Annotated in this window: 70 protein-coding genes (2 of these 70 cut by a window edge); 41 read left to right on the plus strand and 29 right to left on the minus strand. The window is 37.6% G+C overall.

Annotated features, from left to right (window positions below; all coding sequences use genetic code 11):
• The 20 genes from KO02_RS14275 to arsB form a co-directional block, all read left to right on the plus strand.
• A protein-coding gene (locus KO02_RS14275; protein ID WP_038699329.1) for a DNA polymerase/3'-5' exonuclease PolX crosses the window boundary here: on the plus strand, positions 1–37 show its 3' end. Its footprint begins 1619 nt before the window's first position; only the last 37 of its 1656 coding nucleotides appear in the window; its start codon lies off the left edge, out of view; the stop codon is at positions 35–37.
• 248 nt (positions 38–285) lie between these two features.
• The gene (locus KO02_RS14280) at positions 286–1551 is read left to right on the plus strand and encodes a site-specific integrase (protein ID WP_034727288.1); all 1266 of its coding nucleotides are present in this window, start codon (positions 286–288) and stop codon (positions 1549–1551) included.
• Positions 1552–1673: 122 nt separating this feature from the next.
• Entirely contained in the window at positions 1674–2687 is a 1014-nt protein-coding gene (locus tag KO02_RS14285; RefSeq protein ID WP_131401731.1) for a hypothetical protein, read from the plus strand.
• A gap of 675 nt (positions 2688–3362) precedes the next feature.
• On the plus strand, positions 3363–3740 hold the full coding sequence (locus KO02_RS14290) for a single-stranded DNA-binding protein (RefSeq protein ID WP_034727283.1): 378 nt from the start codon (positions 3363–3365) through the stop codon (positions 3738–3740).
• A 44-nt stretch (positions 3741–3784) separates the two neighbouring features.
• Positions 3785–4858, plus strand: coding sequence for a DUF932 domain-containing protein (locus KO02_RS14295; protein ID WP_038699333.1), 1074 nt, complete (start codon positions 3785–3787; stop codon positions 4856–4858).
• A 52-nt stretch (positions 4859–4910) separates the two neighbouring features.
• Complete coding sequence (locus KO02_RS14300) at positions 4911–5387, plus strand: hypothetical protein (RefSeq protein WP_038699335.1); 477 nt, start codon at positions 4911–4913, stop codon at positions 5385–5387.
• Complete coding sequence (locus KO02_RS14305; RefSeq protein ID WP_034727275.1) at positions 5384–5584, plus strand: hypothetical protein; 201 nt, start codon at positions 5384–5386, stop codon at positions 5582–5584. Before KO02_RS14300 ends, KO02_RS14305 begins: the two co-directional genes overlap by 4 nt.
• Positions 5585–5589: 5 nt before the next feature.
• A complete protein-coding gene (locus KO02_RS14310) occupies positions 5590–6192 on the plus strand; it encodes a PRTRC system protein E (protein WP_034727273.1) in 603 nt (200 codons plus the stop codon).
• A 27-nt stretch (positions 6193–6219) separates the two neighbouring features.
• Entirely contained in the window at positions 6220–6438 is a 219-nt protein-coding gene (locus tag KO02_RS14315) for a PRTRC system protein C (RefSeq protein WP_002978317.1), read from the plus strand.
• A 17-nt stretch (positions 6439–6455) separates the two neighbouring features.
• Entirely contained in the window at positions 6456–7622 is a 1167-nt protein-coding gene (locus KO02_RS14320) for a hypothetical protein (protein ID WP_034727270.1), read from the plus strand.
• Complete coding sequence (locus KO02_RS14325; RefSeq protein ID WP_034727267.1) at positions 7619–8341, plus strand: PRTRC system protein B; 723 nt, start codon at positions 7619–7621, stop codon at positions 8339–8341. The genes KO02_RS14320 and KO02_RS14325 overlap by 4 nt, the downstream gene beginning before the upstream one ends.
• Entirely contained in the window at positions 8341–9147 is an 807-nt protein-coding gene (locus tag KO02_RS14330; RefSeq protein WP_038699339.1) for a PRTRC system ThiF family protein, read from the plus strand. Before KO02_RS14325 ends, KO02_RS14330 begins: the two co-directional genes overlap by 1 nt.
• Positions 9148–9624: 477 nt before the next feature.
• Entirely contained in the window at positions 9625–11160 is a 1536-nt protein-coding gene (locus KO02_RS14340; protein ID WP_038699343.1) for a SulP family inorganic anion transporter, read from the plus strand.
• Between the two features lie 109 nt (positions 11161–11269).
• The gene (locus KO02_RS14345; RefSeq protein ID WP_038699345.1) at positions 11270–11599 is read left to right on the plus strand and encodes an ArsR/SmtB family transcription factor; all 330 of its coding nucleotides are present in this window, start codon (positions 11270–11272) and stop codon (positions 11597–11599) included.
• Positions 11600–11667: 68 nt separating this feature from the next.
• Entirely contained in the window at positions 11668–12141 is a 474-nt protein-coding gene (locus KO02_RS14350) for a DUF6428 family protein (protein WP_038699347.1), read from the plus strand.
• A gap of 12 nt (positions 12142–12153) precedes the next feature.
• A complete protein-coding gene (locus KO02_RS14355) occupies positions 12154–12585 on the plus strand; it encodes a DoxX family protein (RefSeq protein ID WP_038699349.1) in 432 nt (143 codons plus the stop codon).
• Complete coding sequence (gene chrA, locus KO02_RS14360; RefSeq protein WP_038699351.1) at positions 12575–13702, plus strand: chromate efflux transporter; 1128 nt, start codon at positions 12575–12577, stop codon at positions 13700–13702. Before KO02_RS14355 ends, chrA begins: the two co-directional genes overlap by 11 nt.
• A gap of 43 nt (positions 13703–13745) precedes the next feature.
• Complete coding sequence (locus tag KO02_RS14365) at positions 13746–14519, plus strand: metallophosphoesterase family protein (RefSeq protein ID WP_034727251.1); 774 nt, start codon at positions 13746–13748, stop codon at positions 14517–14519.
• A gap of 16 nt (positions 14520–14535) precedes the next feature.
• On the plus strand, positions 14536–14913 hold the full coding sequence (gene gcvH, locus KO02_RS14370) for a glycine cleavage system protein GcvH (RefSeq protein WP_038699354.1): 378 nt from the start codon (positions 14536–14538) through the stop codon (positions 14911–14913).
• Between the two features lie 2 nt (positions 14914–14915).
• The gene (gene arsB, locus KO02_RS14375) at positions 14916–15956 is read left to right on the plus strand and encodes an ACR3 family arsenite efflux transporter (protein WP_038699356.1); all 1041 of its coding nucleotides are present in this window, start codon (positions 14916–14918) and stop codon (positions 15954–15956) included.
• A 2-nt stretch (positions 15957–15958) separates the two neighbouring features.
• Here the strand turns inward: arsB and nhaA are convergent, their stop codons facing one another.
• Together nhaA and KO02_RS14385 are read right to left on the minus strand one after the other, a co-directional pair.
• Positions 15959–17146 carry a Na+/H+ antiporter NhaA gene (gene nhaA, locus KO02_RS14380; RefSeq protein ID WP_038699358.1) on the minus strand — a complete coding sequence of 396 codons (1188 nt, stop codon included), beginning with the start codon at positions 17144–17146 and terminating at the stop codon, positions 15959–15961.
• 158 nt (positions 17147–17304) lie between these two features.
• Complete coding sequence (locus KO02_RS14385; RefSeq protein WP_038699360.1) at positions 17305–17766, minus strand: response regulator transcription factor; 462 nt, start codon at positions 17764–17766, stop codon at positions 17305–17307.
• Between the two features lie 307 nt (positions 17767–18073).
• Here KO02_RS14385 and KO02_RS14390 point away from each other — a divergent pair, with 307 nt between their 5' ends.
• A complete protein-coding gene (locus KO02_RS14390) occupies positions 18074–18811 on the plus strand; it encodes a YoaK family protein (protein WP_038699362.1) in 738 nt (245 codons plus the stop codon).
• Here the strand turns inward: KO02_RS14390 and KO02_RS14395 are convergent.
• From KO02_RS14395 to KO02_RS14465, 15 genes are all read right to left on the minus strand, one after another.
• Entirely contained in the window at positions 18795–19100 is a 306-nt protein-coding gene (locus tag KO02_RS14395) for a helix-turn-helix domain-containing protein (RefSeq protein ID WP_038699364.1), read from the minus strand. The two genes, KO02_RS14390 and KO02_RS14395, sit on opposite strands and share 17 nt — an antisense overlap.
• Positions 19081–19392 (minus strand): helix-turn-helix domain-containing protein, encoded by a 312-nt coding sequence (locus KO02_RS14400; RefSeq protein WP_038699366.1) that lies wholly within the window; start codon positions 19390–19392, stop codon positions 19081–19083. Before KO02_RS14400 ends, KO02_RS14395 begins: the two co-directional genes overlap by 20 nt.
• Positions 19393–19566: 174 nt before the next feature.
• Complete coding sequence (locus tag KO02_RS14405) at positions 19567–19854, minus strand: hypothetical protein (protein ID WP_034727228.1); 288 nt, start codon at positions 19852–19854, stop codon at positions 19567–19569.
• 111 nt (positions 19855–19965) lie between these two features.
• Complete coding sequence (locus tag KO02_RS23350) at positions 19966–20415, minus strand: DUF3872 domain-containing protein (RefSeq protein ID WP_034727225.1); 450 nt, start codon at positions 20413–20415, stop codon at positions 19966–19968.
• A gap of 12 nt (positions 20416–20427) precedes the next feature.
• The gene (locus tag KO02_RS14415) at positions 20428–20988 is read right to left on the minus strand and encodes a conjugal transfer protein TraO (RefSeq protein WP_034727223.1); all 561 of its coding nucleotides are present in this window, start codon (positions 20986–20988) and stop codon (positions 20428–20430) included.
• Between the two features lie 21 nt (positions 20989–21009).
• Complete coding sequence (gene traN / locus KO02_RS14420) at positions 21010–21903, minus strand: conjugative transposon protein TraN (protein ID WP_034727220.1); 894 nt, start codon at positions 21901–21903, stop codon at positions 21010–21012.
• A 24-nt stretch (positions 21904–21927) separates the two neighbouring features.
• A complete protein-coding gene (gene traM / locus KO02_RS14425; protein WP_034727217.1) occupies positions 21928–23262 on the minus strand; it encodes a conjugative transposon protein TraM in 1335 nt (444 codons plus the stop codon).
• A complete protein-coding gene (locus KO02_RS14430; RefSeq protein ID WP_019974903.1) occupies positions 23249–23536 on the minus strand; it encodes a hypothetical protein in 288 nt (95 codons plus the stop codon). The genes traM and KO02_RS14430 overlap by 14 nt, the downstream gene beginning before the upstream one ends.
• Positions 23537–23555: 19 nt before the next feature.
• Positions 23556–23984, minus strand: coding sequence for a hypothetical protein (locus tag KO02_RS14435; protein WP_019974902.1), 429 nt, complete (start codon positions 23982–23984; stop codon positions 23556–23558).
• A 12-nt stretch (positions 23985–23996) separates the two neighbouring features.
• Positions 23997–24620: a conjugative transposon protein TraK gene (gene traK, locus KO02_RS14440; protein WP_038699372.1), complete on the minus strand. Its 624-nt coding sequence runs from the start codon at positions 24618–24620 to the stop codon at positions 23997–23999.
• A 21-nt stretch (positions 24621–24641) separates the two neighbouring features.
• Complete coding sequence (traJ, locus tag KO02_RS14445) at positions 24642–25637, minus strand: conjugative transposon protein TraJ (protein WP_034727213.1); 996 nt, start codon at positions 25635–25637, stop codon at positions 24642–24644.
• Between the two features lie 2 nt (positions 25638–25639).
• Complete coding sequence (locus tag KO02_RS14450) at positions 25640–26272, minus strand: DUF4141 domain-containing protein (protein WP_019974899.1); 633 nt, start codon at positions 26270–26272, stop codon at positions 25640–25642.
• A gap of 26 nt (positions 26273–26298) precedes the next feature.
• Positions 26299–28803 (minus strand): TraG family conjugative transposon ATPase, encoded by a 2505-nt coding sequence (locus tag KO02_RS14455; RefSeq protein WP_034727207.1) that lies wholly within the window; start codon positions 28801–28803, stop codon positions 26299–26301.
• Positions 28800–29132 (minus strand): DUF4133 domain-containing protein, encoded by a 333-nt coding sequence (locus tag KO02_RS14460; RefSeq protein WP_034727204.1) that lies wholly within the window; start codon positions 29130–29132, stop codon positions 28800–28802. Before KO02_RS14460 ends, KO02_RS14455 begins: the two co-directional genes overlap by 4 nt.
• 11 nt (positions 29133–29143) lie before the next feature.
• Positions 29144–29449: a DUF4134 domain-containing protein gene (locus KO02_RS14465; protein WP_026706465.1), complete on the minus strand. Its 306-nt coding sequence runs from the start codon at positions 29447–29449 to the stop codon at positions 29144–29146.
• Positions 29450–29638: 189 nt separating this feature from the next.
• Between KO02_RS14465 and KO02_RS14470 the strand changes: the two genes are divergently transcribed.
• From KO02_RS14470 to KO02_RS14480, 3 genes are all read left to right on the plus strand, one after another.
• Positions 29639–29950, plus strand: a complete 312-nt coding sequence (locus KO02_RS14470; RefSeq protein ID WP_026706464.1) for a hypothetical protein — start codon at positions 29639–29641, stop codon at positions 29948–29950.
• Positions 29951–30035: 85 nt separating this feature from the next.
• Positions 30036–32207: a TonB-dependent receptor gene (locus tag KO02_RS14475; RefSeq protein ID WP_038699376.1), complete on the plus strand. Its 2172-nt coding sequence runs from the start codon at positions 30036–30038 to the stop codon at positions 32205–32207.
• 3 nt (positions 32208–32210) lie between these two features.
• Positions 32211–33005 carry a cation transporter gene (locus tag KO02_RS14480; RefSeq protein ID WP_026706462.1) on the plus strand — a complete coding sequence of 265 codons (795 nt, stop codon included), beginning with the start codon at positions 32211–32213 and terminating at the stop codon, positions 33003–33005.
• A 60-nt stretch (positions 33006–33065) separates the two neighbouring features.
• On the opposite strand, the gene KO02_RS14485 is transcribed toward KO02_RS14480, so the two are convergent.
• The 5 genes from KO02_RS14485 to KO02_RS23610 form a co-directional block, all read right to left on the minus strand.
• Positions 33066–33701 carry a hypothetical protein gene (locus KO02_RS14485; RefSeq protein WP_038699378.1) on the minus strand — a complete coding sequence of 212 codons (636 nt, stop codon included), beginning with the start codon at positions 33699–33701 and terminating at the stop codon, positions 33066–33068.
• A 12-nt stretch (positions 33702–33713) separates the two neighbouring features.
• Positions 33714–34019, minus strand: a complete 306-nt coding sequence (locus tag KO02_RS14490) for a DUF3408 domain-containing protein (RefSeq protein WP_038699380.1) — start codon at positions 34017–34019, stop codon at positions 33714–33716.
• Entirely contained in the window at positions 34019–34423 is a 405-nt protein-coding gene (locus KO02_RS14495) for a DUF3408 domain-containing protein (protein ID WP_038699382.1), read from the minus strand. The genes KO02_RS14490 and KO02_RS14495 overlap by 1 nt, the downstream gene beginning before the upstream one ends.
• Positions 34424–34436: 13 nt before the next feature.
• A complete protein-coding gene (locus KO02_RS14500; protein WP_038699384.1) occupies positions 34437–35204 on the minus strand; it encodes a ParA family protein in 768 nt (255 codons plus the stop codon).
• Positions 35205–35451: 247 nt separating this feature from the next.
• Complete coding sequence (locus KO02_RS23610) at positions 35452–35700, minus strand: hypothetical protein (RefSeq protein WP_144243333.1); 249 nt, start codon at positions 35698–35700, stop codon at positions 35452–35454.
• Positions 35701–35920: 220 nt separating this feature from the next.
• Here KO02_RS23610 and mobA point away from each other — a divergent pair, with 220 nt between their 5' ends.
• The 17 genes from mobA (at position 35921) to KO02_RS14595 (ending at position 50993) form a co-directional block, all read left to right on the plus strand.
• Complete coding sequence (mobA, locus tag KO02_RS14515) at positions 35921–36358, plus strand: conjugal transfer protein MobA (protein ID WP_038699390.1); 438 nt, start codon at positions 35921–35923, stop codon at positions 36356–36358.
• 2 nt (positions 36359–36360) lie between these two features.
• The gene (mobB, locus tag KO02_RS14520; RefSeq protein WP_038699391.1) at positions 36361–37644 is read left to right on the plus strand and encodes a conjugal transfer protein MobB; all 1284 of its coding nucleotides are present in this window, start codon (positions 36361–36363) and stop codon (positions 37642–37644) included.
• A gap of 75 nt (positions 37645–37719) precedes the next feature.
• On the plus strand, positions 37720–38448 hold the full coding sequence (locus tag KO02_RS14525; RefSeq protein ID WP_038699392.1) for a hypothetical protein: 729 nt from the start codon (positions 37720–37722) through the stop codon (positions 38446–38448).
• A 97-nt stretch (positions 38449–38545) separates the two neighbouring features.
• A complete protein-coding gene (mobC, locus tag KO02_RS14530; protein ID WP_200878670.1) occupies positions 38546–40549 on the plus strand; it encodes a conjugal transfer protein MobC in 2004 nt (667 codons plus the stop codon).
• Positions 40550–40936: 387 nt separating this feature from the next.
• Entirely contained in the window at positions 40937–41230 is a 294-nt protein-coding gene (locus KO02_RS14535; RefSeq protein WP_038699394.1) for a hypothetical protein, read from the plus strand.
• 74 nt (positions 41231–41304) lie between these two features.
• Entirely contained in the window at positions 41305–41601 is a 297-nt protein-coding gene (locus KO02_RS14540) for a hypothetical protein (RefSeq protein WP_038699395.1), read from the plus strand.
• A gap of 103 nt (positions 41602–41704) precedes the next feature.
• On the plus strand, positions 41705–42433 hold the full coding sequence (locus tag KO02_RS14545; RefSeq protein WP_038699396.1) for a LytR/AlgR family response regulator transcription factor: 729 nt from the start codon (positions 41705–41707) through the stop codon (positions 42431–42433).
• Positions 42423–44333 carry a sensor histidine kinase gene (locus KO02_RS14550; protein ID WP_081918392.1) on the plus strand — a complete coding sequence of 637 codons (1911 nt, stop codon included), beginning with the start codon at positions 42423–42425 and terminating at the stop codon, positions 44331–44333. The genes KO02_RS14545 and KO02_RS14550 overlap by 11 nt, the downstream gene beginning before the upstream one ends.
• A gap of 65 nt (positions 44334–44398) precedes the next feature.
• Positions 44399–45631, plus strand: coding sequence for a serine hydrolase domain-containing protein (locus tag KO02_RS14555; RefSeq protein ID WP_038699398.1), 1233 nt, complete (start codon positions 44399–44401; stop codon positions 45629–45631).
• Positions 45632–45825: 194 nt separating this feature from the next.
• The gene (locus KO02_RS14560; protein WP_038699400.1) at positions 45826–46554 is read left to right on the plus strand and encodes a hypothetical protein; all 729 of its coding nucleotides are present in this window, start codon (positions 45826–45828) and stop codon (positions 46552–46554) included.
• A gap of 12 nt (positions 46555–46566) precedes the next feature.
• Positions 46567–47166, plus strand: a complete 600-nt coding sequence (locus tag KO02_RS14565; protein ID WP_038699402.1) for a hypothetical protein — start codon at positions 46567–46569, stop codon at positions 47164–47166.
• Between the two features lie 10 nt (positions 47167–47176).
• Positions 47177–47410 carry a hypothetical protein gene (locus KO02_RS14570; protein WP_038699404.1) on the plus strand — a complete coding sequence of 78 codons (234 nt, stop codon included), beginning with the start codon at positions 47177–47179 and terminating at the stop codon, positions 47408–47410.
• Positions 47407–48567, plus strand: a complete 1161-nt coding sequence (locus KO02_RS14575; protein ID WP_038699406.1) for a hypothetical protein — start codon at positions 47407–47409, stop codon at positions 48565–48567. The genes KO02_RS14570 and KO02_RS14575 overlap by 4 nt, the downstream gene beginning before the upstream one ends.
• A gap of 31 nt (positions 48568–48598) precedes the next feature.
• Positions 48599–49654, plus strand: a complete 1056-nt coding sequence (locus KO02_RS14580) for a DUF2931 family protein (protein WP_235212265.1) — start codon at positions 48599–48601, stop codon at positions 49652–49654.
• Positions 49654–50067 (plus strand): carboxypeptidase-like regulatory domain-containing protein, encoded by a 414-nt coding sequence (locus KO02_RS14585; protein WP_038699410.1) that lies wholly within the window; start codon positions 49654–49656, stop codon positions 50065–50067. The genes KO02_RS14580 and KO02_RS14585 overlap by 1 nt, the downstream gene beginning before the upstream one ends.
• A complete protein-coding gene (locus KO02_RS14590) occupies positions 50064–50624 on the plus strand; it encodes a hypothetical protein (RefSeq protein ID WP_038699412.1) in 561 nt (186 codons plus the stop codon). The genes KO02_RS14585 and KO02_RS14590 overlap by 4 nt, the downstream gene beginning before the upstream one ends.
• Positions 50625–50681: 57 nt before the next feature.
• Complete coding sequence (locus tag KO02_RS14595; protein WP_144243334.1) at positions 50682–50993, plus strand: hypothetical protein; 312 nt, start codon at positions 50682–50684, stop codon at positions 50991–50993.
• Between the two features lie 286 nt (positions 50994–51279).
• On the opposite strand, the gene KO02_RS14600 is transcribed toward KO02_RS14595, so the two are convergent.
• The 7 genes from KO02_RS14600 to KO02_RS14625 all read right to left on the minus strand — a co-directional run.
• Positions 51280–51834: a hypothetical protein gene (locus KO02_RS14600; RefSeq protein WP_038699416.1), complete on the minus strand. Its 555-nt coding sequence runs from the start codon at positions 51832–51834 to the stop codon at positions 51280–51282.
• Positions 51835–51959: 125 nt separating this feature from the next.
• Positions 51960–52274 carry a hypothetical protein gene (locus KO02_RS14605; RefSeq protein WP_038699418.1) on the minus strand — a complete coding sequence of 105 codons (315 nt, stop codon included), beginning with the start codon at positions 52272–52274 and terminating at the stop codon, positions 51960–51962.
• A gap of 2 nt (positions 52275–52276) precedes the next feature.
• Positions 52277–52405 (minus strand): hypothetical protein, encoded by a 129-nt coding sequence (locus KO02_RS24250; RefSeq protein ID WP_262506664.1) that lies wholly within the window; start codon positions 52403–52405, stop codon positions 52277–52279.
• 174 nt (positions 52406–52579) lie between these two features.
• Positions 52580–53245 carry a hypothetical protein gene (locus KO02_RS14610; protein WP_038699420.1) on the minus strand — a complete coding sequence of 222 codons (666 nt, stop codon included), beginning with the start codon at positions 53243–53245 and terminating at the stop codon, positions 52580–52582.
• A gap of 10 nt (positions 53246–53255) precedes the next feature.
• Positions 53256–53888, minus strand: coding sequence for an RHS repeat-associated core domain-containing protein (locus KO02_RS14615; protein ID WP_038699422.1), 633 nt, complete (start codon positions 53886–53888; stop codon positions 53256–53258).
• Between the two features lie 619 nt (positions 53889–54507).
• Positions 54508–54987 carry an SMI1/KNR4 family protein gene (locus KO02_RS14620; protein ID WP_038699424.1) on the minus strand — a complete coding sequence of 160 codons (480 nt, stop codon included), beginning with the start codon at positions 54985–54987 and terminating at the stop codon, positions 54508–54510.
• Between the two features lie 12 nt (positions 54988–54999).
• Positions 55000–56221: the end of an RHS repeat-associated core domain-containing protein gene (locus KO02_RS14625; protein WP_038699426.1), read on the minus strand. Its footprint extends 2774 nt past the window's final position; the window shows 1222 of its 3996 coding nt (coding positions 2775–3996); its start codon lies off the right edge, out of view; its stop codon occupies positions 55000–55002.

Below are 56221 nucleotides of genomic sequence, written 5' to 3' on the forward strand. Positions count from 1 at the left end.
ATCAGAAATTGAGGATTTTTTAAGTAAAAAAGATTAGTATAAAGCAAAAATAAGCAAAACGGTTAAAACCGTTTATATACAATGCTTTATAAAACAGTAGTCTTAGTTTGGAACTCGGTGTCTGATAGGTTTTGGTCTTAAAAATACAAAGATAGGTTACTAATTCGTTACCGATTAGCAAAGGTAATCAAAGATGTAACAGGTTATATTTCAGTGTTTTGCCCTATTTTTCATATTCCCTTGTAACTCAATACAATTTAATTTTAAACATTAAACATTTGAGTTATGGAGCAGACAAAAAAATCTACGTTCAAATTACTTTTCTACCTGAAAAAGAACGAGCCGAAAAAGAACGGTAATGCCCCGATTATGGCACGTATTACTATTGATGGAACACCTAAGACTTTAGGAACAAAGTTAGAGATCAATCCAAAGAATTGGGATTTAAAGTATGGAAGAGTTGAAGGTAAGAGTGCAAAAGCACTAGGTATTAACCAAAAATTGGATAATATAAGGGCACGTATCGATACCCTTTATGAAGATATGCTGAAACACGAGGGTTTTGTAACGGCACAAAAGCTGAAACTTGCATTTCTCGGTGTTGGTATTATGGAAGATTCCTTGCTGAAAGTATTTAAAAAGAACAATGATGATTTTGGGAAAATGGTAGTACAAGGAGAACGCTCCGAAAGTACCTACTACAAGTACAAAATTGTCTATAACCACGTTGCTGAATTTATCAAAAGCAGGTATCATCGTGATGACATGGCGTTCAGGGAATTGACGTGTGATTTTATCAGAGAGTTTGATTTCTTCCTTCGAATAGACAAAAAGTGCACACACAATACTGTTTGGGTATATACTATGCCACTCTATCGTGTTGCGGAAATAGCTGTCAAAAACGGTCTTATCAGGAAAAATCCTTTTGAAGATTATGAAATATCGATGAAGGAAAATGACCGTAGCTATTTACTTAAGGAAAACGTTGAATCCCTGTTATTACACAATCCTTCAAAACAAAATTATGAAATTGTAAAGGATCTTTTTGTATTCAGCTGTTTTACAGGACTATCTTACATAGATATTAAACAACTTAAAAGTACTAACATACAATCCTTTTTTGATGGTCACGATTGGATTATAAGCCGAAGACAGAAATCTGATGTTGCTTCTAATGTAAGGCTTATGGAAATACCCAAACGAATTATTGAAAAATATAAAGGTACCACCCGAAATGATTCTATTTTTCCTGTTCCTACAAACAAAATTTGTAACAGCCATATAGACAAACTAATTCAAGAATTAGGTATTGTTACAGAACAAAAAGTAACCTTTCACACCGCAAGACACACATTTGGAACAATGTTTTTGACTGAAGGCGTACCACTTGAAAGCCTTAGTAAAATGATGGGGCATAAAAATATTTCTACCACACAGATTTATGCTAAAATTACAAGCCAGAAAATAAGTAAAGATATGGATTTGGTATCGCATAAATTTGCTGGAATGGAAGCATCATTTGCAGAAATGGAGAAAGAAGTTCTCGTTTAGAATTATTGCTTACTAAACAAAGCAGGATGATTTCCTGCTTTGTTTGTTTCGAGAAGCTGGGTGCTTTTAATAAAATTCTTTTTTTTAAATTTACTTACAACAATTCTTTAAACAAAAAAACTATGTCTTTATGTAAACTGTGTCTTGAACGCGAAGCAAACAAAAAGAATACTCACTATCTTACTGATGCAATTATCCGCACCTGTCTTAACATAGAAGGTAGTAATGAACGCGAGAAAGGATTATATTTTGCTCTGGATAATACCAATCCATTTATAGACTTTAATTTCCAACGTCTTGATGAGCTGACCCTCGAGACTACAATTGGAAGAAAACCAACAGAGGAAGAAATTGAAAATGCGAAATCCATTCCATTTTCAGTGGATTACGTATTTTGTAGTGATTGCGAAAACCTGTTTACAGATATTGAAACACCATTTATTCAAAACATACTACCACACTTCCGACAAGCAGATCTTTCAGGTCTCAAAATAGTGAGCGAAGCTGATGTTGTTACAATTCGTAACTTCTTTCACATACAGTTGTACAGAAGTGCAGTCTGTGAAGATATTTTGGCGTTTTCACCTGAGTTTAAGGAGAAGTTACGTCACAGTATCCTCCAAAAAAATGGTGACACATCCATCCCCCTTTCGGTGACACATCTCCAAACTCTTGGAGGAAACGCGATATATACAGAAAACTACATTGGATTTACTGATGATAAAAACCCTTTTATTGTCTTCATGAATGATTTTGTTATACAGGTTTACGAGAATGAAGATGCAATAAAATTTCTACCTTTCCATGGACTAAATGAACAAGAAACTTTTGTCTCTGCTATAAACATCAACGAAGAATCTTTTGCTTTTAAAATATTTGACAATGCAGAAAGAAAGGTTTTTCTCAATACGGTAATCGTCAATGAAAAGGTTAAGAAAACAATACAATACTACCGAGATATGTTTGATATGTTCTGGAGAAAGCTATTTGGTGTCGACGCTCCGGTGCTACAAAAAGAAAGGTATATCCAGAGTCTTATCAATGGTGATGACAATAACTTAATTAAATACTCAAAACAGCAGGTTTTTGAATTTACCGTAGCTTATATGGCTAAACTTTTCAATGTCACCAAATAAATTGCATATAATATTATACAGATAGCCGAGGTAAATAATCCTCGGCTTTTTTTAGCCTATACTAATCTTCAAAGCACATTTATTCCTCCAGCGCCCATCCCATGCAATAAAAGAGCTTTGGCAGGATGAGTTAATAAACCATACTGAAAAACTCCTAATATATCCTCAATAAATATTTTTCAGTACCGTTTACGTGGCTTCCAAAAGCCACAATACTTTAAGATACTAAACTCCAAATTTATAAATTCTGCAAAATGTAATTGCAGGTTTTGTAATCACAAGGCCATTTACTCAATGCCTTTTTCACGTGCTTCCACATGATTTTTATTCAAGAACCGATATGCTGTTTTGTTCCATTTCAAGAGCAAAGGTATTTCCGTGTTCTTAACGCAGGAACAAGGTCGTGCCTTCCAGATTTGCAAAAAAATCTCCACCCATTCGGGTCGTATTTTTTTGACAAAACCTTGTTCCTGCTAAACACTAACCTTTTTATGCTCGTGAAACGAAACAAAGCATACTCCGGCTCTTTAGACGAATAAAAAAAATGTCAGAAATGAAAAAATACAGCATTGAAAATGGCAAAAGAGTGAAACGAAACTTCAGCACCTCCTCTCATTGCCGAATAAATCAAGGGAAAAATCAGAACAAAATTAATAACGCAAAAAAGTAGAAATCATGAACATTACAGGAAGACTGACAAGAGATGCGGAAGTACGCACAACGTCACAGGACAAACAAGTAGTAAATTTTTCAGTAGCGACCAACGACAGCTACCGTAACAAACAGGGCGAACGCATTGAGCAAACAACCTATTTCGACTGCTCCTATTGGATAACCCCGAATGTAGCCAAGCTACTTACAAAAGGCACTTTGGTAGAACTATCGGGACGAGTAAGTACCAGAGCGTGGACAGGTAATGACGGAGAGCCAAGAGCAGGTCTGAATTTCCATACCTCACAAATCAAATTGCACGGAGGTAGCAAAAAAAAGGAAACGGTACTAACTACCACAGGCACAAACAATAACACGACAGAAGACGACCTCCCATTTTAACAACGAGTATTCAATCATTTTTTTCACATCAAATTTTAAGCATTATGGCACATAATATCAATTTCAACGAGAGAACAGGACGTTATTCATTTTTTAGTGTACAACAAAAAGCGTGGCACGGTTTGGGGCAAATCGTAGAACAGTACCCGACAAGCGAGGAAGCTATCAAACACGCAGGGTTAGATTACGAAGTCGTAAAATCCCCACTATTTACAAAAGGTTCGGGCATTATCGAAACCACCAACAGCATAGAGATAGGCAGTAGCGAATTACAAGTACCTAACTATTTCGCCAACATCCGCACCGATAACAATGCCGTATTGGGCGTGGTTGGCAAGGATTACCACATTGTACAAAACCGTGAAGCCTTTAATTTCTTTGATGCTATTGTAGGCGGTGGTGAGGGCATTCTCTATGAAACCGCAGGAGCGTTAGGCAATGGAGAACGTATTTTTATCACCGCCAAATTACCCGACTATATCCGAGTTGGGAATGGCGATGACGTTACGGAAAAATACATTTTCCTAACCACTTCGCACGATGGTAGCGGAAGTATCACAGCCGCATTTACACCTATCAGAATTGTTTGCCAAAACACCTTAAATGCTTCGTTACGCAGTATGACAAATGTTGTCCGCATCAAACACACTTCGGGAGCAAAACAACGTGTTGAGAATGCCCATAAGATTATGGGACTTGCCAATACATTTAGCAACCAATTAGAGGGAATTTTCAATGAATGGGCAAAAGTAAAGGTCACAGACCGAGAGGTAAAAAAGCTAATTCAATTGGCACTTTGCCCGAATAAGGAAACCTTTGATTTAATCAAAAAAGGTGCGGAAGATGAAATTTCAACCCTTTTTAAAAATACCGTTGAGGACGCATTTGCATACGCAATGATAAGCGATACACAACAAATGGACACAACAAATGGCACTTTGTTCGGAGCGTATAACGCTGTCACAGGCTACTATCAGAACGTGAGAAATTACAAGAATGACGAAGCCAAATTGCAGAGCATTGTATTGGGTGGTACTGCCCAACTGAAATCGCAAAAAGCATTTGAACTGTGTACCGCATTTGCTTTGGACGGTGCGGAAATCCTAAACCTTAATTAAATAACAACAGGCTACCGCCTTAATCGGTGGTAGCCTACTAAAAATATTCATTATGGCAAATTGGTGCAGTAACACGGTTGTATTCGAGGGAACTCCCGAAGCAATCACAGCAATACAAGAACTTTTCCAATCAATGAAGGAAAAGGAAGAAAAAACCGAAGAAGGGCAACTACCCGAATTTATGGAAGATACCAACGGTGGGTATTTCTTCAATATCTATTGGAACGAGGGCGATGAAGGGCAATTTCAATATGAAACAAAATGGTCGCCCAATATTGAAATTACTCAAAAGATAGCAGAATACTACCAAGTGGATTTTGTACAGGACTATGAAGAAATGGGAAACCTTGTTTACGGGAGAGCAACTTATCGGGATGGCATACTCAGCGATATATTTTTGGGCGATGATGATTTTGAAGCCTACGAACAGGATGAAGAAACAGACCTCTACCACTTTGAGGGAGAAGAGTACGAAAGTGATTATGAGATATTGGAAACTCTTTTGGAACGCAAAATTGTAACACTATGAAAGTAACGGATTTGAACGGTTACGAAATTGAAGTAACCGACCTAAAAGAAGCTATCCGTATTGCGAAGCGAAATACAGGATATAGCCACGAGGACAAAAGTTTTTCAGACTTCGATAAAAGGCAAAATGCCTATTGGACGGATATACACAAGAAATTGATAGCAATCAAAAAACAATCTTCAACAATTAAAATTTAAGAACGATGAATACAAATTTTTTCAATCAGATACAGCAGTTGGACTTTACAGGAGTTTTACAACTGAACATTTCAAAAGGAATAGAAAGCAACCTAATTGTAACAGTATTGCTTAACAACGAACAATGCGGAGATAGTGCCAAAAACGGTATTCCCCCATTGACATTCAACGCCACACCCCAAGAGTTTGACGAGGGATTTTTTGAGCAGATAACAACACCTATACAAAAGGTATCGGGCTTAATGGTGGATATGGAAAAATTTCAAAAGCAACTTGATGAAGCCAAAGCACAATCGGCAATCGAGAAAGCAAAAACCGAAAAAGAGAAAAAAGAAAAAGAAGCCAAAGACAAGAAGTTTAAAGATGCAATGGCAAAGGCGGATGAGTTGGAAAAAGAGGGCAAATTCCGTGAAGCGTGGATAAAAGTTCCCGATATAACGGAGTTCTCCGAAAAAGCGGACGAGATACGCAAACGCAAAACATCATTGTCCGACAAGTTCGCAACACCGAGCCTTTTCGGAGCAATGGAAGAAGCAACGCCCGAACCGCCAAAGGTGGAAGAACTTACTGCCGATTATCCCATTGATGAAGCGGACGAGGAAGAATAAAAGTGTTAACCCAAAAATTAGAAAGTTATGTTATTAGCAACACAGTTAGAACGAGTTTTCATACTCAAAGATAAAGGACAGGACATCAGGCTGACCGACCCCGAACCACGTTGGAGCGTGGAAGCCGTAATGAATTTTTACGCCAATATGTACCCGATTTTGACAACTGCAAAAGCATCTGCACCACAGATAAAAGATGATGCAGTCGAGTACAAATTTGAGAGCGTAATGGGTACGAAAGGTTAAACCAAAATTTTAAAACGATGAATTATGCAACGCAATATCATATCGGGAATAATCAACATACCCGAACAGAAACGACAACAGCAGTTACACCGACAGTTGGGCGAGTTCGCCAATTGGATGCAAAGACCAAAGGACGCCAACCAAGTGCAGAAAGACAAACAGAAATCCGTACCGATAGCAATGTTGCCAATGCTATTCTAAAATGTACATTTCTGCCTAAATTGAAAACAGCACAATCCGTACAGGCTTGTCAGAAAACGGAGAGGGATTTTTACAAGTCCCTTTCCCGACTTGCCGAGCATTACAGCATTGAGCCAATGCAAACCCAAGATTTTGAGTTTCCCTACAATATAACATTGTCTATGTGGGATATGGAAACTAAATTGAAGCGTACCAATATCAATTGGGATGGTTTCAAATTGATACAGAATAGCGGTAAAACCTATTTTGTGAGTGAGGAACGATACAATACAGGTACAACTTTGTACTATATTCCCATTAAGCCACTGTTTAAAATGCTCAAAGACCCGAAGCGTAAAAAGACCGCACAACTTTTACTGTCGGTATGCAGTTATCTGTACCACATCGTCCTAATTCCCTATTACAGGCAGGAAGAAAGTTATTTGTATTGGCTTTACGAAACGATGAATGATTGGGTGGAACAGGATGAGGAAACGGAAGAAACAGAAACCAACAAACGTGAATTGAGAAAAGCCGAATACATTGGCGATAAGATAGAACAGAAGTTATTCAACCGCATCAATCTAAAGATATTTGAACAGCGTTTGAACCGATTTAAAAGTGTTGATACGTTCGATAAGGAATGTTGGCAAGTGGCTTGTAATGCGTTTGCCCTTTGTACAGAATATCCGAACGCAACTATTTTCAGAAACGCCACATTGCCCGAAAAAGACCTTTATAATGATGATTACGAAAATGAAATAATCGGAATGGAAAAATACATTTCATTTATTGCAGACACTAAAGGTTGGTTATACGAAAACCTTTCAGATACCATCAACAATGAATTTAACGAGTACGGAGCAATGGAAGAACCAACTATTTCCAAGCGGTTTGACGGAAGCGAAATACCAACAACCGACCTTGATTTTGAGAACCGTTTGTTTGATTTATTGAATGATTTGAGTGGATTATTATACGAATACAAAACGATAGAAAAATGAACACAACAACAGATATAACAAACCATTTTGGCAGTATGTACTATCCAAAATCCGCTTTGGTTTTCTATGAAACCAAAGGAACGGAAACCGATGTGTATGTGGAGCATTTTGATATGGATAGCAACGGAACGCCTATCAATGCCCACCCATTGACGGTAAAAGAAGCCAATGTATTGGCAAAAGCTTTAAAGACCGATGAAGAAAAGAACGCAGCTTTTTTAAAGCCAAAAGGAATTTTGCCGACCAATATTCTGCATATCAATCCGAATGCTGAAAAAGGTACTGTGCTTTGGTACACCAAAGCACAGCAACGGAAACTGTATTTTGTGGAAAGTTTGGGCATACCCAACGGAATGGCACAAGTACCGCCAATGCTTTGGTTAGCGAACAAAAACAGTCTTACCGTATTTGCTTTGGCAAATGATAGAAGACCCACCGAGAAAACGCCATTGTATTACGCACCTTTCTTCAATATCTACGAAAAGGGCAATGTATGTATGGGTACGGTAAGTATTGATATTAAAAATTCTGCTTCGGTTGAGGAATTTATGCAAGCGTGGGAACATTATTTTTTCAATTCCTATTTCAGTCATTCATTGAGTGCAAATTTGACAAAAAAGAACATCGTAAGTCTATGGAAAGACCTTATCGGTACGGATAAACCCTTTCCAAAAGAAGTATTGAAAAAGAACAACAAAACCCTTAAAAATCTATTGTGATGAACACAGCAAAAACAGCAATCCATTTTACAGACAATTATCTGCTCAATCCGACAAACCCGATTTCGATAAACCTTATCGGAGCAGGTGGCACAGGCTCAAAAGTATTGACCGCTTTAATGGAAATAAACAAAAGTTTGATAGCATTGGAACACGCAGGGTTGCAAGTCCGCCTTTGGGATGATGATGTTATCACGAGTGCCAATTTAGGCAGACAACGATTTGCAGAAAGTGAAACAGGATTGTACAAATCCGTTGCTTTAATCAATCGTTGCAACCGTTGGGCAGGTACAAATTGGAAAGCCGAAACGGTAAAATTTGAAAAGGACAATTTTGAAAGACCGCCCGAAAAAGCAAAGGCAATCATTACCATTACGTGTGTGGACAATGTACAGTCGAGGTTTGGCGTTGCTGAAATTCTTAAAGAAATAAGCTACCGCAGACACTACCAAGACGAGCCAAAATATTGGCTGGACTTTGGCAACAGCCGAGATATTGGACAAGTGCTACTATCTACTATCGGAGAGATAAAGCAACCCAATTCAGAGAAATACCAAACGGTGGCAAGCCTGCCATTTGTTACCGATGAATTTGGCGAATTACTGAAGCAATCCGAACAGGAAGACAACACGCCAAGTTGCTCACTTGCAGAAGCATTGGAACACCAGGATTTGTTTATCAATTCATCATTAACACAAATGGGGTGTTCTTTGCTATGGAACTTGTTCCGCAGGGGAATGACCGAATACAAAGGATTTTTTCACAACCTGAAAGATTTCCGCACCCACCCGATAAAAGTTGCCTAAAAGCCTAAGTCGGCGGGCAAAAATGCAATTCCTCGCTTCGGTCGGAAACGCATTTTTGCGGTTTAAAGCGGATGCAACCACTTTGCCAAAATGCACCACTTCACAATTCCCTTTCTTCACATTTTACCAAACAGGTTGCGAGTTTTTTGCGTGGGATATTCATTATCCCATTTGTTGTATTTACCACTGACTTTTTTTTTTCCCAGACTGCGACCAAAGAAAAGATTCTGTGTTGTGAAACAATTTTTTTTAGTTTTTTTTGGTGTTAAATTGTCTACAATAACTATAAATTGTACTTTTGCACCACTCAATGAAAAGAACAGTACAAATATCATCCCAAGTTACTCCGCCTTGATCTTAGGCTAACTGTTATATTTCCCAATTTTAATTTATTGGCTTCTCTGTCGTACCCGAAGGTTTTGCTTTCGTGTACATACTTTTCTATTTACATTTTTACCACTTTAAACATAAATTTTTATGCAGAAAATTATCAATTTGTTTGATTTCAAACAGAAAATTAATTACAAAAACGAAATTCTTGCGGGTCTTGCGGTGGCTATGACCATGATACCTGAGTCTTTATCCTTTGCTATTCTGGCAGGGCTTTCGCCTTTGACAGGGCTTTATGCAGCTTTTTTAATGGGTATTGTTACTGCAATTTTGGGAGGCAGACCCGGAATGGTTTCTGGGGGAGCCGGAGCAACGGTAGTAGTACTTATCGCATTGGCAGCATCACACGGTGTGGAATATCTTTTTGCTGCGGTTATATTAGCAGGTGTACTGCAATTTTCAGTAGGAATTTTTAAACTGGGTAAATTTGTCCGCCTGATCCCACAACCAGTAATGTATGGTTTTTTAAACGGCCTTGCAGTAATCATTTTCATGGCACAGGTAGCTCAATTTAAAGTTGTAGAAAACGGGATAGAAGGTTGGATGCAGGGGCCGGCGCTTTATCTAATGGCTGGATTGACATTATTAACTATAGCCATCGTATTTATATTGCCAAAATTTACAAAAGCGGTTCCTGCATCTTTAGTAGCAATAATAGTTGTCTTTGGTATTGTATATTTTTTCGGCATCGATACTAAAAAAGTTATTGATATCGCCTCTGTAGGAGGCTCTTTACCTTCATTTCACATCCCTTCTATTCCTTTTACTCTGGAAACATTGAAAATTATTTTCCCTTATGCCTTGGTAATGGCAGGGGTTGGATTGATTGAAAGTCTGTTAACGCTTAATATGGTTGATGAAATAACCAGCACAAAGGGACAATCTAACCGTGAGGCTGCGGCGCAAGGTATAGCCAATATCACCAACGGTTTCTTCGGCGGAATGGGTGGATGTGCAATGGTTGCCCAAACTTTAGTGAATATCGGAGCTGGAGGAAGAGCCAGACTTTCTGCAATAGTTGCAGCTATAGCAATTTTATTAATCATTCTGGTTGCAGGTCCTGTAATCGAGCAAATTCCAATGGCGGCATTAGTCGGGGTGATGATGATGGTAGCTATAGGCACATTTGAGTGGGTCAGCTTTCGAATCATTAATAAAATGCCTCGTCACGATATTTTTATTGGTATGCTGGTAGCAGTTATAACTGTATTATTACACAACTTAGCTTTAGCCGTTTTGATAGGTGTAGTTATTTCGGCTCTTGTATTTGCTTGGGAAAGTGCCAAACGAATACGTGCTAGAAAGTATGTAGATGAAGATGGTGTAAAGCATTACGAAATTTTTGGCCCGCTTTTCTTTGGCTCTGCTATGGCATTTACCGAAAAATTTGATGTTAAAAACGATCCCGATGAGGTGATAATAGATTTCAAGGAAAGCAAAGTTGTAGATATGTCCGCAATTGAAGCCTTGAATAAAATTACGGAGAAGTATCACAAGGAAGGTAAAAAACTACATTTACGTCATTTAAGCCAAGATTGCAGGCAATTACTTAAAAATGCAGAAACAGTTATTGATGTGAATATTATTGAAGATCCTACCTACAAAGTAATGACTAATAAATAGCATTGGATTATACAAGTTTAATATTACAACTACAGCAATAATTTTTTAAAAATTATTGCTGTTTAAATTTATTATCGTAATATTGCGATATATTTATTTTTTTAAACTGATGGGTGTCACAAAAACCGAAATTTTTACAGAACAGCAGAACCATTTAGCTGGTATTTTAAAGGCACTGGCTCATCCTGCCCGTATAGCTATACTGCAACATATCATTAAACAAAATGCCTGCATCTGTAATGATCTGGTAGAAGAATTGGGATTGGCACAAGCGACAATTTCACAACACTTGAAAGAGCTGAAAAATATTGGTATCATTAAAGGAAATATAGAAGGAACTAGTGTATGTTACTGTATTAATGAAACAGTCTGGAATGAGGTTAAGAAGGAACTCAATAGCTTTTTTGTCGAGAATGTAAATAGTAAAGAATGCTGTTAAGCGTTTTTTTTTAACACCAAAACATCGTAACATTGCAATATAACATTTATTGAATTAATATCAGAAATATGAAGTTATCAAAAATTAAAGAAATCCTGCCAACATTAGTAAATGTTGGATTTCAATTAGAAAACGGAACTTTAGTTCCAGAACATTTCCACGTTACCGAAGTGGGACAAATTACTAAAAACTTTATAGACTGTGGTGGCGTAATCCGGTCAGAAAAAGTTGTAAACTTCCAATTATGGAATGCGGACGATTTCGAGCACAAATTAAAGCCAGTTAAACTATTAAACATCATCAAGCTATCCGAAGAAAAATTAGGTATTGAAGATGCGGAAATTGAGGTGGAATACCAAAGCGAAACGATTGGCAAGTATGATTTGGATTTCAACGGAGATACATTTGTACTGAAAAATAAAACAACAGCCTGCTTGGCTCAAGATGCCTGCGGGATTCCTTCAGATAAACAAAAGAAAAATTTGGCGGAACTGCCTGTAAATAATGCTAATGCTTGTACTCCAGGTGGCGGATGTTGTTAAAATTGAATTTATATGTTTTCAAAAATCATTCATACAGATAATTCAAAGACAACAATCATAATCCGACTGATTGTTGGAGGTGTTTTTTTATCGGAGGGCATTCAGAAATTTCTATTTCCTACTTTACGGGGAGCCGGGCGGTTTGAAAAAATTGGCTTGCCATCTCCTGAATTTCTTGGAAGTTTTGTAGGCATATTTGAAATCCTTTGCGGAGCACTTATTTTGCTCGGGTTGCTTACAAGGTTAGCAAGTATTCCGCTCATCATCATTATGCTGGTTGCCATTGCCACGACCAAAACATCTATTTTGGCTAATGAGGGTATTTGGGAATTGCTGCACGGTAGCCGTACGGATTGGGCGATGCTTTTGGGAAGTATGTTTTTGTTAATCAAAGGTGCAGGTAATTGGTCTATTGATAAAATCGTAATGAGAAATGGAGCGTGATATTCAAATAAAGGAAATTGCCAAGCTCTTTCTCAAGCTTGGTTTTATTGGCTTCGGAGGTCCCGCGGCTCATATTGCTATGATGCAGCAGGAAGTTGTTGTCAAAAAGAAATGGATGAGCGAACAGCATTTTTTGGATTTGTTGGGAGCTACTAATCTCATTCCTGGCCCCAACAGTACAGAAATGGCGATACACATCGGCTATGACAAAGGCAGTTGGAAAGGGTTAATTGTTGCGGGGTTATGCTTTATTTTACCTGCGGTTTTCATTACCGGGATATTTGCATGGTTGTATCAGCAATACGGACAATTGCCCGAAGTACAGCCCTTTATTTACGGTATCAAACCTGCAATCATCGCTATTATCATAGGAGCTGTTTTTCCATTAGCAAAGAAATCTGTCAAGTCCACATTCTTGGCGGTTGTAGGTATTCTTGTTTTGGTACTGTCATTATTCGGCATTAGTGAAATCTATTTGATGTTTGGAGCGGGATTGCTGGCAATGGGTTTGTATTCTATTCAGAGCAAAAGAAATACGCTCCAAAGTTTTATCCCGCTCGCATTCTTACAAATCGCACAAAGCCCCTTACTCTCTGAAACAAATACCAAATTATTTTGGATATTCCTGAAAATTGGTGCTATCCTCTATGGAAGTGGTTATGTTCTTTTCGCCTTTTTAGATACGGAGTTAGTTGCAACGGGCTTACTCACCCGGCAGCAATTAATGGATGCTATTGCTGTTGGACAGTTTACCCCAGGTCCTGTTTTTTCTTCTGTTACGTTTATTGGCTATCAAATCAACGGACTATCCGGAGCAGTTATTTCTACGATTGCTATTTTTCTGCCGTCGTTTATTTTAGTAGCATTGCTAAATCCCTTGATGAAAAAAATGCGCCAATCTAAAGGACTGTCCATTTTTCTCGATGCGGTCAATGTGGCATCTGTTGCAATCATAGTCGCTATTTGTCTTACAATGGGCAAAGAAACTATTACTGATTGGCGGACGATATTAATTGCAATGATAAGTGCGATCGTAGTTTTCAAATTCAAAAAAATAAATAGTGCCTTTGTGGTTATTGGAGGAGCATTATTAGGGTATTTATTTAATCTTATCTAAAGTTATCTTAAACAAAATATTTAAACAATAAAAATCAGACAAAATGAAAATAGCATTATTCAGTGATATTCACGCCAACTTACCTGCATTAGAAGCATTTTTTGAAGATGTTGAAAAAAGAAAACCAGACAGTATTTATTGTTTGGGCGATTTGGTGGGCTATAATATTTGGCCAAACGAAGTGGTAAACGAAATCCGTAAAAGGAGAATACCAACCATTGCCGGAAATTACGATTTTGGCATTGGCAGAATGAGCAACGAATGCGGTTGTGCCTACAAAACAGACAGTGAAAAAGATAACGGAAATATTTCTATTTCATTCACAAATTCTTTGATGAAAGATGAAGAAAGAGCGTATTTGCGTACACTTCCAGCCCATATCAAAGTAGAATTTCAACTGAATGAAGATAAATTGAATTTGCTTTTGGTACACGGAAGTCCGAGAAAAATAAACGAATATCTTTTTGAAGACCGTGAGGAAAAAAGTATGCTTCGCATTATGGAGCAAGCCGATGCAGACATTATGTGCTTCGGACACACACACAAACCTTATCACAGAGTTTTAAATTCGGGTATTGACGGTCAAAATCATTTCAGACACGCCATTAATATCGGTTCGGTTGGTAAACCGAAGGACAGCGATGTAAGAGGCGGTTATGTAATGCTTACGATTAATGAAAACAGTTCTGTGTTGGATAAAGATAGTATCAGTGTAGAATTTATACGCTTTGATTATGATATTGAAAGGGCTGCAAAAGCAGTTGAAGAAAGCATTTTACCAAACGAATACGCAGAAAATTTAAGAAGAGGTTACTAATCTAAAATTTATAAAAATGGAATTTCCAACCGATAGAAAGTATTCAAAAGAACATACCTGGATAAGCATACAGGACAACACAGGTACAATAGGCATTACAGAATTTGCGCAAAGTGAATTGGGCGAAATCGTATATGCGGATTTACCAAACGTTGGATATAGTTTTCAGCAGGACGAAGTATTCGGCTCTGTTGAAGCAGTTAAAACGGTCAGTGATTTATTTATGCCTGTATCGGGTAAAATCACTGAAACGAACGAACTACTTTTGAAAGCACCCACACTCATAAACGACAATCCTTATAAAGACGGTTGGATGATAAAAATTGAAATAAAAGACATTACAGAATTAGAAGACTTATTGACATCAAACCAATATAAAGAACTTACAAATTAGCCATGCAACCAAAATTAAAATTCTTAGACAGATACCTTACTTTATGGATATTCCTTGCAATGGCAATTGGCGTGGGTTTGGGTCATTTCTTTCCCAAAATCTCTAATGTTACCAACAGCTTATCTGTTGGCACTACCAATATTCCATTGGCAATAGGATTGATATTGATGATGTATCCACCCTTGGCAAAGGTTGATTATTCCTTATTGCCCAAAGCATTTAGAGATAAAAAAGTAATTGGCATATCCTTATTGCTCAATTGGGTAATCGGCACGGTATTGATGTTTGGATTAGCGGTTTTGTTTTTACGTAACGAACCCGATTACATGACAGGCTTAATTCTTATCGGTTTGGCAAGATGTATTGCCATGGTCATCGTTTGGAGTGACTTAGCTAAAGCAAACAGAGAATATACAGCTATGTTAGTTGCATTAAACAGCATCTTCCAGATATTTACTTACAGCTTTTTAGTTTGGTTATTCATCAACGTATTACCTGCAAAATTAGGATTAGCCAATTTCAATGTAAGCGTATCCATGAAAGATGTTACCGAAAGCGTATTGATATATTTGGGTATTCCATTCCTGGCAGGTTTTTTAAGCCGTTACTTCCTTATAAAATCAAAAGGTATAGAATGGTATAACCGAAAATTCGTCCCCGCAATATCGCCAATTACCTTATACGCTTTATTGTTTACGATAGTATTAATGTTCAGCTTGAAAGGCGATAAAATACTGGAATTACCAATGGATGTAGTAAAAGTAGCCATACCGCTAATCATCTATTTTGTGTTGATGTTTTTCGTGAGCTTCTTTATCAATAAATCTCTTAAAGTTCCTTACGACAAAAACGCATCCATCGCATTTACAGCCACAGGAAACAATTTTGAATTGGCAATAGCCGTAGCAATATCGATTTTCGGCATTCATTCGCCACAGGCATTTGTAGGTGTTATCGGCCCACTGGTAGAAGTTCCTGTACTCATATTATTGGTAAGGGCAAGTTTATGGCTAAAGGAGAAATATTATAGTAAAAAAGACTGAATTTAAATTTCAGTCTTCTTACCCTTTCTTCTACTGGATAAATTCAAAATCACATATCCTAAGATACCCGCAATGAGTGATGTTATTAAAACAGATAGCTTGGCCTCTTCAATGAAAACCTGATTGTCAAATGAAAGCATAGATATAAATATGGACATTGTAAAACCTATTCCAGCTAATAATCCTAAGCCAATAATGTGAATAAGGTTACTGTTTGCAGGAAGTTGACCTATCCCTAATTTAGAACATATCAAAGAGGTTGCAACAATGCCAATGGGCTTACCAAAAATTAATCCCAGTGAAATACCTAAACCTAACGGGGAAGTCAGTCCTTCTATCATTTCCTGATGAATTGTAATATTTGTATTAGCGAATGCAAAAATGGGAATAATCAGAAAATTTACCGGTTTTACAAGTGCATGTTCTAGTTTCTCTAACGGAGATTCAACTTCTGTATCATTGGTTGGCAAGGTCATAGCTACCAGTACACCTGCTATAGTGGCATGAATGCCAGAATGATGCACAAAATACCATACAAAAACTCCTGGTATTAGATATAGATAGGGATTTTTAACATTAAAACGGTTCATCAAAATCAGTACTAGCATTCCAATTCCGGCATAGCCTAGATAGCCTAACTCAATTCCGGATGAATAGAAAATTGCAATGACTAAAATGGCAATCAAGTCATCCACAATCGCTAAAGCCGCTAAAAATATTTTTAAACTGGTTGGTACTCTTTTGTCTAACAGCGAAATTACGGCCAATGCAAAAGCAATATCCGTAGCCATAGGAATACCCCAGCCGGAAGCTGTTTCACTACCGGAATTAAAACTTACATAAATCAATGCGGGTACTACTGCTCCACCGATAGCAGCAAGGATAGGCAAAATAGCTTTCTTGGGAGAAGAGAGTTCTCCTTCAACAATTTCTCTTTTAATTTCCAGACCTACCAACAGAAAAAAGATTGCCATCAATCCGTCGTTGATCCACATACTTACGGAATAATTGAGGTGTATGGCTTCATTTTCATACCCCAGCTTTGTGTCCAATAAATTTTGTAGCGGAGCGGCCATTGATGTATTTGCCACTATCATTGAAATCACTACGCATAAAAAAAGGAGGAAACCTCCAAAATTACTTGATTCAACAAAGTCTTTGAAAATCTTTAGATTGATTTTTTTCGGCATATTTATCTGTAAAAATTAAATATCGCAATATACGAATAATGTTGCGAATGAGCTAGCAAAAGGGATAATTACTGCTTAAATTACAGAATAAGTTTTTTCCCATTATGAAGAATATGGCTGAAATAAAACTTATTAATAAGTTAGTAGAAGGAATTACTTTATTCACTATGAAAATCATTATTAAAATATTCCTGCGCGATTTTTGCTACTCCCACACTAAAATATCTTCCGCCATTGATAACAACTTCAATGGCTTTCTTGAAATCGTCTGTATCGCTACCAATGAGCAAATAACTAGAAAAACCAATTTCAAAAAGAGGTTTTACGACTTTTTCAGCATCAATATCACTATGAGCAATAAGCTTTATGGTTGGATATTCTGTCCTTAATTCTTGAACCTGTGCCAGCACATTCTTGTCGTAAAAATCAAGGTCAATAATACAAACATAGGGAAGTTCATTCAATGAAAACAATTGTGATAGTCCATCTTTAATGCTTTCCGAACGAAATAAGACTTCAGTTCCTGAAGCAATGAAATCATTGCAAATCAAATCTAAAATTGGGCTTTTATCATTGATAAAGGCGAGGGTGATTTTTTGTTGTGTTGTACCAGATTCCATAATATTGTCAGATTTTGAGTTAATGGAGTTTCCTGCACAAAAAGAAAGCGCAGGCAACTACACTTACCGCACATTGAGGTACTGGTATACCCGACAACGAATAAGCGAGCGCCCACGCCTATGGCATGAGCGTTCTTCCTTATTGTCCCGTTGTCTAAAAATTACCAGTTTTCAATGTGGGACTTAAAGCAAAAACACTTTAAGTATTTCTATATTTAATAAAGCAAATGTACGAATGTTACAGATTATATACAATTATGAACAAAGGGCAACAGCAATTTTGTAAATTTACAACAAAAGGAAGCAAATGTTTAGACATAAAGGCAAAGGTCGTACTTATACACACAACCTAAAATTAGCCTCAATATTATCCGGTGTAGCAGGTGTCGTAAACATTACCGGTGTTTTAGAATTACATACGCTAACTACTAATGTAACAGGTCATTTTGCTTTTTTTTCTGAGGAACTTGTTTTAAGAAATTACAGAATGGCTTTTGCATATTTATTTTACATTTTGTTTTTTCTGTTTGGAGCGTTTGTTTCAAGTCTTATTATGGAGTGGGTTTCAAAATACAAACCACAAACACCTTATATTATACCCATATTCCTTGAAATAATCATATTATTGGCGGTGAGTTTTTCAGCATTTTTACTACCGAATGAATATGCCAGGTTTTCAATTCTATTATCGTCAGCTCTACTTTTTTCTATGGGATTACAGAATGCATTGGTAACAAGGGTATCCCAATCGGTGGTAAGAACTACCCACCTGACGGGTTTGTTCACGGATCTGGGAATAGAACTGTCACAGCTGTTCTTTTACAGAGATCGGCCAGAACGGATACAGTTGAATAAAAGTATATTCTTAAAGCTGGCAATCATCTGTTGTTTCTTTTTGGGTTGTATAATAGGTGGCTTTACTTATTCATATCTTGAATTAAGAACTCTTTTGCTTCCGGTAGGATTGTTATTTTTCGCTTTATGGTATGACCGGTTATTGTTTCGGTACTATTATCTGAAAAGAAAGTTCAGAAACCATCATTGACCGTATTTTTCCCGGTATAGTTCTCTTCCAGTATCCTTACCAGATCTGTTTCCTTATAAATTATCTTACCTCCAATTTGTATAAATGGCAGGATATTATCATCACGATATTGCTGTAAAGTCCGTTTGCTGATATGTAACAGCTTGCAAATATCTTCGCCCGAAAGATATATCTCTCCGTTCATTACGGGACGGTAGTTTTTCAGTATTTCTTCGATACAGTTTCTCAACTGCATTATCATTTCCTGATGGACGACGATTTCATCAGCTTCATTCGTCAGTAAATTCATTGTCATTTGTATTATACGGCAGTCCGGCTTCGAGTAAAGCCTGTACGTCCGAGCGTTTGTAATAATTCTTGCGGTTCAGTTTGGAATAAGGCAATAAGCCTTTGTCCTTGTAGGTCTGCAAAGTCCGTTTGGTAATGTTCATCATCAAACACACTTCCTGGTTATCGAGCCATTGCTCTTCTTTGAAAATCGGGGTGTATTTCCTTACAGCATTTTCGGTCATTTCCAAAAGTTCCCTTAGCTCATTTTTCATTCCGTCCAATGCGGATTTTTGTATTGCGATAACTTCCATTTTTTGCTCATTTTTTCTGTGGAAGTCGAAGATATTAAGGGGTGTTACAGGGTTGGAAAATGTAGTATTGATTGGCGTTGAAAGGTAGTGTTTGGCGTTTTACGTTTGCTACAAACGAAAAATCGGATAACCTTTTGGGCTATCCGATTTATTCAAAATATTGTTAGAAAAAAGTCAGTGTTGAGCAGGTTGCTCTGTCTTTACTTCCTGTTTTTCCTTATCCTTTTTCATTTGGCTGTAAGTCCATATACAGACAATACCGACAACAATTAAAGCATAGGCAATCCATTTGCCGATACGTTCTATAAAACGGGTAAATACAGATGCTTCAAAACTCGAAAATCCCTCTGCACCCATACCATTACGCCTGTAAAATTTCCTGCGGTTTATCCAATAAATAAGCACTATCGCAATAACGATAACAATAATACCAAACACCAATTGAGCCGTAACTGTATCCATACCCGTTAAGATTATAATTCAAGTAAATTTAAACAAAAAACAACGTACACCGAAAGCTGAAAAGCAAAAAACCGACCTGTAACAGTCGGTTTTGCTTTTATATAAGTAGCATTAATCACTACTGTTGAACTGAAAGCTCAACTGCTTTTCGTTACCGAAGTTATCCGAAATCCAAACCTCAAAGGATTGTGATACGGTAGATGACGAAGTGTAATACAACCGGAACTGCTCCGTTGGCAACGAATACAAATCGTTTGGCAAATACGGTGGTTCGTCATAATACCGCAATGTGCCTTGACCGTCAAATTGGAAGTAGCGGAGAAAATATTGCGTGTTGCTGTAATTGCCTGTTCGCTGTATGGTAATCCGTATCTCTACGGTCTGCCCACTGGCAACATCTTTGGGTACAGGCATTACTTTGACCTCAAAAGGGAAATCGTTCTGTATTTCGAGTTCATCGTCTTTGCTACAAGATACCAACGTAACCGAAGCTGTGAGGATTGCCAAGAGTACATATATTGAGCTTAATCCTATCCTGAATTTATTGAATATTGCTATCATTGTTTTTACGTTTTAAAAATTAAACCTTAATCCCACGCCTGCGGACGGTCGGAACTGTTCCAAGTCTGTACCCCACAAAACCTTTGTACGCCCTTGCAGGACTAACACAAAACGGTCGGACAGGTACGTTTCAAATGTGAGCCGTCCACCAGCTCCGTAGATAAAATTATCCTCGCTCAAAATTTTTGCTCCATCATACAACATTGCTTCGCCACGGTTGATACTTTCGTAACCGACTACACCTGTTATTCCGAAGTTCAGCGTGATGTTCTTACGGGCATCGCCCAAGAGGAAGAAGCTGTAACCGCCCTCTGCGGTATAAGTTTCCTGCGGTATGCGGAGGTCTTTATAATCGTGGTATTGATGAGTGTATTCCAACGCCCAAAGCTGATAGTTACCATTTTTGCCGTTTACGGTCATTGCTACATTGATATAATAATCGTTACCGATTTTATCATCGGACAGCACACCCGTACTCACTTCCAATCCTTTCTGTTTAGGTAACATTCTTTGTGCCTGTGTGACCGTGATGGCCATAAAGATGAGCATCACGGTATAGATATACTTTTTCATATTATTTACTTTAAAAGGTTATTAAAATTTCAGGTGCATATCGTTAATCAAACGAGCTTTGATTAAGTCGGAATTTTCTATCTGGAGCGTTTGATGCCTGCCTCCGTTTTTCTCGAAAATCTCAATCAGCAGTACCTTGTCATCGGCAATGGTAAATTGGTCTAACAGGAAGACGTTTTGTTCGATTGTTTTTCCAGCAATGTCGTCCAGTGGCTTGTAAGTCCTAAGCGGTATCATCGGGCGTTCCTGCACTACGGTACGTTTGGCTACCTTTTTATCCACTACCTTGAAATTCATAAAATCAATCTGAAATGGCACATTGGTACGGTTTCTCAATTCCGTATGGAAATAGTATTTGCCGTTGTGTATGTAAATGCCTTTGAGGATAAACTGAATACCGAAGCTCTTAGCCCCGATATGCTTTACAATACGTTTGTCTTTCTTGTAAATCGTTTCCAACAGCAAGCCTGCCAATGACGGAGAATTGTTGCCCAATTCTTCAAAAAGCACATCGTTACCATTGGCTTTATCTACTGCCTTTTGCATCGTGAGCAGGTCATAGCTCATTGCCTCCGGATAGGAACTATAATACACATTGAAGCTGTAAAAACGTCCGTCATTCGTAATGACTGAAAAATTGGTTTCTGGTTCAAAATCCCTTACCGTTGCTTTTACACGCAACACGTTTTCTGCATCTTCTGCTTTTCCTGCAATCAGATATTCGCTGCCTAAATCCACGTAACGGATAGCGGTCGGAAAAATCAGGTGTGAAGTCTTATCATAGGTAACTTCCATTCTATACGGTTGTATCTTGCCCAATGCAAGTTTAGTTCTTGCACTATCCTGTGCGTAAGACTGTACGGCAAAGCCGAGTATCAGGGCAAATGCCCAAAAGGTTTTTAAATGATTTTTCATTGTTTAAATTATTTGAGTTCAATATTATTTTTTAGATACAAGGAAGACCTGATGCCCCGCTTTTAGCGTAACCTTTGGGGTTCTTACCTTTTTGGCGAAATAGCCCGAAACACCCTGTACCACGCCACGGCTTAAATCAGCAGCAACCTGTTGTCCTGCATTCTGCGTGAGCATTATGCTTGTTCCCGAAGTCTGGCTCATATTGCCCGCCATTTCGGTAAGGGCGTTCATTTCGGGCGAATACGGAACGTACAAGCCTTGCTGTCCGTCCAAATCGTAAATGGTAATATCCACCGGAATGATGTTGCCCTCTAATTCTACGGAGGTAATTTTTAGCTGTAATCGACCTCCCTGAAATTTAGCGTTAGCTGTTACAATCGTTCCTTTTGGAATGGTACGTTGAGGCGTTTGGGCTGGCTCTAACAATCGCAATCGTACCCCTGTTTCGCCGATAACCGTTTGTGCATCGTGTACACAGGCTTTGATACTGTTTTTCGGTTGTGCCGTTTGCTCAATAGAACCTGCGGTATAAAAGCCCCGGTTTCTTGTTTCGCTCCAATCGGCTAAAAAGGCACTGTCCGTAGGCTCACGATACAAAGCGGAAACGGTGTTCTTTCTTGTAGGTGTGAATGCCACAAAATGCTCCTTTTGAGTTGAACCTGCGGTAGCCGTACCTGCATCCTTAGCAGGTGGGGCTTCTGTCGAATTTGTACCTGTTGGCAGATACTTTGCCGCCATCTGGTAGGATTTCTCCATTAGGGCAAGCTGGTCATCAACGGTTACAGATTTAGGTACATCTTTCTCGGCTAATTGTTCTTTTAGTTCGTCCAATTGCCTGCGGAGTTCTGTTGTTTCAGAGTTGTTATCCTGATAAAATGAACCCAATGTGCTTTGTGCATTGCGGTAACTGCTCAATGCAGGATTGCCGTTTCTTCCCGAACCTCTGCCAACGCCATAGCTGCTGTTTTCGTCTTCTTCGGGAAATTCATCATTAGGCTCTTTTTTGTCTTCAGTATTCCAATAGTCAGAAAGCGTGGTAAGTGCATTGCGTTTTTCTTGCTCTTTGCGTTCCAGCATTTCCAACTCGTAAGCCTTGCCTTTGTCGGCAGGCATTCCTGCTCCGGTAGCCTCCGGTACTGCATCGTTCAGCCCAATGTTCTCAATTTCCTTTTTGTCTGCGGATGGTTTAAATATGAGGTACATACAACCTACGAAGACAATTCCCATTAAGCCAAAGATGAGTGGCTTTTTGAGCTTTTCGGCTTTGTTCTGTGTACCGTCTTGCAGTCCATCAGTGGTTGCTGCCGGGCTACCCTCGGTTACCCGAACAACCGACTTTTTGTTCTCATTTTCTTTCATAAATCTTGTTTTTTAGAATTGTTGATAATGTGTCCTGCAATCTTGCAGGACTTTCACTTTTTTTGAGGACAGGGTTTTCGATATGCTCGATGACCATATCGTTACCCGACTTTGAGGTATCGTACCATACTTTGCAAATGACACCTGCCGTAAGCAGTAGATACCCCACAAAAAAGTAAAGTGTGTATTGGTGCTGTTTCCGCAAGGGCAATGCCCGCCAGCGTTCGTCCAGCTTGTCAAAGTACCTGTCCATATTTGCTCTTAGTTTTTTCATAACCTTACTATTTCTGTTGTTATAGCTTGAAACGCTTAGGACTTTGACCTGCCTTTTGCTTCGGTTCTTCATTGACCAAAGCGACTGCCTCAACCGCTTTGGGTGCGGATATGACTGACAGGTTTGTCAGTTCCGATTTTTTCAGCAGTTGCCCAAATTGGTCTTTCCTTGCAACCTCCATTCTGTTAAGCGAGAATTTGCCGTTCAGGTATTTTACCCACATACTGCATTCTACACTTGGCTTGTCTTCGCCCGACCATTGCAGGTAGCCCGTCAGCAACAAGTCCTGTTTAGGCAAACTATCTGTACCTTTTTGGCAGTTTTCGAGGTATTCGCCGATACTTTCCTTCAACTTTCCAGCATACGCTCCCTGCGTATGGAAATAGCCGTTATATCCTTTATCGGTAAGGATTTTTGCAAACGTGTTTAAATCTGATAATGCTTCCATAAGATTGTTTTTTTAGCGTTCGATAACTTCTATATCCCTGTTTTCTATCACTGCAAACTTTTCGATGTTGAAGCCTTGCGGGTTGTTGTCCGAACGGACAGAGTTCACGAGATAGCAGGAAGTAATCAGGTTACGCCTGGTCACGTTGCTCGAACGGATAATAAATTGTTTGGCGTAGGTACGCACCGCATAAGGATAGGTGTCGAAATTGCACACGACACTATCCACCTCAATGCGTTGCTGTACATTCCCCGAAATAATCCTGCTGTAATAGCCCTTTTCCGACAGGTCTTTGTAATAATCAAAAGCTGATTTATCGGCAAGGTTGAATGCCCTGCTCATATTGCTTTCGATAGCGTTCTTGTCGGGAGCAAGCGTAAAAAAGAGTTCGTGAAAACGCCTGACGTGTTCCCTTGCTTCCACAGGTCGGTTGATACTTGCATCTTGCGATAAGGCAAGCATCAACGATTTTCCATTATCCAGCACATAGATTTTTTGGCGTTGTTCGTCTACAAAGCTGTAAGATTTCCAAAGTGAAAATCCTACCACGCTTAGGCAGAGAACGGCAAATACAATGGCATACAGCCGTATTTGCCTAAAACTGTTTTCGATATTTCTTAATGTTTTAAATTCCATTTTTAAATGATTTGATTGTTTTTATTTCCCCATTAACTTGCCACCGATATTTCCAACTGCCGAACCTGTTCCTGCTCCGGCGATATTTCCGGTTTTCATTGCGGCTTGGTTTACGTTACGGGTAAAGTTCCCTGCACCGCCTGCCTGAATAATCCAGCCTGTTACCGTTGGGATAGTGAAGTAGCCCACGATACCGATTATCATAAAGATGATGTACACGGTATTTGAGGTATCAGGAATGTAAGTCGGGTCGGCAAGCATTGCTATATCCTTTTCGATAATGAGGGATTGTATTTTGGCAAGCATAGAGCTGAACAGGTCTGCCACAGGCAACCACAGGTAAACGCTGACGTATCGGGTCAGCCATTGCGTGAGCGTGGACTGAAAACCGTCCCACACGCTTATCGCAAAGGCTATCGGCCCGAGTATGGACAGGACAATGAGAAAGAACGTCCTTATGGTATCAATAACCAAAGCTGCCGCCTGAAACAGTACCTCTAACAGATTGCGAAACCAATTCTTAATAGCTTGTTCGGTTTGGTAGGCAAACCTATCCATATACATTCCCGACATCGTAATCAAATCGCCGGGCGACCAGCCCAATTCTTCGAGCTTTTTATCAAATTCCTCATTTGATACGAGATAGGCTGTTTCAGGATTTCGTAGCATAGCTTCCCGTTCGAGCAGGTCTTTTTTCGCCTGCAAATCGTTGAGGTCAAGCACCTGATTTTCGAGGATTGTGTGAGTACCCTGTACCACCGGACTTAACACGGCATTGATTGTTCCCAATACGATAGTTGGGAAAAACATAATGCAAAGCCCCAAAGCGAAAGGACGGAGCAAAGGGTACATATCAATGGGTTCAGCCCTGCTCAAAGCCTGCCATACTTTTATGGCAACATAGAACAAAGCCCCCAATCCGGCTATCCCTTTAGCCACTGCCGCCATATCGGCGGACAGTGGGAGCATCTCATCATATAATGAGCGTAGGACTTCGTGAAGATTTTGAAATTCCATAACTACCAGTATTTTTGGTTAGGAGTTCCATAGAGGTCAAGCACTCTTTTGGTATTGTTCTGCTTTTTTGCTCTTAGAATACTTACAGAGATATTCTTATTGGTATAGTAGCGTACCAAGCTGTGGTATTCCTTTACTTCTTTGTACACTCTATCAATAATATCCATACGCTCTTTGTCGTTCAGCGAAAGGCTTGATGAGGTTACAATCTGTTTGAGTTCTTTCAGCAGTTCGGTACTTTCATTCAGCAATGCCGAATAACCATTGCTGATAGCTGCCAATTCCTGTGCAGAAAAATTCGGGTCGTTCATCATCTTACCGAAGTTGGTAACATACATTTCGGATACGTCACCGACAAGCAATACAGTCTGCTGTACCTTACGTGCATCTTTTACAAGATTATTTACAGCTTGTAGCTTGTCGTAATACTCCTTACCCTGTTTATACACCTTTTCCACTTCCTTGAAATTTTTAATTACATTGGATACCGTGGAAGAAGTCTGTACGATTTCATTCGCACTGTTGAGAATACCTGATGCCAGATTTGTGGGGTCGGTTACTACCCATTGTGCTTTTGCGGACGGTGCTACGGCGAGCATTAGTGCCGTACACACCATAAAAAGGAACTTTTTCATTTTTATGAATTTTAAAATGTTAATGACTATTGATTTGCTTTGTCACGCCTTTGCATTGCGATATGCTTAATGGCGAGTTCTACGTTACCGTCCAATTCGGAAGCTAATTGCATTACCTCCATTTTTTCGGTTTCTTCTGTCGTGTATGCGAGGTATTCCTCCAAACTAACTTCGGTGGCATAGACTGCCGAGTTCGTACCACCTAAGCCAATCCAAACCTCTTTGTACAGTCGGCTTGCATCGTTGTTCATATTGATAGAAAGTACCTGACCTTTTTCCTTATCTGTAAGCCCCAACATTGCCTGTATGTCATCGAATTTATTCATATACTTACGCTGGTCTAAGAGGATTTTACAGTCGGAATTGTTGATGATACTTTCTTTTACAATGGGCGACTGGATAATATCATCTACCTCTTGCGTAACGACAATCGCCTCTCCGAAGAATTTGCGGACGGTTTTAAATAAATATTTTATATACTCCGCCATTCCTTCTTTGGCAATCGCTTTCCACGCTTCTTCAATCAGGATGAGTTTTCGGATACCTTTCAGCCTCCGCATCTTGTTGATAAAAACTTCCATAATGATAATTGTGACTATGGGAAAGAGGATTTTGTGGTCTTTAATCGCATCAATTTCAAACACGATAAAGCGTTTGGAAAGCAGGTCTAACTGCTTATCGGAGTTCAACAGATAATCGTACTCTCCACCTTTATAGTAGGGTTCGAGAACGTTTAAAAAATTTGCTATGTCAAAGTCTTTTTCCCTTACCTGTTTTTCTTCGAGTACCTTGCGGTAATCGCCCCGTACATACTCATAGAAACCGTTAAATGATGGGTAAACATCGTCCGTTTTGATACGTTCGATATAGCCGCTTACGGCATTGGAAAGAGCAACCTCTTCAGAACGGGTTGGCGGTTCATCATCACGTTTCCAGAGTGTCAGTATTAAAGTCTTGACACTTTCACGCTTCTCAATGTCGAACACGCCATCATCGGTATAGAAAGGGTTAAAGGCAATGGGATTGTCTTCGGTGTATGTAAAATACACGCCGTCTTCGCCTTTGGTCTTTCCTTTGATGAGTTCGCATAAGCCCTGATAACTATTCCCTGTATCCACCAACAGGACGTGAGCACCCTGTTCGTAGTATTGCCTTACCATATGATTTGTGAAGAACGATTTTCCCGAACCCGATGGCCCCAAAATGAATTTGTTGCGGTTCGTGATAATCCCACGCTTCATTGGCAAATCCGATATATCCAAATGGATAGGCTTTCCGGTCAGGCGGTCAGCCATTTTGATACCGAACGGAGAGGGCGAATTGTGGTAGTTGGTTTCTTCCGTGAAGAAGCACAAAGCAGGCTCAATGAATGTGTAAAAACTTTCCTCGCTCGGAAAATCGCCTGCATTGCCCGGCATTCCAGCCCAAAACAAAGTGGCTACGTCCGTAGTGTTGTGGCGAGGCTTACACTCCATCAATGCCAATGCACTACCGCAATCGTTCTTTAACTGTTTCAGCTCCGCAGGGTCTTCCGACCACGCCATAATGTTGAAGTGTGCCCTTATGGAAGAAAGACCGAACGAATGTGCTTCGTTCAGGTATTTTTCTATCCACTCTTTGTTGATTTGGTTTGCCCTGCTATACCTTGCCAAAGAGTGCATATTCCTTGCAGACTTTTCAAACTTTTGCAGGTTGTCTTCGCTGTTATCCAAAAACAAATATTGGTTGTAGATATGGTTACAGCTAAGGAGTAATCCCACAGGAGCAGCGAACGACAAACGGCAGTCGCTCCGGTCGGTGGATAGCTTTTCAAAACGGGTATCAGCCGATACCGTTCCGGGCAAATCGTCTGTATCGGACAAGGTGTGCAGGCTCAACCTTTTGTTTCCGATACGGACTTCTTCCGTTCCGAGTGCGATGTCCTGCATCGGTGTTCCGCTTTCCCTTGACAGGGTTAGGTACTGTTCCAACAATCCCTGCTTTTCGTCCGTTCCGATGATTTCATCTTCGGTAAGGCGTTGCAGGGTTATGAAACCGCTATCGTTCACGATACGCTCAAACTGTGCCACGGCTTCCATAAAGCGGTGTATCGTTTCCTTGTTCCTGATTTCCTTTGGTATGAGCGTACCTTTGCAAAGCGAACTGAAGTTGCTTTGCATACGCATTCTTTCCTTAGTGGTCTTGGTCAGGAACAGGTAACAATAATGGTTCAGAAATGGTCGCTCATTAAAATGGCGTTGGTAGGATTTAGCCAAAAAACTTTGGTCTTCCTTTGCCAAATCGGGAGCATAGCTTTCTTTGATGTACCAATCCTGTTTGTGGATGACCGTAAAATCCGGCAAGGTCTTGATAGCCTTATGCCAGGCGGAGTGAATAGCTTCGTATTCCGCCGATGCTACCGTAAACAGTTCCGGCAAACGAACCTCAAAGCAGGCGGTAATGTCCGCATCTTTGGAAAGGATGCAGTTGTTTTCTACTGCCAACAAAGGAAATTTGTTTTCCAGCGTTGTTGTCTTTGCAACGTTTCTCATAGGGCATTCGATTTAGGAGTGAATTTTAAATAGCGGTGTACAGGCTTGCGACAAATGATGTATCGGGGATGTCTTTTTCCTGCCCCGATTTTCATTAGCCCGTGCTCGCCATATTTCCTGTTCAGTGAAAAGGTCTGCCATACAATCAGCGAAGCACCACCAGCACCGAGAAACAGGCAGATGTAAGAGTTTATTCCTGCCATATACAGTATCATCACGAAGATGAGCGTGCCGAGCAGCCCACCTGCGAAAATGAACAGGTATTGTGCTTTCAGACCCTTAAATTCCACCGTTCTTCCTATGCCTTTGTTTATGTTGTAATTGTTCATAAACTAGAGGATTAAAGAAAGAATGAACGCAGGATGGTAGCTGCCACGATTAAAAAGATACACGCACCAAACCAGCTTGCCGCAGTTTTGGATGTATCGGGGTCGCCCGAACTGAATTTGTTGTACACCTTAACGCCTCCGATTAACCCGACTACTGCACCTATGGCGTAGATTAATTGGGTTGCGGGGTCGAAATAAGACGTTACCATTTGGGTAGCCTCGTTGATACCTGCTGTACCGTTTCCCTGTGCGAAAGCACCAATTCCTGACAGCATAGCCACGGCTGCCAGCAAAACTTTTTTTCTCTGTTTTTCCATAACTGAAACACATTAATTTGTTATTGTTATCCCGCACCTTGCGGGCTTTCGGGACAAAGGTGTTTCAGAAATTAGAGCGTTATAAGAAAGTGGCAGTCAGTGGAATTGTTTGGCGGTGGGTGGCGTTATAGAGATGAAAAAAAGAGGATATATATTTATTGGACAATGTTTATTTACTATCTTCGCAAAATGAAATTTATATCTTTAATATTAGCCGTTTATGTATTGCTGTTATCAGCAGTACCGACTTTTATTGAGGATAAATGTATGCAGGAGCATACAACCGAGCAAGGACAAAACGGACAGGAAGACCAAGATTGCAATAAGGGTTGTTGTTCGCCATTTTTTAGCTGTAATACCTGTACGGGATTTGTTTTAATTACTTTTCATTTTTCGGTTACACATTCAGTAAAAGAACCGCAAAGAAAATTAGGAACAATGCCAACACCGCCTGTTTCTGATTTTCCCTTTTCCGTTTGGCATCCCCCACAGCTTGTTTAATATCTAGTGCTTTCAGCACAGTTTATTTCCTGCGGTGCTTAGCACCGCTATAATCCATTTATTCATATTAAGCATCATTTTTACAATGAAAAAAATACTTATTGTGTCATTTTTTATGGCACTAAACCTTTGTGTATATGCACAAAATACGTTCAAAGCTGTAATTAAAGACAGTGAAAAAAAAGAGCTTTTAATGGGCGTAACCGCACAGGTTACGGGAACTACAATCGCAACAACTTCAGATGAAAACGGACAAATCATATTAACAGGTATTCCAAACGGTTTGCAGGAAATTCAATTTAGTTATGTTGGTTTTGCCCAACGTACCGACAGCTTTAATTTTCCGTTAAAAGATACAACCCCGATTGAAATCCTACTTTCTGAACAATCGGAAGATTTGGAAGAAATCGTTATTTCATCAACAAGAAGTACAAGAACTATCCAAAATATCCCTACAAGAATTGAATTTATCGGAGGTGAAGAATTGGACGAAAAAGGCAATATGAAAGCAGGGGATATTCGTATGCTTTTGAGTGAGAGTACAGGTATTCATGTACAAACCACATCGCCCACAAGTGCCAACGCAAGTATTCGTATTCAAGGGCTTGACGGACGATATACGCAAATCTTAAAAGACGGTTTCCCGATTTATTCGGGTGCTTCAAGTGGGTTAGGTTTGTTGCAAATCCCACCCCTTGACTTAAAGCAGGTGGAAGTTATCAAAGGTTCAACTTCCACGCTGTATGGTGGTGGAGCAATAGCAGGTCTGGTCAATCTGATTTCCAAAACACCAACGGAAGAAAGGGATTTACGCTTTCATTTAAACGGAACATCGGGCAGAGGTTTAGACATCAACGGTTTTTACGGACAGAAGTTTAAGAAAATCGGAACGACAATATTTGCTTCGCACAATCGCAACGGAGCTTACGACCCTGCACAAATCGGGCTTTCTGCCATTCCCCAATTTGAAAGGTATGTACTGAACCCTAAATTATTTGTTTACTTCAATGATAAAACAAAAATGAACTTTGGTATCAATACCACCATTGAAAACCGTTTGGGTGGCGATATGCTCTACATCAAAGGCAAAGGAGATAACACCCATCAATATTTTGAAGAAAACAAAACACAGCGTTATTCCACTCAATTTGTTTTTGACCATACTGTAAACGAAAACAGTTTTGTACAATTCAAAAACAGCGTAAGTTATTTTAACCGCAATACGGCTATTCCGAATTACGAATTTGAGGGAACGCAGACCGCTACTTTTACGGAAGCAAGCTATACGCACAGCAAAGAAAAATCGGAATGGGTAACAGGCGTTAATATTTGGACTGATAATTTTAAAGAAAAACAGATTACTGCATTTCCGTTGAGGGATTATACTCATACCACATTCGGGGCTTTCGTTCAAAATTCTTTTAAGGCTACCGATTGGCTTCAATTGGAAGCAGGTTTAAGGACGGATTATGTGATTGATTATGGAGCTGTTTTTTTGCCAAGAGTATCGGCATTGTTTAAGATTGCAAATGGATTGACTTCACGTGTCGGGGGCGGATTTGGCTACAAAACACCAACCATTTTTACCGAAGAAAGCGAACGCATACAATATCAAAACGTAATGCCTATTAACGATAAAACCAATAAATTAGAAAGGAGCTACGGAGCAAATGCAGACATCAACTACCGTACTAATATAGGCGATGATTGGACATTCAGCATAAACCAATTGTTTTTTTATACTTATCTGGATAATCCTTTGTTGCTTCAAAATCCATCTGCTAATCTTTATCAGTTCATCAATTCATCGGGCTACATACATACTAAAGGAACAGAAACCAACGTAAAAATAGGATATGATGATTTGAAACTGTTTCTGGGCTACACCTTTACCGATACCCGATTGATTGAAAACGGAACAACTACCGAAAATCCATTAACCCCAAAACACCGTATTAACTCTGTACTGATGTATGAAATTGAGGATAAATGGAAGATTGGTTTAGAAGCCTATTATTTCAGTCCGCAAAAGCTCAATGACGGAACAATAGGAAACGATTATTGGACATGTGGCTTTATGGCTGAAAAGATTTGGGAAAGATTTTCTTTATATATCAACTTTGAAAACTTCCTTGATACAAGACAGACACGTTTTGATAACATTTATACAGGTACTATAACCAACCCTGTTTTTAAAGATATTTATGCACCATTGGACGGATTTATAATTAACGGAGGAATAAAATTTAAACTTTAAAAGATGAACAAAACAATATTCAATATTACAAAAATGGATTGCCCAAGTGAGGAGCAGTTAATCCGTATGAAACTGCAAAACTTTGATACGGTAAAATCATTAGAGTTTGATATTCCAAACAGAAAGCTGAACGTTTATCACAATGGAAATCCCGACCCGATTTTAACGGCTTTGGGAACACTAAACCTGAATACTACATTGATTTCAACTGAAGAAAGCAATGCAATTTTTGAAACAGATACAAATAATAACCAACGGAAACTACTTTGGACTGTACTGATTATTAATTTCGTTTTCTTTGGATTGGAAATGGTGTTTGGCATTTTTTCCAATTCAATGGGTTTGGTAGCTGATAGTTTGGATATGCTTGCGGACAGTATCGTTTATGCTTTGGCTTTATTCGCTGTGGGTGGAACAATAGCAAGGAAAAACAACATCGCCAAATTTGCAGGGTACTTTCAAATCCTATTGGCTGTTATTGGTTTTGTTGAAGTTATCAGGCGTTTTTTAGGCTTTGAAAAAATGCCCGATTTTCAAACTATGATTATCGTTTCTGTTTTGGCACTAATGGCAAATATATTTTGTCTTTACCTGTTGCAAAAGAACAAAAGCAAAGAAGCCCACATACAGGCAACTATGATTTTTACATCAAACGATGTTATTATCAATTCGGGTGTTATCGTTGCAGGGCTTTTGGTTCATTGGCTCAATTCAAGCTATCCCGATTTGATTATCGGAGCTATTGTATTCTTAGTTGTGGCAAGGGGGGCATACAGAATATTGAAGTTGGCGAAATGAGTGAGAAAAAATTGAGCCTGAAAAACTAAATTTCAGGCTCATTTAAAATCTTCTATTTTTTTACACAAACTCCCCAATGTCAAAATCATTCAAATCATTTTTCCGCAAAGTGGAAGAACCGGCTTCCGTTTCAGATGAGAGTGTGCTATCCAAAAGCTCGGCAATTTTTAGGGAGGCACCCTCGATGGAATTTTCCAGCAGGCTGAATAATTCAGTCCCCTGTAATCTTTGAACTATATCTACCGCTGTTTCCTTTTGTGATTGTTCCAAATTCTCTTTTTGGAGCAATGCACCTACGGAGCTTAGTTCTTCAAAGGTAACCCCTTGGGCAAGACTGTTATCGCCACCAAATATTCCGTACCTGTTCCATTCTTCTTCCTCTTCCTCCAAATCAGGCATATTTCTGAAAACTTCGTCCAGCTCTTCCTTGCGGATTTGAATGCCGACGTTTTCATTTTCGTCGTATTCAATGTCTAAATTAGCAGGGTTTATCTCCGGTTCCTCAATTTGGCGTTCATTGGCAGTGTTTGGCACTGAAAGGCGTTCTAAGGGTTTAGGTTGTCCCATAATATCGGGCAGGTTCGGATTGACTGTCTTCTGCGAAGGTTCTTGCTTTGACCTTTTATGAATGACAATCTTATCCTGCAAAAGCAGGACAATGACTATCAGCAGGCATATCACAATTACTATTTCCATAACGTAGGGTTTTTAAAATAAGCCTTTGTATTTTTCGTTGAACTCCTTTGTAATCATATCTTCAAACACTTTAAAATGATGTTCAAGAATATTATTGAGATAGGCAAACAAGGGTATTTTATCATCGCCTATAATCTGTACAATGCGGGTTAAACGTTCGTGATGTTCAGGACTTAGGTATATACTTTTATTGCCTCTTTTCTGCATTTTATTCATTTGCATAAATGTGTTTTCATAGGTTGTTTTAGTCGTATTGCTAACTGTATCGGAGCTGTTGCCGGATACAATAGCATTCCTGTTCTTTTTATCTTTCTTCATTATAGAATGGGTTTAAAATGTTCGTTGAAATAATTGGTAATATCGTCCCCGTACTCCCTGAAATGATTTTCAAGAATGTTGTCAATGTAAGAGTAGAGCGTAGTTCTTTCTTCCCTTGTCAGTTGAACGATGCGGAGCAATCTTTCGTGGTATTCAGGGCGTATGTAAACCACCTTTCCGTTACGCCCCGATGGAAACCGATTGACCAAAAAGGTTTCCTCATAATCCGCTTTCTTTGATGAACTGTTACGGGCTTTTTCCCTGGTCTTTGTTTCCTTTGGTACATCCTGCTGTTTATTATTGCTTGGTGTAGCAACAGGCTCATCGCCACTTATAATGTTCATAAGATATTCCTCATCAACATTGGGCTTTTCAAAATCGTTATTTTTGTTGTTTGAAGCCATACTTTACTATTTTTTATAGATGAGTGATTTTTAAAAACTCCTCGACAAATAAATCCATTTTGGTTGCTTTCATTAACTGTGGTTCGGCAGGCAGCAAACTTGACCGGAATACATAACTGCCTGTGTCGTCTGTTTCCTTTCGGAAACGCTTGCTGTCCATTATTCTTGTTTCCATTATGGGCAGGTTGAGTTCTTTGATGACACTTTGATATGCATCATACAAACCTGTTTTTTCCCTGCCGTCCACTTGATTCCAAAACAGCCACATCTCTTGTTCGGGATTGCCCTCGTCCGTTTGGGGAAGTCCGAGAAAGGCTTTGGTAAAGCCCAATGTACTTTCCACTACCAAACGGTCGGCAGTAATGGGCGAAAAGATAAAGTCCATTTTTTTTAAGGTGGTCAGAACGCCTTTGGTGTTGGCTGTTCCCGGCAGGTCGAAGAAAATCACATCTGGTACAACCGCCGACTGGCTTCTATATTCCGAAGCTTTCTCCAGAGCCGTTTCAGCTTTGCATTTAATAATCGGGTACGCTTTTTTGTTGATGGCTTGAAACTGCTTCATTGCCGCTTTTTTATGGTAGTCGTTCTGCATTATTGTTCTCTTATCCCGTTCACGCATGTTGTTCAGGCTGTGTTGCGGAAAGTCGCAATCCAATACCAGCACATTAAAACCTAAACGGTAGTGAAGAACACTTGCCAACAGGGTTGTCATCGTAGATTTTCCCACACCGCCCTTTTGGGTGGAGAAGCTGATTTTTAAAGTTTTCTTTGTTGTTTCCATTATTTAAAAATTTATTGTTACACACTTTATTTGTTTTGCAGGATTGAATATTGGTTTATCTGATTATTACCTCATTCCTATATTCCTATATTCCTGCATTCCCTTTTGGGTACTTTCCTGCACAGGTATTTGCTTTCATTTTTGCCTTGTCAGGTACATTCTTTGGCAAGTGGCAAAACTTGCAACAGGTAAATTGCTTTACCGCTTTTATGCTTTTACACTTTTATTGTTTTATGCTTTTAAAACCTTATGCTTTTATTCCAAACTGCCTGTTTGCAAACCTGATTTTCTTCTTTGTTGAAATACTTTTTTTACTACCTGCACTAAAATTATACGGCAAATAAAGCGATTGATTTAACCGCTGATTGAGCTGTGGCAGTGTTTGGCGTTCAAAGGCAGTGTTTGGCACTGCTATACAGTACAATGCTTTCGTAAACAGGGCTTTACTTTGTACAATGATTTTTATTAATGGATTTATGCAAAATTCTTTTGACAAATCGGAGGGTAACGGGAACGGCATCGAGCCGTTTTTCCCTGTTACATTTAATCCGGTTCCGCCTTTTTTGGCGGACGGATTTTTGTGTTCAACGGAACACGGCAAGTTGTGTTTTGAGGCACTCGAAACCGAGTTAGTGCCTCAAAACAACTTGCCCTGCTGGGAGCTAAAAAACACTCTCCAAAGTCGAGGTTTTGTGTAGATTAAAAATAGATTTGTGATGAATGATAACAGTAACAAAAAACATAATAAGGGCGGACGGACACCTAAAACCGACCCAAGCATCCACCGTCACGTTTTCCGTCTTACAGACGAAGAGAATGCCAAATTTTTATCGCTTTTTGAAGCATCTGGAATGCCCAATAAAGCAAAGTTTATCATTTTCCTGCTGTTCAGTAAGGAAATAAAATCGGTTAAGATTGACAAAGGAACAATTGATTTTTATATGCGGTTGACTTCGTTTCACAGTCAATTCCGTTCCGTAGGCGTGAATTATAATCAGATTGTAAAGCTGTTGTACCGTCATTTTTCAGAGAAAAAGGCGGCGGCATTTCTCTACAAACTGGAAAAACAGACGGCTGAAATGGCGATGTTATGCCAAAAAATCATTCAGATAAGTGAGGAATTTGAGGCGAAGTATCTGAAAAAACAGCCTTAGAAATGATAGCGAAAATTGGTAGAAGCGGAAATTTATATGGTGCATTGGCGTACAATCAGCTCAAAGTGGTGAATGAAAACGGGCAAATTTTGTTCGCCAATAAAATCATTGAAACCGCTAACGGTCATTATTCCGTTGCACAATTAGCACAATCTTTTGCTCCTTACCTGATAGCCAACCGTAATACAGAAAAGCATACGTTGCATATTTCTCTCAATCCTGACCCAAAAGATACCGTTAGTGATGATAAATTCCGTGAAATGGCACAAGAATATATGCAGGAAATGGGGTACGGGCAACAGCCTTTTCTGGTATTTAAACATACCGATATTGACCGTACGCATATTCATATTGTATCGGTTTGCGTGGATGAAGAGGGCAAAAAGATTTCAGATAAATTTGAGAAAAGAAGGTCTATGAATGTGTGTCGTGAACTCGAAAGAAAACATGATTTGATTCCTGCAACAGATAAGGGACATCAGCAAAATAACAAAGTTCTTAGTCCAGTAGATTATCAAACTGGCGATATAAAAAGTCAAATCGCTTCGGTAGTTCGTCACCTCCCGAATTATTATAAATATCAGACTTTGGGAGAATACAATGCCTTGCTTTCCCTTTTCAATATTACCACCGAAAAAGTGGAAGGTGAATTGCAGGGCGAAATGAAACAGGGTTTATTGTATATTCCTTTAAATAAAAATAGCGAAAGAGCCGGACATGCGTTTAAGGCTTCTTTGTTTGGTAAAGATGCAGGGCTTCTGGCTTTGGAATTGCATTTTACAAAATGCAAAGCGGATTTGAAAGACCACCCTACCAAAAAGACCTTACAATCATCCGTTACCCTTGCTCTGAAAACCACGGGCGATGAACAAGCATTTAAAAAGCAGTTATCGGAACAGGGCATTAACGTAGTCGTGCGCCGGAATGATACAGGACGTATTTATGGTATCACATTTATTGACCACAATTCAAAAGCAGTTTGGAACGGTTCACGTTTGGCAACAGAACTTTCTGCCAACACCTTTAATGATTATTGGAACAATAACATCAAACCAGATATTAAAGAATCTACCGTTTTACAACCCAAACTATTCACATCAAATGATGCGGATCTTCCTGCGGCAGAACCACACCATTTGTTCGACTTCTTAACGACGGACAAACACGAAGACGGTTTAATTGAAGCATTAGGTGGCTTGCTACCCGAAGCCCAGGACGAAGATTACGAGGAACAGAACTTTGCAAATAAGATGAAGAAGAAACGCAAACGCAGAAGAAATCAATAATTTGTCTGTGCAGGTTTCTTGCCTTATGAAAAGCAGATAAATGAAAAATCTTTATAACTTGCAATTAAAATCAAAATGTTAGAAAGCCTGCCCTTATATATCCCGTTTATTTTCGCGCTGACAACCGTCTTAACGCTTATATTATTCTACTGGACTATTAAAAACTCAAATTCCGAAAAGGTACAGCAGTACTCGATTAAAATTTTAATCGGTTTAATAGTATGGTTGGCTATTCAGGCTGTTTTGACACTTCTAAATATTTATAGTTCAAACATTGAATATTTCCCGCCTACTATTTTATTATTTGGGAGTTTGCCTACAATATTTATAATAATCGGTTTGTTTTTAACTCAAAAAGGGCGACTGTTTATTGACAGCTTACCACTAATAAATCTGACTTATCTAAATATAGCAAGAGTGCCTGTGGAGCTTGTATTGTTCTGGCTTTTCTTAAACAAAGCTATTCCCGAACTAATGACCTTTGAGGGAAGAAACTTTGATGTTCTTGCAGGAATATCAGCACCTATATTTGCATACTTTGGGTTGACTAAAAGGAAAATTAGCCGGAAAGTAATTTTGCTTTGGAATTTTATATGCCTTGCACTTTTACTAAATATTGTAATAAATGCGTTTTTATCCACACCATCTCCGGTGCAAAAATTTGCATTTGACCAACCAAACATAGCCATATTACATTTTCCTTTTAGTTGGTTACCAACTTTTATTGTTCCTGTGGTTTTGTTTGGACATCTGACTTCAATTAGGCAACTATTAAAATATAGGGAGAGATTAATAAAGAATTAGTAATCAGCCAAATACCGCCACTCAAAGCCATTGACTACCACATTCTTATAGCCACGTTGCACAACCTTTAAATTCACGCCCGAACTAAAAAATTAAAATAATGCAGGGAGAAGACGATTTGAGAGGGCTTGCCAAGATAATGGCATTTATGCGGGCAGTAAGTATTCTATTAGTACTGATGCACCTTTATTGGTTCTGCTACGGGTTCTTTTTAGAACGTGGTTGGACGTTAGAAGTAATCAACAAGATATTAAGCAATTTCCAACGGACGGCGGGTTTGTTTTCACATACTTTATATACCAAAGTATTCGCTTTGGTATTGCTGGCTTTGAGTTGTTTGGGAACCAAAGGCGTTAAGAACGAAAAAATAACCTGGTCTAAAATATATGTGGCTTTGGGTATTGGCTTCGTCCTGTTTTTTCTAAACGCATCTTTATTAAAGCTGTCATTAAATACCGCGACATTTCTTTATATCCTTACCGCCGCTTTAGGCTATATCGCTCTGATGGTCGCCGGAGTTTGGATGAGCCGACTACTCCGTACCAATCTGATGGACGATGTTTTCAATAACGAGAACGAGAGCTTTCAACAGGAGACCAAGTTGATGGAAAACGAATATTCCGTCAATCTGCCCACTAAATTCTATTACAAAAGCAAATGGAATAGCGGTTGGATAAATATCGTCAATCCTTTTCGGGCAACGATTGTCTTGGGAACTCCGGGTTCAGGAAAATCGTATGCCATCGTAAACAATTACATCAGGCAACAGATTGAGAAAGGTTTCAGTATGTACATCTACGATTTCAAGTTTGACGACCTTTCAACAATAGCATATAATCATTTATTAAAGCACGGAGATAAATACAAAGTTCAACCCAAATTCTACGTCATCAACTTTGACGACCCACGCAAGAGTCATCGTTGCAATCCGCTTAATCCAGATTTTATGACAGACATATCTGATGCTTATGAAGCGGCTTATACTATAATGCTGAACCTCAATCGGAGCTGGATACAGAAGCAAGGCGATTTCTTTGTGGAAAGTCCAATCATCTTATTAGCAGCAATTATATGGTATCTGAAAATCTATGAGGACGGCAAGTATTGTACATTCCCACACGCTATCGAATTGCTGAATAAAAAATATTCAGACGTATTTACTATTCTTACTTCATATCCCGATTTGGAAAATTATTTATCGCCCTTTATGGATGCGTGGCAAAGTGGCGCACAAGACCAATTACAGGGACAGATTGCATCTGCAAAAATTCCTTTGTCAAGAATGATTAGTCCACAGCTATATTGGGTTATGACAGGCGATGATTTTTCCTTAGACATCAATAACCCGGCAGCACCTAAAATTTTATGCGTGGGTAATAATCCCGACCGTCAAAATATTTATTCGGCAGCTTTGGGCTTGTACAATTCAAGAATTGTAAAGCTCATCAACAAAAAGGGGCAATTAAAGAGTTCAGTTATCATAGATGAGTTGCCAACAATATATTTTCGAGGATTGGATAATCTTATTGCAACTGCGAGAAGTAATAAGGTGGCAGTTTGTTTGGGTTTTCAGGACTTTTCGCAATTAATAAGGGATTACGGAGATAAGGAGGCAAAGGTTATCCAAAATACGGTAGGTAATATTTTCAGTGGCCAGGTTGTGGGAGAAACGGCAAAAAGTCTTTCGGAGCGTTTCGGAAAAGTATTGCAAAAAAGACAAAGTATGACGATTAACCGTAATGATAAATCTACTTCTATATCCACACAATTAGATAGTCTCATTCCTACATCTAAAATATCTACTTTAACACAGGGCATGTTCGTGGGATCTGTATCGGATAATTTTGATGAACGTATCGAGCAAAAGATTTTCCACGCAGAAATTGTTGTAGATAATGAAAAGGTTGCTTCCGAAACCAAAGCATATCAAATGATACCGGAAATTTTATCTTTTATCGATAGAGATGGAATTGATACTATGAAGCAGGACATAGAAACTAATTACAGGCAGATAAAAAAAGATATCATTCAGGTTATTGAATTGGAGCTTGAAAGAATCAAAAATGACCCTGATTTACAGCATTTGGTACAACATGGATAATTTAATATAGAAATGAAATCGGCTAATTAAATTGCTACTGTCCTCGTTGAGGATATAATACTGATGATCAGGAAACTATACTTAGGTGCCACTTTTCCACCTACACAATAGATATATAGTTCTTTATTTTTATCTTATGTACATAAGACCACTATATATATTTATTTCTTCTTCAAGATGATTGGATTTATATCCTCAAGCGTTAAGGTTTGATATCTTACATTTAGTAATTGCTGGAAATATGTTATTGATTGAATAGCAGCGTTCGTTAATCGGATGTTACTTTTAGATAATTTAGGAGGCAATAAAGTAAATTGTTGTTTATATTTAAGTCTACAAATTCCACTTAGTTACCAATATTATTGGGATGCAAATTGAATTAGAATAATGACATTACTTCCTGAAGATATAAATACTAGAATTAGCCAACTTTTTCCGAGTTCGACGGATAGGCAACGCGTAATAGAACTTTTAAAATCACTTTGGGTAACACCTCTAAATGTTGGCGCGGATCAATTGGCCAGAAGTATTTTGGTTCTATCAGATGGACAACTGTCAGAAGTAGAACATATTTTTTTGACACATTTTTCAGGTGATCCAAGGGACATAATTATACAGGCAGAAAGTAAAATCGGCAATCCGGGATATTACTTTAATCAACCCTTTGTTGATAAAAAATAATAGTGCCATCCGATGATTGGCATACTAATTTATTAACAGTTTATAGAAGCCTAAGATAATCGAAAAAAGGCAGTATGAGTAATTATATCAAAGAATTAAAAGAAGATCTAACGGTAAATAGGTGGAATGATAAAGATGGGAATTCGTATGGAATTCGTGTATTAGGTCGAGGTGAAAGTTTATTTTTTCAAGAAAATGAAAAAGCACTCCTGTGTGATATTGATGCCGCATATGCCATTATTTATGTAAAATCAATTAAAAACTGGGAAGGAGAAAAAAAGATGAATGTACAAGAAAGGGGGCGTGTAATCGCGTTAATTGAAAAATATTATAAAGAGGTCTACAATCCCGGCGTAGAACTTCACTTATGAATTGCGTGTTTTTTAATATATTTACGGGGCCTATAAAGTAATAAAATTCCTACTTTTTTATACTGACGGCAATAAAACCAAAAGTTAAAAAATATTTGATACAATGGCTAGGATTTTTATAGTTGAAGATGAAGTGGGTATACGCGAGGAGTTGATATTTCTTGTGGGAGCACGTTCCGAAGATCATATTGTAGGTACCTGCGGCTCGATAAAAGAAGCAATGTTGCTCATTCCATTGGCAGCACCTGATATTTTATTGATGGATATTGAATTATCTGACGGCCAAAGTTTCGAAATTCTAAAAGACCTTCCTGAGACACCTTTTCAGGTGATTTTTATAACTGCTTATGAGCATTATGCACTACGTGCCATAAAAGCGGGAACATTGGATTATTTATTGAAGCCGATTAAAGAAAAGGAATTGTATGATGCTCTAGATAAAGCCAATGGGCAACCTACTATTTTGCATGCAGAACAAAAAGAAATTCTCTTCAATAAGCAATCTACAATGTTGGTATTGAAAACGCTTAACGAAACGTATTTTGTACGCCATTCCGATATTTTATATTGTAAGGGAGATGGAGGGTATACAACATTCTTTCTTCAGGATGGTAGAGAGATTACCACAAGTACTACACTCAAAGAATATGAAATGTTGTTGCCCGAAACGATGTTTCTAAGAGTCCATAAGTCGTATTTAATTCGTTTAAATCAAATTGTTTCCTACCACCACGACGGATTAGTCATATTACAAAGTGGCATACGCATACCAGTATCTATGCGCAAAAAAGACCTACTAATGCAGAAAATGATATATAGAAATGACCAATAAGTTTGTCCAATATCTTGAGTTGGTTATGATAAGTTCTATTTTATTATTGCTTATTTGTTGCCAGCAAAAAAGATCTGGAGTAAAAGAGTTTACGAATCTGGATTCTTTGATTGAGAGAGTACAGAAGAATAATCATCCAGAAAAAGAAATACCAGCCTTAAAAAGGTTGATTGACAGTTCTCTTGTCGATAGTGTAAAACTTACTGAAGCCTATTTTTATCTAAGTTATTGTCTGCATGCTGATCAACAAGACTCAGCATCGACAGCAGCAATTAAGAAATCCCTTGATCTATTGCCTTTATCGGAAAAGAATGGCATACTGGCTGCAACCAATTATTATTGGATGGGTTATTTAGAAGAAAAGAAAGAACATTATTATGCAGCAACATATTACTACACACAAGCGGCTTATCTTATTGATGCAGGCAATTTGAAGCTAAGCTTTCCAAAGTCTTCCGCTTTTATTTTATATTGGGCATCCGAATTAAACAGGCATAACAACAGAAAGGATTTATCTAATAAATTTGCAAAAAAAATGCTTGTTCTTGTAAAGGAAGATACCACTGTAATGGCAAAAGAGTTGTCTGTCGCCGCCAACTTGATTCTTTCAATGGGGTATGTGGATCATACCGGACTTGCTAACGATTCAGTTCGGTTTTACTTAAATCAGGCATACCAAATAAAAGAAAAAACCAAACTTGCCCGTATAAATAGGAATTATTATCAAGTAAAAGCTAATGTATTTTATGAAAGTAAAGAATTAGACTCAGCCCTTTTCTACCAATTAAAAGCCCAGAAAGCCGATACTGCGAATGCTTTTATGGTGTATAATAATTTATTGGGCATATATGTAGAAAAAAACCAATTATCAAAAGCACGTGAGGCAGAACGTGAAGTTATCAAGCGATTAAGCCAATTTGATGCTGATGATTACCTTATATATCTGGAAAATAAAATTGGTTTTGCTATTGCTCGTGGCGATTATAAAAATGCACAATCAGGATTTGAAGAATATATTCAAAAAAGAAAAGAGCGAGAACAAAATGAAAATCGGAAGGCTGCTAACGAAATAGCCTCTGTATATAAAATGGTTCAAAAAGATCAAGAGATAGGATCATTAAATGAAAATATAGATCATGTAACCACTCAATTGAAATTTAACAGGCTCTGGCTTCTTGTTATAGTACTTTTTTCACTTTTGCTCTTGATCACGCTGTTGTTGTTTATATTTGAACGAAGACGAAAAAAAATATTATTAGAAAACAGACGTGTATCAGACCTGAATAATAAACTTGAGCTGGAGCAACGGTTGCTGAGAAGCCAGATGGATCCTCATTTTATTTTTAACTGCCTTGCTGGTATCCGTGCTTTAGTGCGACAAGGACAAAATCAAAACACATTAATTTATTTGGATCATTTTTCGGTACTAATGCGTGAAAAGCTTACTGCCGCCAATGAACGTGATATTGACCTTAAGTCTGAAATTGGTTTTTTAGAAAATTATTTGAAACTGCAGCAAATCAGATTGCCCGGCAAGTTCGATTATCTATTTGAACTGGCTGATGATGTTGCGGATATGACCGATGAAATTGAAATACCCGCAATGCTCATCCAGCCGTTTCTGGAAAATGCAATCGTACATGGATTTAAAACGATTACTTACAAAGGACATATACTAATTAGTATAACTATTCATGACGAACTTTTAACGATTGTTATCTCAGACAACGGTTCTGGTTTAGGTAACGAAAAAAAGCAATTTAATACTTCACGAGCGACACAGATTGTGCGGGAAAGAATACAGATTTTACAAAAAACACAGTGTGAGGAGGCGAGTTTTTCTATCAGGTCGAAAGATGATGGACAAGGCACAGTCGTACAGTTGCAGATTCCTGTGTAATAGATTTGTGGAGTGTAAAAACCAGAATGCGAACAAAATAAATTACACCAAAAAAATAACAGACAATGCAAAAACTATTTTTAATACTTGTGCTTCCCATAGTATTGTTTTCGTTTCAACAAAAAAGTGAGACTAGCCTCGAAAAAAAAAGCATAACAAAAAAAGATACCTTATCTAAAAACTTAAGAACTGCTTATAAAAAAGATAAGATTGTTGGGTTTTCAGTCTCTATCGTAGATGAGAAAGGGTCAATTTACGATAAAGGATTTGGATATACAGATATTAATAAAAATAAGGCATACACCTCAAATACCATTCAAAACATAGCATCCATATCTAAAACCCTAATCGGAATATCCTTATTTAAAGCACAAGAATTGGGAAAATTAAATTTAAATGAGCCTATCAATAAATACCTCCCTTTCAAGGTTATCAACCCAAATTATCCTGATGTTCCAATCCTTATTAAGCATTTGGCATATCATACATCATCCATCATTGACCTTGATGAGATTTATGCAAAATCGTATGTTCTAACAAAAAATGAACACGATAAAAATGAAGGTGTTTACGACTATTTTAATAAACCCGAAACGAATATATCACTGTTAAATTTCATGCAAAACAGTCTTACTAAAGATGGGAAATGGTATACAAAAAACTCATTTTCAAATGCAAAACCAGGGGAAAAACGTGAATACTCCAATATAGCAGCAGCGCTTTGTGCATTGGTCATAGAATCTGCAACCGGACAAGATTATCGTTCTTTCACGAAAGATAATATCCTAAAACCATTAGGGATGAATTCCTCTGGCTGGTCAACAAAAGATATTGACCAAACAAAGCGTTCCAGATTGTTTGCAAACAAGGAAAAGATGATTGCTGAATATTCGCTTATAACTTATGCTGATGGCGGATTTTTAACATCGAGTAGTGATTTAGGATTATTTTTATCGGAATTAATCAAAGGTTATGGAGGAAACGGAATACTATTAAGCCAAGAGAGCTACAAGAAGCTATTTGAAAAACATAACCTTTCGGAGAACGGAAAAAGTGAAGATTATGGCGTTTTTATTGAGTTCCGTAATAGATTTTTAAAAGTTAAAGATGATATGATTGGCCATAATGGTTCTGATCCCGGTGTATTTACAGCGATGTATTTTAATCCCAAAACTAAAATTGGTAAAATAGTACTGGTTAATACCGATACGGATTTTAGTACTGATGTTTGGCCCGAAATAGAAGAAATATGGAAATCATTATCAGATTATGAAAATACAATAAACAAAATTGAATAAGTAATTTCAGTTGGGTATTATGATCAATTTAAGCCTTTCAAAATGCTTCTCATTTCACATTTGATTGCTCAAGTGCTACATTCGTTCACCAAATGTAGGTATTGCTTAATTTCTATTCCTTTAATCAAATCTATTCTCTTTATTTGTTCCGTAGAATAGTACTTTAGGAAATGAGAATATCCCCGTATTTATTGATGTTTGTCCTTGTTTGGACTGCATTATATAACACAGATGCATCAGGACAAGTTGAGCCGAACGAAGCGAAATTGGTTTCACAGATAATGGCACTGGATGCAGCAAAATCGGAAGCTGAAACCGATTTCGCAAATTCAGCATTTGTTCAGAGTCTACAACAGCAATTGATCTTACCCAAAACGTTTTCTTTTTCATTCCCAAGATTGTCCGAATATGTGAAGATAGTGAGCTCTGCTGATGATCAAATCAGATTTTACAGTTGGCAACTCCCCGTTGACGGTAGCCGGCGCCGCATCCAGGTCATTGCTCAGTTCAAAACAAAGAAAGGTAAGATCGTTGTTCAGCAGCTGCAATATTTCGGGAAATCAGATGAATATACTTTTGCCGAGAATGGAATTTATGCTGTTTATCCGATTAAATATGCCAATGAAATGGCTTACCTCACCTTCGGATGGGGAACCTACGGTCAGGGAATACAGCATAATGTAGTCTCTCTGTATCGCATTGAAAAGGATAGCTTGGTCAAAGCGCTCGATGGGCTGCCTCAACAGAAAGAAATTATGATTCAATATCCGCGGAATGCAGATTGCAAATTACGATATGATGTAAATTCTCAAGAACTATCCTATAATTCGTATATCCTACATAAAGACAAAGGCTATTATTATCCCGATGGAAATACGATTAGGCTCAAGCTCAGGGAAACAACAGGTTTTGTTAAACAATAAACGATTGCAGATATGAATAAGTGGATTTACCTTTTCTGTTTTTTCTTAGTTTTTTCAAGCTGCGAATTACTTCGAAATCGCAGTAATAAAACCAAACCAAAGGAAGTATATACTTATTATAAAAAAGACTTTAAACTCCCTGTAAATAGCCCACTAAGGACAGATGGAATATATTATAGAGCGAGTAGAGAAAAATTTGATTATAAAAAAAAGACATACGATAGATATTACAAGCAACGTGTTCATCCTGCAATTGGCCAAAACCCACCTAAAAATGACACCACTATTTATTTTAACAGATGGTATTATTATCAGTTTTCACAACATGGCGATTGGATTAGCTCAGGAGGCTATTATAGTAAAGAAGAAATGTTGGCTAAGGCCTCTCCCTTTAGTTCAACAAGAGACTATCCTGTTTATAAAATTGAAGAAGCAGACACAAATACTATGATTTTAGGTTTGGAAATGTATAACTGGTATCGGAATGATTTCACCTATCAGCAAGCCAAAGCAGAAGCTGATAGTTTATGGATCACGGGCAAAACCAAAAAGGGTGAAAAACTTAAATTTGAAGGAAAACCATATATTTTTCATCCTTTTACAACTAAATAACAGTTCCTTTATGAAATGGATTATCATTCTTATAAAAATTAGTATTGCGTTGCTATTGGTTTACCTGATTTACCTTTTGGCAATTACGCTGCCTGATTTTATGACCGATTATAGGATGGGCCGCGAAGGAGATGAAGCTGGGCTGAATAATATGGTCATTACTTATTTGGTACCGATACTATTGGTGCCAGGGTTGGGATTAACATTTTTATTGATATGGTTGAGAAAAAAGAATAATAAATGAAATTTACTCCAACAAAAATAGCGGCATTATTGACGTTAATGCTAGCTTCTATCCACCTATACGGACAGCAGACACATCGTCCAGCCGTAAAGGATGTCTTAGAAAAACAACTTCTGGAAGGTACTTCTACAAATCCGGCATCCATAGATTATGATGTAGAAGATTTGGAAGCAACATTGCCCATCATCAAAAAGCATTTGATAGATGCAGGATTTAAATTCCCTAGCCAAGAAATATTTGCTACCAAAATACAAGAAGTATTTGGGCGCACCATCGACTATCAGTCGCCACGGCCATACCTTCGGGTCGATTTGTTGGAGAGATGCAATCGTGATTTATCCTTTTTTCTCGAAAGCATGTACGCAAAAGGGCTGTTCTTGATTAAAGCATCATCCTTTCTGGCTCCTTTGATAGCGATACCGCAACTCCTCGATTATCAAAAAGAATATCCTGCCTCAGCAAAAATAGAAGACCTAACCAAAACTGGTGGTGATAAAGAAATAGAACGTTGGCGAGATTTAGAGACTGGGTGGCTGTCAGAGCAACGTCAATTCAATATCCAGCGCATAGTAGCGATTAATATGTATATTTTTCAGGGGAGCAAGCTACATCAGCAATGGCTTTTGGCGCATGATAAAAATTTTGTCAATGCTTTGGTAAGCATATACGGATACACCAAAGATGATGAATTCAATCGATCTGTATTGCAAGAATCTTTCGTTGATAGTCCTCTGTCAAAGACGATGGCTGTACAGGGACTTGTAGGCGATATTGTGGTGACTAAAAACTGCATGGGAAAACTGGAAATTAAAACCGAATTGCTCCGCATAATTATGGAGATAACTTCTAAAAAGAATAACCGACTGACTCAAGGATTATTACAGTTTTTAATTAAGCAGAATGTAGGCGAAAAAATTACTTTGTCTGCCGATGAGCTTCGGCAAACCTACGCGTACCTTTCCAATTACTACGATGATTTATACATTAAAAACGAAAAAGAAGGTTTAGGGATTGATTTTTATCCCAATACCTTAATGGCAATGCTATTGGCACGGGATAAAGGTGCAGAGGATTATCTAAAATCCAACAATTATTTTGACTTAGCGCATTTGAAAGACATTATTGCCTATGCAAAGCAAGAAACCATATATGAATAAATGGAAGCGATTAAAAATATCAGCCGTTATTATGCTTAAAATATACACCTTATTATCAGCAGGTTTTTTCGGACTGTCTTGTAATGGGAAAGCCGAAAAAGCAAGCTCCCAAGCGGTAGAAGAGTTTCATTGGAGAGAGACCATTTCATGCCCCGTTGGGTTCCCCATTGATGTGCACGATGGTGCTTTAATATTACCTGGTGGGGGATCAGTTGGGTTATATTTAGGCACACATAACGGCCCTTGGGGAGCAACGGGGAGAAGTATGAGTAATGGACTGAAGCCTTTGCCTAAAAAAATAGATGTCATATGGCTTTCTTATGCAGAAGATGCGTTTTATGAAATAGATACAGCTATTGATTACGATAAAATACTAGCTTTATTTAAAGAAGGTTATCTGGATAGTAATACGAAGAAAAATAGAACTTATACGACCATCGTAGTAGGTTTTGCTCCTGGAGGTGTAGTTGTAGTATGGCTTAATGGCCCAGGTAAACAAGTTGAAGTCGGGCGTTATCAAGGAAAAAAAACGGTAATTCCAGCAGAAGAAATTGCAAAACTAGATAATCATGAAAAACTATTATTCAGTCCTGAGTATCGTAAAGAAATCATGCTGAATGAAAAAATAGTACCTAAAGAAGTACGAGAAGCCAACGCAGGCAAACCCATACCATATGGTTTGTGGGATAGATTGAGGCAAAAGCATATTTGGAAATCAACCTATAGTATTGCCGATGGTGGGCAGGCTACAAATGCATATTTCATCATGCAAAATGGCGAAGAAGAGCAGTTGATTGATGAAACTTTTGAAAAAAATATTTTCGAAGAACGAGCTATCCCCCGAATTATGAATTTTGGCTGGCGGGCAAAGAACGGGCAACACTACGGCGGCGGTGTGGTGTTTGATGATGATGAAATTGTAAAAGCTTACGAGAAGATATTTAAAAACAAGCCTATCCAACCTGTTGAACTTGTCATTTCGGTAAATGAACAGAATACAGGGGTTGCCGCTACACTAAAATGTGGCGAGCAAGAAATTTCGATGCTAAAAATGAAGGTTTCTATTTTTAAATCTAGTAAAAAATAATGAGTATATCATTTGTAATTATAAGAAAGTTTGTCCTATTGGGTGTCATTTTATGCTTGATAAATAGTTGTTCACCAAGCATCTATACATTGCGAAAAACCGTAATAGGCTATGTGTATAACGAGCAGCAGCAACCTTTACAAAATGTACAAATCAGCTTTGTGGGCAACAATGCTTTTTCAAACCATCCGGTGCAGAGCAACGAAAAAGGGCAGTTTGTAATTCCTGCCTTGCAGTTCAAAAAATATAAGGATGTACTTGCGGTTCAAAACGGCATTTCCCGACAAATTATATTGTATAAAGAGGGCTTTGCAACGGATACAGTTTCATTAGAAAATGCTATTTACGACCGAAATATGCGGATAGTTGATACCATACAATTGAAACGTTTAGAACTAAAAAAGAATCCATGAGAAGAAAAGATAAGAAGATATATGCCTTTTTATACATCATACTTACACTACTGTTATTGGCAGATGTATGGGCTATTCAAACTTTAAAAATAAGTCTTGCGGGTTATTGGAGCGATCGGATTTTGTTTTGGATATGGGCAGCTGCTACCATTGCTTTTTTAGTTTTCTTCTGGAAAAACATATTCACAAAAATTTACTTCTTTGTCCTACTGTTGGGTTTTATTTTGAGTATTGTAGCGATGATGCTACCTTTTTACGCCATTTTATTTGCCAGTACAGGTAGTGAAAGAACCATGAGCTATACGCCAGAAGATGGAAAATACAGGTTGCAAATGATACAAAGTGTAATGGCTCGCCCACACTTACAGATTATAAAAAACAAGGGACTATTTGAAAAAGTAGTGGTAGATACTCGTGTCGATTTTTTGAAAAATGATAGCATAGGCTACCAAGATATTCGTGAAATAGAAGTGTTGAAAGATACCAAAGACAGCCTCATACTTAAATTTTACAGCCCTTCGAGGGTGTTGATAGAAGCGTTTGCATTTAAAGAATAGCGCACCCATGAATTTTAATGAAATAGACAACCGATCATGTTACTAAAATTATTCATTATGATTTCAATTTTATCTAAACCGTTTATAAATTCCTGTGAAGTAAATCAAGATTCTTGTATTTTAATTGTTCATTTTAAATCTAAAAAATGCGGTTTTATAAATATTTATCGAGAACAAATTATTTTCCAATTTTCTTGTGGGTGGAATAATATTGGAAAGGGAGCATTAAATATAGGAGAGGTGTCTTTTAACTATGAAAATGGGCAATTGTTGATCTATAAGATAAGCAATCATAAAAAAATACTTGCTTTAAAATGTGATGAAAATGTATATAGAATAGCTTTTGATTTTATAAGTGGTACAAAATAATGGGATAGCGTCTCAATATCAGCTAATCCAATTCCAATATTCGAGAACAATGTAAATAATTAATGCGTGGCTTTATCACACCTTTTTTGCTCTTTTTTATTCCGCTTTGGAGCAGAAACAGATTAAAAAAACCGCTTCGAGTGAAGCGGAGTTATATTAATTATTCAATTTCAAGAGACTGTAAATAATTAATGCGTGGCTTTGTCACACCTTTTTTGCCTCTTTTTTATTCTGCTTTAGAGCAGAAACAGATTAAAAAAACCGCTTCACTCGAAGCGGTTTTAGTTTATTGATTTTCCAATATCTGTTTTAATTTAATGCTATTGGTAGGCATTATTTGTTTTAGTTCTTCTATACTAAAATCTTTCAGATGTTTTACATCTTTTCTTTTTACTGTACCTTGTGTTAGAACTTCATCTACATAATTCTCTTTATAAAATCCGTCCCAAGGGTGAAACCCAAAAAACGTTTTTAAAATGTGGTCAAAATCTTGAGATTTATTCCTATACAATCCTAATGATTGGGATATTTCACTTTTATAATTTGGAACATTTTGATAATTAATTTCTCTTGTCGCAATTATGTCAAGACCATAATTTTTTATAGGATTACCGTTTATAGTAAGAATTATAATAGGCTTACTTAAATCTAAATTTTGTAACTCTTCTTTTATTTCTGCTTCTGATGAAAACAAGTAATTAAAAAAAGCTAAGGTATATTGTTCGGCACGTTTCCCTTCTATCTTAAATAAGTTGCAAAGCTGTCCTAACGTCCAAGCATTTTCATTTAATTTTATTGAGAATAACATTCCCTCTTCTAATACTATTTTTGTTTTAGCCATAATTCACGTTTTAATGACAACCTGTTTTTACTTCTTTTTTGTTCCGCTTTGGAGCGGAAAGAGATTAGAAATCGAGCTTGTTTTTACTCGGTTTTCTTGTATTTATTTGAAGTTTTTCATCTTATTTACAACCATCTGTTAGTTCCTAAATTATCATAGAATAAATTTAACTCTTTAGTATTAATAATTTTATTTTCGAATAAGTAATCCGTAATGTCTTCAGCAATTTCTTGATCTTCAGCACAACCTGTTGACTTAGCCAACACAAGTAATGCTTTTTCAACTGTAATGATATTATTTCTTGAATTCATTATAACTTCCTTTAATTGATTCTTAAGCATTTTATTGTAGCTATAATCGTCTGTATCGCTATCAAACACCATTTTATAATATTGAGAAATCTCATTCTCAATATTATCTATTTTTTGAAAATCATTCATTTTTATTTACAAATTTTATATGCACCAGCTGGTATTGCACCTTCGATTAATACTTCTGCATCTTTTGTAGCATAACTTAATGCTGACATGTTTAGTTGCTTTCTTGTTTGTGGATCAATTCCGCTTGACATATCAAAAACTTTAGATAAATCAAGTTTATCCGTATCAATTTCAATTATTATACTCGCACTCGTTTTTCCTCTCTTCGGATTTGGTTTACCATAAAATCGGCAGTTCCCTTTTTCTTTTTTGACACAAAAAACCGCTTCGATTGAAACGGTTTTTATTTTTAATTTTGCAAATTATTAGATTACTGATATATTCTTTAATCCTATTAATTCAATTCCTTTCAAGTCCACATTCTTACATTTTTCTAATAGTAAATTTTCAATACCCTTCATTTGTTCTATGGTTTCTTTTACTTGAATTAAAGAATTACAACTTTGTATAAATATAGTTTTGATTTTGTCGCATTTTTCAAGTCCTCTGATTGTAGTAAACTTTCCTTTTATAATGCGTAAGTATTCTAAATTATCCGTTTTGCTTAGAAAAGATAAATCTTCTGCTTCCACACCTCCAATCATCAATCGGTTTAACAATTTTAGGCATTCCCAACCTGTAATTCTGGAATAGTATCCAATATTAAGGTTTTCGAGTTTTAGAAAATTGGAAAGGTCAATAATATCAAAATCCCACCTTAAACTTTTCAAATTTGATAAATAGTATAAACCTTCAATATTAGATTTTTTGGTAAGTGGAACTAACCAATGAAAAGTTTCAATGAAATTTCTATCTTTTAAAAAATCAAAATTTACAGTCTTTTTTTGGTTATCATTTATATCTGTACGAATACAAACATCTTTAATATTATTTTGTTGGGCATAATCAAGACCTTCTTCAAGATAATCAAATAAAATTGTTATTCCTTTGAAGCTCGATGTTTCAGTAAGATTTACTTTGTATTTTTCCATAATATATTAATCAATGGCAAATTGTTTTCGCTCTTGCTTTTACGTCAGCTTCATAATCAGCACGTAATTTATCTGCTAACTCTGTTGCTTTTCCTTGTAAGTGTGGATTTGCGTCCCAAGTTGATTTACCGCTCATATGATTGTTTAAATACCCATCTGGTACATTATGTTTCCCTCCGGGTACAAATCCAGCATCATGCATTGCTTTATATTCAACCATTTTGCCAAGGTCATTATTACCTCCTGTACTTATATGGGCTTTTCCGATAAGTGTGTTATCTCCGCCCATTTTGCCTACTTGAAAGGTTCTTGTCGAAATAGAAACTGTCATTCTTCCGCTTTCTCCTTTCCCAATATACTTATCACCACTTGCAAACCCAAATAAATAAGCTCCGCCTGTTCCTGATAGACCGAAAATATCAACCCAAGTGTTGGTATCTTTCACATAAGCGTAAATATTTAAACCGCCAGCAATAGAAATAGGATCTTGAGAGATAAAAACACCTGCTTTGGGGTCGTAGTACCTAAAACGGTTATAATACAATCCTGTTTCTATATCTTCATATTGTCCTTGATAACGAAATGGAATAAAAGAACTTGCTCCTTCAAGATTACGGATTTTTCCATAAATATCCAACTCCAAACTTTTTCTCCTTTTTCATCAAATGCCTGGCATGGTGTTCCTAAATAATCGGTTACTATAGAGTATTTCTGATCTCCAACAATTTTGGCCGTAGGTTTAAATGTTCCTTCTTCGAAAACCCAAGTAATATAATCGGAGGTAATTGGCTCTGGTTTATTCTGTAGTAAGAATCCCATATCATCTACAATCCATTCGGGATGATTTTCTACTGTATAATTCCACTTATGTAATAGTGTATTTCCATCCCAAAGCCAGCATGTTATTTTATTTTCTGCATTTTTGAGATTTTTTGTCTAGGCTGAGTTTGTGGCTTATTTCAATAGGAATCAAAATGCAAGCGGAATGAAGGGGAAAAGAGCGCAAGTAAAAGAACCCCAAAGTATTATATGCAAATATGGATTGTGGATGAATTTTTGTTTTTGGCAATTTTAAGAGTAGAAAATGGAAGATTACAACCCTAAAAACCAAAAATAAACGATTGTAAATAATTGATTCGTGACTTTGTCACACCTTTTTTGCTCTTTTTTATTCTGCTTTAGAGCAGAAAGAGATTAAAAAAAACCGCTTCAATTGAAGCGGTTTTGCATATAAATTATTTTTATAGAATATTGTCAATTGATTATCTCATTGCTCCTTGAATTTTATTACAAAAATCTAAAAATGAGGGAGCAACTTCTGTGATATCTTTTGGGTTTTCATGGGTAAAATAAACCACAATTCCAGACTTAGATTCAATGCAATATAAATTTCCACTTGAATCATTACCGAACGGAAAATACTTCGAGGCAATTTCTTTTGTTCGCAAATCTTCCCTTAATGATTCCCACATTTTTTCAATTGAGTTATTTGAATTAGAAATTTCAAAAAATGCACCAACATCTAAAAAATTATAGTCATTGCTTGAAACTTCATAAAAAGAATCTCGGTAAAAAAATGCACCATAAGGAAAAATTACTCCATTATAAAGAGTATAAAATAAAACAAAATCCTTTTGCCCTTGAAAGGCAAAAGAAATATTTTTTAAAATATCTTCTTGTGTTAAAGTTGATTTATTCCCTTTAAATTTCAAATCATTGTTGATAAAAAAAACATTTTCCATATTATATTATATTTAATGACATCCGTTGGTAATTTTAGATGCAGATTCTGTATTGTATTTAACGCCGTGATGATCTTCAAAATCATTAACCCCTCCAATATGGCTTTTTTTATGTGCTTCAAGTGAAACCAATTGCATTTTCATTTCATTTGTTTTTGGGTCATAACTAATGTGGTGAGAAATCCACTTACTTGCATCAAAGCCTTCTTTTAATTTTGCTGCTTCATATAGAGCAACTTTATCATTATAATGATAGCCTGTTGCTTTTATAGTGTATATTCCTTGTGCATTAGGATGTAAAGATCCGATTGGAAAGGTTATATGCTCTGATAATCCAAAAATATCGGTACTTGTATTCGGATCGTGGACGTAAGCATAAATATTTAAACCACCTGCAATAGAAATTGGATCCTGACTTATATAATTCCCACTTTCTACATCGTAATACCGAAACCTATTATAATACAATCCCGTTTCTATATCTTCATATTGTCCCGGATAACGAAATGGGATAAAAGAACTTGCTCCTTCAAGATTACGGATTTTGCCATAAATATCCAACTCCATTTCCCAAACTTTTTCTCCTTTTTCATCAAATGCTTGGCATGGTGTTCCTAAATAATCGGTTACTATAGAATATTTTTGATCTCCAACAATTTTGGCCGTAGGTTTAAATGTGCCTTCTTCAAAAACCCAAGTAATACAATCGGAAGTAACTGGCTCTGGTTGATCTTGCTGCAAGAATCCCATATCATCTACAATCCATTCGGGACGATTCTCTACTGCATAATTCCATTCATGTAATGGCGTATTTCCATCCCAAACAAAACGAGTGATGTTATTGGCTACAATTTTAGCTGTTCGTCTTCCTATAGCATCATATTCAAATATTACTTTTGTTCCATTGGGTTTTTCTACCTGTTTGAGCATTCCATTTCCTTGCCACTGGTACTTCCAGGTTTCTTTTCCTGTTTTCTGAATTAGATTGCCTTCAACATCGTACAGATAGAAAAATTCTTTGTCTCGTATTAACTTTCCTCCTATTCCATATTCTTTATCATTCCGCTCTTTTGTTTCAAATAGATTTCCTACCTCATCTGGAAACTTATAATCGTATTGCCCGTCTTCATATTTTGCCCAAGCTAAACTTCCAAAAGCATCATGCCCATAATCGGTTTGTCCTTGGGTAAGCTCATTGACCATTTTCCATAAACGGTTATTGGTGCTCCAACTG

It is taken from the genome of Sphingobacterium sp. ML3W, from assembly GCF_000747525.1.
Taxonomy (GTDB): Bacteria; Bacteroidota; Bacteroidia; order Sphingobacteriales; family Sphingobacteriaceae; genus Sphingobacterium.

What these genes read in the sequence shown, in the direction of transcription:
- KO02_RS14450 (WP_019974899.1), bottom strand. Translation starts at nt 26,272, where the DNA reads ATGAAAAAGTTCCTTTTTATGGTGTGTACGGCACTAATGCTCGCCGTA.
- KO02_RS14310 (WP_034727273.1), top strand. Translation starts at nt 5,590, where the DNA reads ATGAATACAAATTTTTTCAATCAGATACAGCAGTTGGACTTTACAGGA.
- KO02_RS14320 (WP_034727270.1), top strand. Translation starts at nt 6,456, where the DNA reads ATGAATTATGCAACGCAATATCATATCGGGAATAATCAACATACCCGA.
- KO02_RS14485 (WP_038699378.1), bottom strand. Translation starts at nt 33,701, where the DNA reads ATGGAAATAGTAATTGTGATATGCCTGCTGATAGTCATTGTCCTGCTT.
- KO02_RS14460 (WP_034727204.1), bottom strand. Translation starts at nt 29,132, where the DNA reads ATGAACAATTACAACATAAACAAAGGCATAGGAAGAACGGTGGAATTT.
- KO02_RS14330 (WP_038699339.1), top strand. Translation starts at nt 8,341, where the DNA reads ATGAACACAGCAAAAACAGCAATCCATTTTACAGACAATTATCTGCTC.
- KO02_RS14590 (WP_038699412.1), top strand. Translation starts at nt 50,064, where the DNA reads ATGAGAAGAAAAGATAAGAAGATATATGCCTTTTTATACATCATACTT.
- KO02_RS14430 (WP_019974903.1), bottom strand. Translation starts at nt 23,536, where the DNA reads ATGAAAAAACTAAGAGCAAATATGGACAGGTACTTTGACAAGCTGGAC.
- KO02_RS14305 (WP_034727275.1), top strand. Translation starts at nt 5,384, where the DNA reads ATGAAAGTAACGGATTTGAACGGTTACGAAATTGAAGTAACCGACCTA.
- nhaA (WP_038699358.1), bottom strand. Translation starts at nt 17,146, where the DNA reads ATGCCGAAAAAAATCAATCTAAAGATTTTCAAAGACTTTGTTGAATCA.
- KO02_RS14580 (WP_235212265.1), top strand. Translation starts at nt 48,599, where the DNA reads ATGCTTAAAATATACACCTTATTATCAGCAGGTTTTTTCGGACTGTCT.
- arsB (WP_038699356.1), top strand. Translation starts at nt 14,916, where the DNA reads ATGCAACCAAAATTAAAATTCTTAGACAGATACCTTACTTTATGGATA.
- KO02_RS14490 (WP_038699380.1), bottom strand. Translation starts at nt 34,019, where the DNA reads ATGAAGAAAGATAAAAAGAACAGGAATGCTATTGTATCCGGCAACAGC.
- KO02_RS14540 (WP_038699395.1), top strand. Translation starts at nt 41,305, where the DNA reads ATGAGTAATTATATCAAAGAATTAAAAGAAGATCTAACGGTAAATAGG.
- KO02_RS14385 (WP_038699360.1), bottom strand. Translation starts at nt 17,766, where the DNA reads ATGGAATCTGGTACAACACAACAAAAAATCACCCTCGCCTTTATCAAT.
- traK (WP_038699372.1), bottom strand. Translation starts at nt 24,620, where the DNA reads ATGGAATTTAAAACATTAAGAAATATCGAAAACAGTTTTAGGCAAATA.
- KO02_RS14595 (WP_144243334.1), top strand. Translation starts at nt 50,682, where the DNA reads ATGATTTCAATTTTATCTAAACCGTTTATAAATTCCTGTGAAGTAAAT.
- gcvH (WP_038699354.1), top strand. Translation starts at nt 14,536, where the DNA reads ATGGAATTTCCAACCGATAGAAAGTATTCAAAAGAACATACCTGGATA.
- KO02_RS23350 (WP_034727225.1), bottom strand. Translation starts at nt 20,415, where the DNA reads ATGATAGCAATATTCAATAAATTCAGGATAGGATTAAGCTCAATATAT.
- KO02_RS14480 (WP_026706462.1), top strand. Translation starts at nt 32,211, where the DNA reads ATGAACAAAACAATATTCAATATTACAAAAATGGATTGCCCAAGTGAG.
- KO02_RS14300 (WP_038699335.1), top strand. Translation starts at nt 4,911, where the DNA reads ATGGCAAATTGGTGCAGTAACACGGTTGTATTCGAGGGAACTCCCGAA.
- KO02_RS14600 (WP_038699416.1), bottom strand. Translation starts at nt 51,834, where the DNA reads ATGGCTAAAACAAAAATAGTATTAGAAGAGGGAATGTTATTCTCAATA.
- KO02_RS14560 (WP_038699400.1), top strand. Translation starts at nt 45,826, where the DNA reads ATGTTTGTCCTTGTTTGGACTGCATTATATAACACAGATGCATCAGGA.
- traJ (WP_034727213.1), bottom strand. Translation starts at nt 25,637, where the DNA reads ATGGAATTTCAAAATCTTCACGAAGTCCTACGCTCATTATATGATGAG.
- KO02_RS14325 (WP_034727267.1), top strand. Translation starts at nt 7,619, where the DNA reads ATGAACACAACAACAGATATAACAAACCATTTTGGCAGTATGTACTAT.
- KO02_RS14465 (WP_026706465.1), bottom strand. Translation starts at nt 29,449, where the DNA reads ATGGAAAAACAGAGAAAAAAAGTTTTGCTGGCAGCCGTGGCTATGCTG.
- KO02_RS14435 (WP_019974902.1), bottom strand. Translation starts at nt 23,984, where the DNA reads ATGGAAGCATTATCAGATTTAAACACGTTTGCAAAAATCCTTACCGAT.
- KO02_RS14315 (WP_002978317.1), top strand. Translation starts at nt 6,220, where the DNA reads ATGTTATTAGCAACACAGTTAGAACGAGTTTTCATACTCAAAGATAAA.
- KO02_RS14525 (WP_038699392.1), top strand. Translation starts at nt 37,720, where the DNA reads ATGTTAGAAAGCCTGCCCTTATATATCCCGTTTATTTTCGCGCTGACA.
- KO02_RS14290 (WP_034727283.1), top strand. Translation starts at nt 3,363, where the DNA reads ATGAACATTACAGGAAGACTGACAAGAGATGCGGAAGTACGCACAACG.
- KO02_RS14545 (WP_038699396.1), top strand. Translation starts at nt 41,705, where the DNA reads ATGGCTAGGATTTTTATAGTTGAAGATGAAGTGGGTATACGCGAGGAG.
- KO02_RS14470 (WP_026706464.1), top strand. Translation starts at nt 29,639, where the DNA reads ATGAAATTTATATCTTTAATATTAGCCGTTTATGTATTGCTGTTATCA.
- KO02_RS14550 (WP_081918392.1), top strand. Translation starts at nt 42,423, where the DNA reads ATGACCAATAAGTTTGTCCAATATCTTGAGTTGGTTATGATAAGTTCT.
- KO02_RS14285 (WP_131401731.1), top strand. Translation starts at nt 1,674, where the DNA reads ATGTCTTTATGTAAACTGTGTCTTGAACGCGAAGCAAACAAAAAGAAT.
- KO02_RS14295 (WP_038699333.1), top strand. Translation starts at nt 3,785, where the DNA reads ATGGCACATAATATCAATTTCAACGAGAGAACAGGACGTTATTCATTT.
- traN (WP_034727220.1), bottom strand. Translation starts at nt 21,903, where the DNA reads ATGAAAAATCATTTAAAAACCTTTTGGGCATTTGCCCTGATACTCGGC.
- mobB (WP_038699391.1), top strand. Translation starts at nt 36,361, where the DNA reads ATGATAGCGAAAATTGGTAGAAGCGGAAATTTATATGGTGCATTGGCG.
- KO02_RS14455 (WP_034727207.1), bottom strand. Translation starts at nt 28,803, where the DNA reads ATGAGAAACGTTGCAAAGACAACAACGCTGGAAAACAAATTTCCTTTG.
- KO02_RS14345 (WP_038699345.1), top strand. Translation starts at nt 11,270, where the DNA reads ATGGGTGTCACAAAAACCGAAATTTTTACAGAACAGCAGAACCATTTA.
- KO02_RS14350 (WP_038699347.1), top strand. Translation starts at nt 11,668, where the DNA reads ATGAAGTTATCAAAAATTAAAGAAATCCTGCCAACATTAGTAAATGTT.
- KO02_RS14355 (WP_038699349.1), top strand. Translation starts at nt 12,154, where the DNA reads ATGTTTTCAAAAATCATTCATACAGATAATTCAAAGACAACAATCATA.
- KO02_RS14575 (WP_038699406.1), top strand. Translation starts at nt 47,407, where the DNA reads ATGAAATTTACTCCAACAAAAATAGCGGCATTATTGACGTTAATGCTA.
- KO02_RS14585 (WP_038699410.1), top strand. Translation starts at nt 49,654, where the DNA reads ATGAGTATATCATTTGTAATTATAAGAAAGTTTGTCCTATTGGGTGTC.
- KO02_RS14565 (WP_038699402.1), top strand. Translation starts at nt 46,567, where the DNA reads ATGAATAAGTGGATTTACCTTTTCTGTTTTTTCTTAGTTTTTTCAAGC.
- KO02_RS14390 (WP_038699362.1), top strand. Translation starts at nt 18,074, where the DNA reads ATGTTTAGACATAAAGGCAAAGGTCGTACTTATACACACAACCTAAAA.
- KO02_RS14555 (WP_038699398.1), top strand. Translation starts at nt 44,399, where the DNA reads ATGCAAAAACTATTTTTAATACTTGTGCTTCCCATAGTATTGTTTTCG.
- KO02_RS14340 (WP_038699343.1), top strand. Translation starts at nt 9,625, where the DNA reads ATGCAGAAAATTATCAATTTGTTTGATTTCAAACAGAAAATTAATTAC.
- KO02_RS14280 (WP_034727288.1), top strand. Translation starts at nt 286, where the DNA reads ATGGAGCAGACAAAAAAATCTACGTTCAAATTACTTTTCTACCTGAAA.
- KO02_RS14620 (WP_038699424.1), bottom strand. Translation starts at nt 54,987, where the DNA reads ATGGAAAATGTTTTTTTTATCAACAATGATTTGAAATTTAAAGGGAAT.
- KO02_RS14570 (WP_038699404.1), top strand. Translation starts at nt 47,177, where the DNA reads ATGAAATGGATTATCATTCTTATAAAAATTAGTATTGCGTTGCTATTG.
- KO02_RS14500 (WP_038699384.1), bottom strand. Translation starts at nt 35,204, where the DNA reads ATGGAAACAACAAAGAAAACTTTAAAAATCAGCTTCTCCACCCAAAAG.
- KO02_RS14405 (WP_034727228.1), bottom strand. Translation starts at nt 19,854, where the DNA reads ATGGATACAGTTACGGCTCAATTGGTGTTTGGTATTATTGTTATCGTT.
- chrA (WP_038699351.1), top strand. Translation starts at nt 12,575, where the DNA reads ATGGAGCGTGATATTCAAATAAAGGAAATTGCCAAGCTCTTTCTCAAG.
- mobA (WP_038699390.1), top strand. Translation starts at nt 35,921, where the DNA reads ATGAATGATAACAGTAACAAAAAACATAATAAGGGCGGACGGACACCT.
- KO02_RS14475 (WP_038699376.1), top strand. Translation starts at nt 30,036, where the DNA reads ATGAAAAAAATACTTATTGTGTCATTTTTTATGGCACTAAACCTTTGT.
- KO02_RS14395 (WP_038699364.1), bottom strand. Translation starts at nt 19,100, where the DNA reads ATGAATTTACTGACGAATGAAGCTGATGAAATCGTCGTCCATCAGGAA.
- KO02_RS14400 (WP_038699366.1), bottom strand. Translation starts at nt 19,392, where the DNA reads ATGGAAGTTATCGCAATACAAAAATCCGCATTGGACGGAATGAAAAAT.
- KO02_RS14605 (WP_038699418.1), bottom strand. Translation starts at nt 52,274, where the DNA reads ATGAATGATTTTCAAAAAATAGATAATATTGAGAATGAGATTTCTCAA.
- KO02_RS14535 (WP_038699394.1), top strand. Translation starts at nt 40,937, where the DNA reads ATGACATTACTTCCTGAAGATATAAATACTAGAATTAGCCAACTTTTT.
- KO02_RS14610 (WP_038699420.1), bottom strand. Translation starts at nt 53,245, where the DNA reads ATGGAAAAATACAAAGTAAATCTTACTGAAACATCGAGCTTCAAAGGA.
- KO02_RS14415 (WP_034727223.1), bottom strand. Translation starts at nt 20,988, where the DNA reads ATGAAAAAGTATATCTATACCGTGATGCTCATCTTTATGGCCATCACG.
- KO02_RS24250 (WP_262506664.1), bottom strand. Translation starts at nt 52,405, where the DNA reads ATGTCAAGCGGAATTGATCCACAAACAAGAAAGCAACTAAACATGTCA.
- KO02_RS14495 (WP_038699382.1), bottom strand. Translation starts at nt 34,423, where the DNA reads ATGGCTTCAAACAACAAAAATAACGATTTTGAAAAGCCCAATGTTGAT.
- traM (WP_034727217.1), bottom strand. Translation starts at nt 23,262, where the DNA reads ATGAAAGAAAATGAGAACAAAAAGTCGGTTGTTCGGGTAACCGAGGGT.
- KO02_RS14365 (WP_034727251.1), top strand. Translation starts at nt 13,746, where the DNA reads ATGAAAATAGCATTATTCAGTGATATTCACGCCAACTTACCTGCATTA.